Here is a 57671-nt window from a genome sequence, read left to right as displayed (position 1 = left end):
TCCCTACACGATTAAGGTAACGTTCGTAGGTTACAAGGACCTGGTGCGTGAGGGCATTAGCCTTAGCCTGGGCCAGAACCTGCGCTTCGACCAGCAGCTGAACGACAACTCTACTGAGTTGACGGAAGTAACGGTGAGCGGCCGCCGCGACCCGGTAATGAATGCCGACCACACCGGTGCCCAAACGACCATTCAACGCGAAACGATTGAGCGCCTGCCTACTCTGAACCGCTCTTTCGCCGACTTCACCCGTCTAACGCCTCAAGCCAACGGTAACAGCTTCGGCGGCCGTAATACCGGCTTCAACAACATCACCATCGACGGGGCTATTTTCAACAACTCCTTTGGCCTCTCGGGCACAGTAGGTGGTCAGGCTGGTGCGCAGCCCATTTCGATTGACGCTATCGACCAGATTCAGGTGAGCATAGCGCCGTTTGACGTACGTCAAGGTTCGTTCACTGGCGCCAGCATCAATGCCGTAACCCGTAGCGGTACGAACACATTCTCGGGTTCCATCTACGGATTTTACCGCGACCAAAAGCTGGTGGGCAGCAAAGTAGGCGATGTAACGTCGGACTACCCGAACTTTAACCTGAAGAATTTCGGCTTCCGCTTTGGCGGGCCCATTATCAAGGACAAGCTGTTTTTCTTCATGAACGCCGAGCGCGAGTTGCGCAACGCTCCTCCCGGCGGCAACTACCGCGCAACGGTTGCTGGAGAAACGCCTACCCCCACCACTTCTGCTGCTACTGCCCAGGACCTCAACGCATTGTCCAACTTCCTTCAGCAGCAGTTCAATTACAACCCCGGTGCTTACCAGGATTACGTGTTGCGTCAAAACAGCGACAAAATCACCGCGCGTCTGGACTGGAACATCAACAACGACCACCGCTTCAACATCAAGTACAACTACCTAAAATCGTTCGCTGATATTCCTCCAAGCGCTAGCGGTGCCATCGGTACCCGCTCGCAAAGCCAGTTTGGTCTTCCGTTCCAGTCGGCCTACTACACCATCAACAACAACCTTAGCTCAATCATCGCCGAACTGAACTCGACGCTGGGAGGGGGCAAATTCTCAAACAACCTCACGGCTGGCTACTCGGCTTTCCGTGACTTCCGCTCGACCTTCTCGTCGGTGTTCCCGCTGGTTGACATCGGCACCAATGTGGGCCTGACGGCTTTCCCAACCGCAGGTAACCCGAACCCGGCTTTTTCGGCTCCTTCGGCTACGCTCACCTCGTTTGGCTACGAGCCCTTCACGGCCGGCAACCTGCTCGATACCGATGTGTACCAGGTTGGTGACAACTTCACGGCTTATCTAGGTAAGCACAACGTGACCATTGGTACCTACAACGAATTTTACAAGTTCAAGAACGGCTTCGCGCCGAACTACAACGGCTTGTACCGTTTCAGCTCACTTGAAGATTTTTACAACGCCAACGGTTTTTCTTATGACCGCAGCAACGGCACGTACAAAGCTTATAATACAACAGATAACATCAGCCCCGGCCGCGAAAACCCTGCTTTGTACCGCTTGCAGTACGCAGCCGACGGCAGCGGCCAAATTCCATTCGCGTACGTGAATGCGCAGCAGTACGGCTTGTACCTGCAAGATGAGTGGTCCCCCCGCCAGAACCTGAAAGTTACCGTCGGCATCCGCGGCGACTTGCCAATTATCAGTGAAAACTTGACGAAGAACGTATACGTGAGCGGCGGCACTCTCGCTGATGGTACGACTATCCCTGGCCTGACTTTCCGTGACGGCCAGCGCATCGACCTCAGCCGCGTACCCAAAACCAAGGTGTTGTTTTCGCCCCGTATTGGTGTGAACTGGGATGTGAACGACGACCGCAAGACGCAGGTGCGCGGCGGCACGGGCATCTTCACTGGCCGTATTCCTTTTGTGCTGATTTCGAACCAGGCCAGCAACAACGGCGTCCTGTTTGGTAGCCTCGATGCCACGCCCAGCGGCAACCCCAACTTGGCCAGCAGCGTCACTTCAGCCTTCCCTTTCAGCTCCAATGTTGACCAGTACCGCCCCACAACGGGCGCTACCGCTGCGACGGGTTACAACCTAGCTGTAACGGACCGCAACTTCCAGTTTCCGCAGGTTTGGCGGACCAACATCGCCATCGACCAGGAACTGTTCGGCGGTGTAATTGGTACCCTCGAAGCACTGTACACCAAGGACTTGAATGCCCTTGCTTTTGAAAACGTGAACCTGCCCAACGCCGTAGGCCGGGCTGCCGGACCGGATAATCGCCCTATCTTCTACACCTTTAGCGGTGCTCCCAATGCCACTACGGGCCTCGTAACCCGCACGGCCAACAACCGCATCTATGGCTTGGTAGGAACTGCTGCCCGCCCCCTGAACTCGGCGGCGGCTCCGAACATCACGGATGCCATCCTGATGAAAAACACGGACAAAGGCTATCAGTACTCTATCACCGCCCAATTGCAGAAAAGCTTTGCCAACGGTTTGTTTGGTAGCTTGGCCTACACCTACACCGATTCGCGCTCGGTAAACGACGGTGGTTCGACTCCGACGAACATCTGGCGTGACCGTTCGGTAAGCGGCGACCCGAACGCTACTGCTCTGAGCTACTCCAGCTACCTATCGCAACACCGCGTGATTGGGGTGCTCTCGTACCGCCACGAATACTTCGACCACTTTGGTACCACCATCTCGGCTTTCTATGTAGGCTCCCCTCAGGGTCGCTTCAGCTACCTCTACAGCGGCGACATGAATGGCGACGGCCAATCGAACGACCTGATTTACATTCCCCGCAACCGCGGTGAAATTCAGCTGCTCGACATTGCCATCAACGACACCCGCGCCAACGGTGCCGGCACGCCTGCTCGCATCGGCACCTATACCGCCGACGAACAGTACGCGGCCCTCGACGCTTATATCAATCAAGATGATTACTTGAGCAAGCACCGCGGCGAATACATGGAGCGTAACGGTGCCCAAAACCCCTGGCAGCACCAAGTTGACATGAAAGTGATTCAAGACATTTTCACCAACATTGGTAAAAACCGCAATACGTTGCAATTGTCGCTCGACATCTTCAACGTTGGCAACCTGCTGAACAGCAACTGGGGTCGCGGTCAATTCGCCAACCGCAACTCGGCGTTGCTCGCGTTTCAGGGCTACGATGCCCAAACCCGCCCTGTCTTTACGTTCCCTTACCTGACGGCCCCGGTGGTAACTCCCGGCAACGGCGCAACACCTGGTACCATCGCTACTCCAGGCGTGCCGCTGAATAACTCGTTCCGCGACAACGTAACCGGTCTGGATTCGCGCTGGCAGATGCAACTCGGCATACGCTACATCTTCAACTAAGCATTTCTGCTTAGGGTAGCCCCAGGAAGCGGGCAGGAAGCAATTCCTGCCCGCTTTTTTGTGGCTGATTGTTTGATGTTTGCGCACAATCAGCAAAAAAAGTGCGCGTATTGTTTGCCAGCGCAATAAATGGCCGTACTTTTGTCGAACCAAAGCGCAACTGGCACGGCGGTAAACAACAACTCAGGGGGATTAGCTCAGCTGGCTAGAGCGCTTGCATGGCATGCAAGAGGTCATCGGTTCGACTCCGATATTCTCCACTGAAGGTGTGAATGAAGATAAAAGCCCGTTCGGTTCTCCGAACGGGCTTTTTGTTTATCCAAAAAGCCGCAAAGGCCGGGTGTTCCGAAATGAGATTTCGGAACACCCGGCCTTTGCGGCTTTTACACTATACGAACAGGCCTTCGACCGACAAATACCGCTCGCCGGTGTCGTAGCAGAACGTGAGCACGCGGCTACCCTGGGGCATGTCGGGCAGCTTTTTGGCGATGGCCGCCAGGGAAGCTCCCGATGATACCCCAACAAATATGCCTTCCTCGCGGGCAGCGCGGCGGGTCATCTCATAGGCCTCGGCCTGGCCTACCTGAATGGTGCCGTCGAGGACATCAACGTGCAGGTTGTCGGGAATGAAACCGGCACCAATGCCCTGGATGGGGTGCGGTCCCGGCGCACCACCACTGATGACGGGCGAAGCCTCGGGCTCGACGGCAAAAGTCAGCAAGGCGGGGAAATGCGGCTTGAGAATTTGCGTCACGGCGGTAATGTGGCCGCCGGTGCCTACGCCGGTGATGTGGAAGTCGAAGCCTTCGGGCGCGTCACGCATGATTTCCTGGGCCGTGGTTTCGGCATGGATGCGCGGGTTGGCGGGGTTCGAGAACTGCATGGGCATCCAGGCACCGGGCGTGTTGGCCACAATTTCCTGCGCTTTTTCGATGGCACCCTTCATGCCTTTTTCGCGGGGCGTGAGCTCGAGGTTGGCCCCGTAGGCCGCCATAAGGCGGCGGCGCTCGATGCTCATGCTTTCGGGCATTACCAGGGTTAGCTTGTACCCTTTCACGGCGGCTACCAGAGCCAGGCCCACGCCGGTATTGCCGGAGGTGGGTTCTACAATCATACTTCCCTGGTTAAGAATGCCGTCGCGCTCGGCCTGTTCCACCATGCTCAGGGCAATGCGGTCCTTGATGGAGCCGCCGGGGTTGGCGCGCTCCAGCTTCACCCACACTTCCACATCGGGGCGGGTAGTAGCAAATAAACGATTGAGGCGAACCAACGGCGTGTTGCCAATGGTATCGAGAATGGAATTGGCTTTCATAAGTGTTGGGGACTTGAAAACGTGGAGACTTAAGGTCTTGAAAACGTAGCACTTGGCTTTTGATGAAAACAGGAGAGCCTGGAAAATCAGGAAAATGGGGGAAAGGAGGGCTGACTCCTGGAACAGAAGCTGAACTCCTGAAAAAGCTACCTTCCCAATACCCAAGTACCCAGATTTCTAAATCGAAAACACCAGTTCGGCCGAGGGGTCGAGGCTACGGGAAATATTGATGTGGGCGCGGTGATACACGCGCGAGTGCGAGGGTACGCTTTCGGTAAGCCACACGTTGCCGCCAATGATGCTGTGCGCGCCAATAACGGTGCTGCCGCCCAGGATGGTAGCCCCGGCGTATACCACCACGTGGTCTTCGATGGTGGGGTGGCGCTTGGTACCCTGCAAGCCCTTGGTTACGCTCATTGCGCCAAGCGTGACGCCCTGATATATCTGCACGTTGGCGCCAATCACGGCGCTTTCGCCGATAACAATGCCAGTGCCGTGGTCGATGCAGAAAGCAGCTCCGATGTGGGCGCCCGGGTGAATATCGATGCCGGTGCGCTGATGCGCGTACTCGCTAAGCAGGCGCGGCAGGCGCGGCAGGCCGCGCACGTACAGCGCATGCGCTACCCGGTAAAGGGCTGTGGCGTAGAAGCCCGGGTACGTGCTCACGATTTCGCCCAAGCCCTGAGCGGCGGGGTCGCTGGCCAGAATAGCACTGGCATCGCGCTGCAGTGCAGCCCGCAAGGCCGGCAGCTGGGCAGCAAACTCGTTGGCCAGCACCGAAGGAGGCGCGGGCAGGTTGGGCACTTGGTTGAGGAGCACAGCCAGCTCGGCCCGGAAGTGGTGGAGTTCGGCGGCTACGGCATCAGCGCTGGGCAAGGGCCGCTCGGCCCGCTGCGGAAACAGCAGGGCCAGGATGCCGTCGGCAAGGGCGCAGAAGGCCGCACCGGGCAGGGCATCGGGCACTGTGGCGTGGGCGTGGGCCAGCTGCTCGGCAAAAGTGAGGGTTTCGGAAGACACGATAGCAGAAAAAAGCGGAGGAATAACAGGGGGCAGTAAACCGGCCGGGAAGCCGAAGGTTTTGGGCTGGCCAAGGCAACGCCAACCACGACGACGCCGTTAACCCAGCCACCCTCCTGCCATAGCCGGCGGGCTGCTGCCAGAGCAAAAGGTACGCATTTCCCCTTCTCATTTTATTTTCTTCTGTGTTATGTCGGATACCACCCTCATCAAAATAGATTCGCGCTACTCGCCCAAAGGAGCCGAAGGCGAAAAATACCTGGCTTCGGGCAAGCACGTGGCCATGCGCTTGTGGGAAAACGAGCAGCCCGGCGAGGCCAAAGCGCCCGTTGCCCGGCCTTACGAAACCGTAGGCTATGTGCTGGCTGGCCGCGCCGAGCTGCACCTGGCCGGCCAGGTGGTTGTTCTGGAAGCCGGAAACTCCTGGGTGGTGCCGCAGGGAGCCGAGCACACCTATAAGGTTCTGGAAGCTTTTTCGGCGGTGGAAGCTACTTCTCCGCCGGCTCAGGTCCATGGCCGCGACGGCCACTAGCAGAGCAACCTGCTTGCCTGATACAGTTATCTGGCACGCTTAAGGCGGCACCAACGGCTGCAGAACAGTACGGCTGGGGTGCTTGGCGGGGCAGGGTGCTCAGAATCTGCTTCGTTGGGTGCCCGCTTGCCTCTTTCCCCCTTTTTCCTCAACCGATGATGACCCGAGAACTTGGCCGTACCGGCCAGCAGGTTTCAGCCCTTGGCCTGGGCTGCATGTCGATGGCCTCGGACTATGCCTATGGCCCTAGCGACGCCCGCGAAGCTGCCACCACGCTACACCGGGCCCTGGAGCTGGGCGTGACGTTCTGGGACACGGCCGACGTGTATGGGTTTGGGGCCAACGAGGAGTTTTTGCGGCCAGTGCTGCAAGCGCACCGCCCCGAAGTATTCCTGGCCACCAAGTTCGGCTTTGTAGCCGATGGGCAGGGCGGTACCGCACTCGACGTGCGCCCCGAGCGCATTGCTGCTGCTTGCGACGCCAGCCTTCGTCGGTTGGGCGTGGAGGTAATCGATTTGTATTACGCTCACCGCATCGACCCGACCGTGCCCGTGGAGGAAATGGTGGGCGCAATGGCGGCGCTGGTGCAGGCCGGAAAAGTGCGCTTTTTGGGTATTTCGGAAGCGTCGGCTGCTTCGCTGCGTCGGGCGGCGGCCACGCACCCCATTTCAGCGCTCCAATCGGAATATTCGCTGTTTACCCGCGATGTAGAGGCCGAAATTTTGCCAGCGTGCCGCGAATTGGGCGTGAGTTTGGTAGCGTTTTCGCCATTAGGCCGCGGCCTGCTTACAACGGCCGGGCCGCAGCTGGCAGCACAGGACTTGCGTCGCAGCATGCCCCGCTTCGACGATGACAACCGCGCGGCCAACGCCCCGCTGCTGGCGGGCCTGCACGAAATGGCAGCAGCTAAAAACTGCACACCCGCGCAACTGGCCCTGGCCTGGCTGCTGGCGCAGGATGCCCGCCTGCTCCCTATTCCGGGCACCAAACGCTCCAAATACCTCGAAGAAAACGCGGCTGCAGCTGCGGTGATGCTGCACCCAACCGACCTGCAGCAACTGCAGCAGCTGCTGGTGGCACACCCGGTAGCGGGCGCCCGCTACAGCGAAGGCGCCCTGCGGCTGGTGAACCGCTAGTTGATGGGTGCCGCTGCTTGGTCCGGTTGGGCCCCGACCACCCACTGGTGCACCATCTTCAGCAACGTTATTTCCTCGAAGGGTTTGGTCAGGTAGTCGTTCATGCCAGCCGCCAGGCATTTGCCGCGCTCCCCCACAATGGCATTGGCCGTGAGGGCCACAATGGGCGTGGCCAGGCCCAGGCTTTGCCGCATTTGGGCAGTAGCCTGATACCCGTTTTGCACGGGCATCTGCACGTCCATCAGAATCAAATCGTAGCGATGAGTACGGGCCATTTCTACGGCTACCTGGCCGTTGGCAGCTTCGTGCACTTCAATGCCGGCATTATTCAGAAAAACAGTGGCCAGCAGGCGGTTGAAAACGTTGTCTTCAACCAACAGCAGACGCTTGCCGTGCAGAGCCTGGTGCAGGTAGTCAAGGTTGTCGCACTGCTTTTGGGCGAGCGACTGCGGGTGGCCCACGGCAAGCCGCAGGGTGAACCGGCTGCGGGTACCCTTGTGCTTGCGGCTTTCGAGTTGGAGATGGCCGCCGAGCAGCGCCACCAGCTTCTGGCTAATGCTCAGGCCCAGACCGGTGCCCCCAAACTGCCTGCTCACGGACGAATCTTCTTGGCTAAACTCTTCAAAAATCTGTTCCAGATAATCGGCTTCAATGCCCACACCGGAATCCTCCACCACAAATTCAACCAGCGCTTCGTGCGGCGCGGGCTGGCCCAGCAGCGTGCAAATCAGGCGGACATGGCCCTCCTCGGTGAATTTAATGGCGTTGCCAGTCAGGTTGAGCAGTACCTGGGCGATGCGGTGCGGGTCGCTGAACAACACGGCGGGGAGCGTTGGGTCGAGGAGGGTTTCGAAGAGCAGGCCTTTTTCTTCGGCCCGGTAGCGCAGGGTTTTTTCCACCTGCTGGCACAGGCCCACGGGGTCGAAACCGATGTGCTCGACAGAGAGGCGGCCTGCTTCAATCTTCGCCGAGTCCAGAATGTCGTTGATGACAACCAGCAGCGTATCGGCCGAGGCCGCGATGGCGTGCAGGTAGCTGGCCTGAGTAGCGTCGAGCGTGGTTTTTTCCAGCAAGTGGCTCATACCCAAAATGGCATTCATGGGCGTCCGGATTTCGTGGCTCATGTTGGTCAGGAAGCGTTGCTTGGCCTGGGTACTGGTTTCGGCCACGGCCTTGGCCTCGCGCAGGCTGCCCTCCAGCTGCTTCTGGGGAGTCACGTCGAGGTAAATACCAATAGAGCCTACGTGCCGATGCTGACCATCGTAGAGCGGAGCACCGCTTACCAGCAGCCACTTGGGCTGACCAGTTTTAGTAGTGACCTTGATTTCGTAGGAATCGGCCACTCCCTCCTGGCGCGATTGCATCTTGCTTTCTACCAGGGCCAGGTCGTCGCCGCTCAGCAGCAGCGGCGACAGTCGCTGCCCCTGGAGCTCTTCGTTGCAAAAGCCGGTCATCTCGCAGAAGCTCTGGTTGGCATACAGCAAATGGTCTTCCAAATCGGCCTCTACCAGTCCGAGCGACATGTTTTCGATAATGCCGCGGTATTTTTCCTCGCGGCGCTTTAAGGCATCCTCGGCACGGGTACGAGCCGTAATATCGGCGAATTTCCACAATTGCCCGATGTAGCGCGCGCCGTCGAAAATGGGCGTGTAGTCGCGTTGCAGCGTGCGCCCGTCGCACAGGGCGATTACGTCGCCGGTAACCGGTTGCCGCCGGTGCAGCAGCGCCGTAATGCGGGCCTGGTACCGGTTGGGATTCTGAACGTATGGGCGGGTATGCTGCGTCAGCCAGGCCCCGTCCTGGCCGGTGGGCGGTGCCAGCGGGGCAGGCATGGGCAGCAACTGGGCAAATGCTTCGTTGGTGAAGACGATGTGCCGGTTTTCATCTTCCAGCACCAGCCCTTCCCGAAAGTTGCCGATAACCGTAGCCAGCTGCTGGGTAGACGCATCCAAGTCTTCCCGGGCCTGCTTCAGGGCCGATATATCGCTCTGTAGGCCGCTCAGCAACAGCGGCTGACCGGCCGTGTCGTGGCCCGAGATAATGGCCCGGCTCAGCACCCACTTGTAGCTACCGTTACGGCACCGGATGCGGTATTCGGCGACGGCCGTAGCGGTTTTGCCCTGCACGTAGGCCCGCACCGCCTCTCGCACCCGGGCGAGGTCGTCGGGGTGCACGTGGGCCACCCAGCGCTCATATTCATTTGGGAAGCTTTCGTTGTCATAGCCCAGCATGGCCTTGTATTCCAACGAAAACAAGACTTCGTGCGTGTGCAGATTGAGCTCCCAGGCACCATCGCCGAAGCCTTCCATGGCCAGGCCCAAACGCAGGTTGCTTTCGCGCAGGGCACTTTCGGCCAGCTTCACAGGCGTAATATCAAGTAGAATTCCGCTGTACTTCACCCAGTCCGGGCCGGTGCCGGTCACGCTGGCCTTGCCCTGCATCCACCGCACCGGCTGGCCGGGCACCACTACGCGCCCCTCGTACGTCCACGAGGCGTAGTGACGGGTGGCATAGTCCATGTTTTGCAGAAATCCTTCCAACTCATCGGGGTGGATGAAGTCGGTCATCCGGCTCAATTCTTCGGGGCGGATGCCAAATAACTCCAGCACTTTGGGGCTGACGTAGTCGAACTGATACGCGCCGCTGTGAAATCTGCGCCATTCATAGAGCACACCGGGCACGTTCTCGGCGAGGTTGCGGAAGCGCCGCTCGCTTTCGGCGTAGGCCAGTTGCTCCTGCTTCCACTCGGTCACGTCTTCGAGCAGGCCCAGAAAGCTCACGTTACCAGTATTGGCCTCCAGCACTGGTCGCACGGTCACCCGCAGCCAGCTGTTGGCCCCCCGGTGCGGATTTGTCACCTCGTACTGAAATGGCTGCCCCCGCCGGATGCTCTCCTGAATGTATTCCAGCATCGGCTCGTCGCACAGGTGGGCCCGCAAAAAGGACTCAGGCTTTTGCCCGAGCACTTCGGCCAGCTCCAGCCCGCACATCCTGGTAAAGCCTTTATTGACCCACTGAACCCGCTGGTCGGCATCGGCCAGCACCACCGCCGTGTACTCGTCCTCCAATAGGTAGCCCAGCAACCCTTCCACAGCGAAAGGCAAAGCGCCAGAGACGGCACTCAGCGCGGCTGCTTGCGCCCGCAAGGCCTGGTTCTCGGCCTGCTGCCGGGCTAGCTCAGCTCTCAGTTCAGCATTCGTCATACGGCGGCGATAAGAGCAGATGGCGCAATTTTCCTCGGCCAGCCCCACAGCCGGCAGCATCTGGCCGCTAACGCCCGAGCTAACTAAACGTTAGCTACGTAACCCGCCCGCAATCGGACTTCGCTACTCCGGGAGCTGGCGCACGTAGCTGTGCGACACCGGCACTGGCCCGCGCACGCCGTTCCGGGCCAAGGCCAGCTGCAACGCTTCGGTGAGACGGGCCTGCGCCGGGCCATTGCGCCCGGCCAGGGTATAGGCCCGGAACGATACCGCTAAGCTGCCCGGCCGCAGCGCCGTTACAACAACCTGCGGGGCAGGCGCGGGCATCACATCGGCATCGGCGGCCAGTAGTGGCAGGGCCCATTCGCGCAGTGCCGTTAGGTCCGAGGTGCTTTCAAGCTCGGCGGCAATGTCAACCAGCGCTTTGTTCTGGGCTGTTTTGTTCACGATGACGTTGTTCGAGGTAGCTCCGTTGGGCAGAATTACGGTGTCGCCCTGCAGCGTGATGAGGATGGTATTGAAAATCTGGATTTCGCTGACCTCGCCGCTTTTGCCCTGCGCCTCAATGGTATCGCCCACCACGTACGGCTTGAACACGAGGATGAGCACGCCGCCGGCGAAATTGGCCAGGGTGCCCTGCAAAGCTAGGCCTACCGCCAGCCCGGCTGCCCCCAGAATGGCAACGAACGAAGTGGTTTCGAAGCCTATCATGCCGGCTACCGAAACGAGCAGCAGCACCTTGAGCACGATGTTGACCAAGCTGCGCAGAAATGAGCTCAGCGATACGTCGAGGCGGGCCGTAGCCTTACCCAGCAGCTGGCTGGCGCGGCTAATCAGCCACCAGCCTACTATTAGGGCCAGGCCAGCCATCAGTACGCGGGGCAGGTAAAGTACGGCCAGGGTCTGGAGCTGCTGGGCGTAGGAAGAGAGCTGGTTCATGTATGAGGAAAACAAGTAGAAAAACTGCAGCAGGAAAAGCAGTATTTACTGATGACCTGGCTGGGCGTCAATTTCCCGAATAATCTGGCGATTTTCAGTTGGCGAAATGCTCACGCAAGCAGGCAACGGTCAGCCGTAAAAGTAACCGCCCGACGCAATTCCCGACCAGCACTTAGCGAGTCACCAATTCTATGCTCAGAATCTGGTCCCCGATGTCGAGCTTGTGTACCACATCCATCCCGCCTACCACCTGGGCAAAGATGGGGTAGCGGCCGTCGAGGTGCGGCGTAGGCGTGTGGGTGATGAAGAACTGGCAGCTCTCAGTGTCCTTGCCAGCCGAGGCCAGGCCTACGCTGCCTTCCTCGTAGTGCAGGTCACCGAACTCGGAGCGCAGGTTGTAGGCCACGCTGCCGTTGCCATCGCCGCGCGGGTCGCCGCCCTGCGCCACGAAGTTGGGCACCACGCGGTGGAAATACAGCTTGTCGTAAAACTTCTGGTTGATGAGCGTGACAAAGCTGGCCACCGCACCGGGCGCTTCGTTGGGCTTCAGCTCGAGCAGAATAATGCCTTTGTTGGTGCGCAGCCGCACCTGCTGGCCCAGCGGCACGGCCTGCACCACGGCCCAGTCGATGGGGTGCTGGGCGGCCGTAGCCAGGGGCGAAGGCGTGGGCTTGGGGGCTTTGGTCAGCTTGTCGAGGGCCCCTTGGAGTTGCTGCCAGGCCTCGATTTCGGTGGGCAGCTGCAGTTTGGCCTGGGCTGCGCGCAGGGCAGCCAGGTCGGCCGCCTGAGCTTCGGGGTAAAGCTTGGCATCGGCCAGCGCCTCGGCAGCGGTACCCAGCTGGGCCACGTCGCCCCCGGCCAGGCCCTGACGCATAGCAGCAGCAAAGTCGGCTTGGCGGGCCGCCGGAAAATCGGCCAGCCGGCGCATGGTCAGCAGCGAAGTAAGCGCGTAGCCCGCTACTACCGGCGACTGCCCCGTGGCAAACGCTTCGCCGCGCACAAAGTCGAACGCGGCCGGGTCTTCGCTCAGCGCTTCCAACAAAAAGCCCTTCTCGTACACCGAGCCCGCCACCGGGTAGCGCTTCTCGATGGTTTCTATCAAGCTGGGCCGGGCCGCGGCGCTTGCGTGTCGGACGGCCGCGCGCAACAACGCAGCTCGCACCCGTATCGAGGCCTGCTTGTTGCCATCGGCCAGGGCGGCCAGCGAAGGGCCAGCCTCGCCCCGGGCATGCGCCAGCAACCACTCGGCTGCCGTGAGAGCTACCGAAGCCCGGTCGCGGCGCAACGCTTCGAATACGGCCGCGCGGCTGGCAGGGTACGCTTCGGCTCCAAACGGCAGCGCCCGAATGGCACTTAGTCGCACGCGATAATCCGCGTCTTTAGTAGCCAGCCGGGCCAGCAATGCGGCCGGGTTAACGGCTGGCGGCGAAGCAGCTGGGGGCAAAGCAGCAGTTGCCGCCGGCGTCGGAGCAACGGGAGGTTCTTCAGCGGTCGTAACTGGCACGGGCACCGGGGCTTTATCGGCGAGGGCTGCGATTCGGCCCAGGGTGCTGGCCGCCGCCGCGCGCACGGCATAGCTGCGGTCTTTCTGGGCAATGCGCAGCAAGGTGCCTTCGGCCAGGCGTTGCAAGTCAGCGTCGAAGCCCCGGGTGCGCGAGAGGCCCACCACCGCGGCCAGCCGGCCGCGGGCGGGCATTTTGGGCTCATTCAGCAGCAGCACGGTGCGCCGTATGCTTTCGGGCGAGGTGAGGCCGCGCAGGGCGGCGCGACTCATGCCCCAGGCCAGCGCCGCAGCGCGGGCGGTGTCGTTCAGGGTTTCGACGCGCCAGAGCTCGGGCAGGGAATGCCGCGTAACGGTGCGGCCCAGGGCCTCGTGCACGTAGCGGCGCACCACGTCGTCGTTTTCCTTCAGCACGCGCACGCGCAGGCTGTCCACGGCGGTGCTGTCGCCGGTCTGGCCCAGGGCATAGGCTGCGGCGCGGCGTACACTGGGCTCCGCATCGCGCAGAAGGGGCAGCAAGGCAGGCACAGCCGTTGGGGCCTGGACCGAGGCCAGGGCCAGGGCGGCTTCGCGGCGGTAAATGGGGTTGCCATTGCTAAGCCAGGGCAGCAGGGCAGCCGCGTTGCGCTCGTCCTGAGCCGTGCCGATTTGCCGCATGGTGGCATCCTGGTATTTGTTGGCCGGGCCGCTGGCACTGGGCTGCGGGGTGCGGGCGCAGGCCGCCAACAGCAGCAGCAGCGCCCAGCTAAAACGGGTACGAATGGGCATAGAGACTGGAATGATGACCCGCGCGACTTGCGGGGATTTCGGCACTACGAAAAAATGGCACCAGCAACCGGGCTCCTCCCCTATTCGCCTCCCCACGCGTCGGATTGCGGCACGCTTTCCACCGGCAACTCCTCCCGAATTTCGCGCAGCTGCTCATCGAGGTAGGCAAACAGCACCTCGTTGCCCTCTTGCTGGTAACCGGCCAGCGCAGCCTCGTGGTTTGGCAGGCCATAGAGAAAGGCCCGCAGGTTATCGGCCGTAATGGCATCGAAATGGCGGCCGAACCCCATTTGCTGCACCTCGGCGGCATTCAGCCACTGCTCGAACTGGGCCGGAATGGGAATGGCGCAAATGGGTTTGTGCAGAAACACGGCCTCCGAAATCAGCGAGAAGCCGCCGTTGGTGACCACGGCCCGGGCGCTGGCCAAGTCGGCGATAAAGCCAGCCTCCGAAAACGCGCACAGCTGCACGTTGCCGTGGCTTTCCTGCTTGTTGAAGCCGTACACACGGAACTCCTGGTCGGGCAGTTGCTGGAGCAGCGGCACCAAGTTTTGCTGAGTAGTGGCCGATTGGTACACCAGCACGTGCGAGCCCTTGGTGGGGGCGGCGGCCACAATCTCGGGCCGGATAATGGGCGGCACCAGCGTGGTGTCGTCCTTGGCCAGGGGCAGGCTGAAGAACGTGGTAATGAAGTAGTGGCGGCTACGCGGCAGCTTGGCCCGCACAATGTTTTTGGCCAGCTGGTAGTTGCCGCGCTCATCGCGGGGCACCGCCACGTTCAGCTTCGCCCGGCTGATAATCTGCATGTTATCAATGCTGACAACTGACAGCCGGTGCAGCTTGGCAAACAGGTAGCTGAACGACTCGAAATCGGAAATCACCACGTCGGGCGCGAAGTCGCCGAGCAAATCGCGGTAGCGCGCAAAATTCACGCGTAAATCCTCCGGGGCAGTGCGCAGCGTGAGCACCGCCGTGCGCAGCTTGCTCACGGCTAGGCCGTCGTAAGCCAAGTGAAAGCCCCGTATTTCGAGTACGCGCTGCTTACCGAATGCCGCGGCCAGCATGGTGTAGGCGCGGCTACTGCTCACTACGCGTACGTCGTGGCCCTGGGCCAGCAGGTGGCCAATAACGACTTTGCTGCGCGTAGCGTGGCCCAGGCCCTCGCCGGGCACTCCATATAGAATTTTCATGGGAGCAAAGATGCGCAACGGCAGATTGGGAGCAACAGCTTACAAGGAACGTCCTGCCGGGCACAGCCGAGGCAGGACGTTCCTTGTAAGCTGCTCCAGCTGTCCTGCTAGTGCCCGTCTGTCACCACCAGCTTTTCGGTGCGGGTGCCTTCTTCCGAGTCCAGGCGCACGAGGTACACGCCGGCGCTGAGGCCCGCCAGCGGCAGGGGGAGGTGCTGCGGCCCGGCCGGGTACAGCTTCTCGCGCACCAGCGTGCGCACCAGCCGGCCCGTGCCATCGAGAATAGACACCGTAATGGGCCCGGGCCGCTCCTGCTGAAAATTGAGCGCGGTGGCTCCGCTGGCAGGGTTTGGGTACAGCGACACTTGCACGGTGCCGGGCATGGTAGCCTGGCCCGGGGCCGTGCTCAGCACAATGTTTTCGTCGCCGGGGCGGTAGGGCAGCAACTCGAAATAGGTGAGCAGCATCTCATCGAGGGTGCTTTCGCCCCAGGTAGTGACGCGCGGTGGGCTGCTGGGGTTGCGCGGGTTTTGGGCGGTGTTATCGTAGGTGGCATCGGCGATGAGCCGCGAGCCGGCCGGCACTTTTATCAAGTTAGAAAAGCGGAACGTACCCTGCCAGCGGAAGTCCCAGTCACCAATTTTTATCAGTCGAATGGTATCGCCATTGGGCTTTACCACGGCTACTTTCCAGGCCTTGCTCAGCAGGTGCGCGTGGGGCGCTACGCTCAGCATCGTCACATCGAAGGGCACGGTGAGCTGGGCGTGGAAGGTTTTGGTCTGGTTGGCCGGAATCACGAACGGGCCGTTGGTGAGTACCTGCGGCGAAATGACCGGCAGCGTCTGCACGTAGCGGGTGACCGGCTGGCGGGCGAAGAAAATGTTCACCACCGACGAGTCTTTCTGCGTGACGAAGTTGGGGCCGTAGTGCACCTGCACCAGCAGTGAGGCCCGGCGGTAAAGCTTCTTGCCCATGCCCGACGCGAAGAAGCGCGGCTGCATGCCCGGTACCCAGGCTCCGTACACGCCCTCCAAGGGTTCGAAGCCGAAGCCGCCAAACTGGGTATAGCCGTAGCCGGGGTCGGCCGCGTCGAGGGCCTGGGCCCGCTGGGTGGTATCGAGGGCAATGATGCTGTGGTGCACAATGCGCTTGTTGCCGGGCCGGAATTCGATGGCTGCGATGTCGCGGTCGGCGGGCAGGGTCACGGGCAGCACGAAAATGCGGTACATGTCCTGGCCATTGCCCTGGTGCGTGAAGGCCTTGGCCATCGGAATCACCAAATCGGGGGTGCCCAGCTGCGAGCCGCTGGGGTAGGTGGGCACCGGCGGCGTGAGGGCGGGGTTGCCCTGCGGCGCGCCGGCATCGACCCAAGCCGCGATTTTGGCAATTTCTGCGTCGGTCAGGGTATTTTCGTCGAGGTAGTGGCGGTAGCGCGGGTCGGGCTTCCACGGCGGCATGTAGCGCGTGCCCGTCACGTACTTAATGGTTTGGGCGTGGCTGGCTACTTCGGCGTAGCTGGTGAGCGGAAACGGGGCCACTTCGCCGGTGCGGTGGCAGCTGGTGCAGTGGTTGTACACCAGCGGCGCAATGTCCTGGCTGAAGGTGTACTGCGGCGTGGTCTGAGCGTCGGCGGGTTGTGCCGTACTCAAAGCAAGCAACGCCAGCAGCGAAGAGAAGAGGTGTTTCATGGGTTATGTTTACGGGTGGCCTCCAGCTGCACTGGCGAAGCGAATCAGTCAAAGTTCATCTGCTTTCTCGCCAGACGGTTATCGTTTTCAAAGTTACTCAATAAAGCAGCCCACCGGCTCGGTGCGGGGCACGGCCACGGGCTGGCCCGCCGCAACGGCCGCCAGCGCCTCAGCCAACTCGTGGTGGCGCGTCACGGCCCGGTGCTGGCCCAGCCCGGCGTAGGCATCGTCGAGGCGGCCCTGATACAGAATGGTACGGCCATCGGCGGCCACCACCACGGCTTCGGGCGTAACGCGGGCGTGGAGCTGCCGGGTAAGCTGGTGGCTGGCATCGGCTTGCAGCGGAAAGGCCAGCTGGTAGGTTTTGGCAAAGGTGGCCAGGCCGGCGGCGGTAGTTTCCTTGGCTGGAAACACGCCCACGAAACGTACCCGCTGCGCCCCGTACCGGGCGTGCAATTCCCGCAGCGGCAGCGTAGCCGCCTGGCTAATGGGGCAGGTTTCGGCCAGAAAAACGTACACCGTAGCGCGTGGAGCCGGCCCGGGCTCGTAACCCAGGAATGGCAGCAGCGAAAGCAACCAGAGTAGCAAGTGCGGCATAAAGGAAAGGGAGGCGTGAGGGCAGCAGCCGGGGACTTTGAAGGCGAAAAGCTGGAAAAGTTACATAGCCTTTCCGCTTTATTTTTCGAAGGTCCGTATTCAAGCCTTGCAGACACCTATTTTGCTGCCCGGGTTCCGTCATTTCGGCTCGGTTTTCGATTAGCGGCCCGCAACGCATTCTTTCATTTTTCTATGCCAATCCGTTTCGCTACTTCCTTCCGCCGCTCTGGGGCGGCCCTGCTCCTGGCTTCGGCCCTGCTATCCGGCGCCTGCACTGCTCCGCGCTCCATCATCACTTCCGGCAAGGTCACGCCCAAGGGCGAGTTCCGGGCAGGCTACAACCTGGGGTTTAACATTGCCAGCGCCCCCATTGCCCAGGCCAGCAGCGCCGTGAAGCAAGCCGCCAGCCAGGCCGCCAACGAGCAGAAGGTGAACTACACCGAAGCGACCACCCAGCTGCAGGCCGCTGCCCTGGCCTACGTGCTCGACCCGGTGCAGACCACCTCCGACCTGTTCATCCGCTACGGTATTGCTCCGCGCCTCGACGCCGGTTACAAGTACACCTTCGGCTCGCACGTGTTCGATGCCCAGTACCAGTTGCTGGGCCCCACGGGTTCCATCGAGAACCCCGGGGCTGGGGCCGCATCGGGCACGCTTTACGCCAGCGTGGGGCTGCAGTTTGCGTCCCAGCGTGCCAAGCTGCCCAGCCTCCCCTTTCTGTCCGACATCAACTCGGTGCTGAACCTACACGCCACCCGCTACGACATCCTGGTTCCGCTCACCTTCAGCAACTCGCTGGGCACGGAGGAAGAAATTGGAGCCATCAGCTACGGCGTGGCCTACGGCCACACCTGGATGACCTATGGCTTCGCGCCCACCAAGGTGTACAACGGCTCGGTGCAGGTGCCCTCGCTGCCCGACCAAAGCCGCAGCTTCTCGTCGTTTGGGGGCTTCGTCAACCTCAAAATCGGCTACCGCTACGTGTATTTTGTGCCGGCTGTATCGCTGTTCTACCAGAACTACGGCGACTTTGCCCTGCTCAACAACAATTCGGTGTCGCTGAAGGGCGTGACGGTCATCCCCTCGCTTGGTTTGCAGCTGCGGCTTCCTAACCTTATGAAATAGCCGGGTAGTGGCGTTGTTCTCCGCTTAGACTTCGCTTTGGGGCCGCTTCTTCGGAAGCGGCCCTTTTTTGTGTGCACCAGGGCGCGGACTGAGAAAGCGTTTGCGCAGAATGTGGCGGCCAGTGGCTTTCTTTGTTGCCCGTTTTTTAAAGTTTTACGCAGCTGCTGCCGCTCACCTTTTCCGCCCCACCCATGGAAGCTCCCAACCACGAATTTATGCGCGAAGCCATTCGCCTGTCCATCGACCAAATGAAGGCCGGCTTTGGTGGTCCCTTCGGGGCAGTAGTGGTGAAGGACGGCCAAATCATTGCCCGCGGCTTTAATCAGGTTACCACCACCCACGACCCCACCTGCCACGCTGAAGTGGATGCCATCCGCAAGGCCTGCAAGGAGCTGGGCACTTTTCAGCTCGACGGCTGCGACCTTTATACCAGCTGTGAGCCCTGCCCCATGTGCCTGGGTGCCATTTACTGGGCCCGCCCGCGCCGGGTGTTCTACGGCAACACCAAGGCCGACGCCGCGGCCATCGGCTTCGACGACCAGTTCATCTACGAAGAACTGGACCGCCCCATGGAAAGCCGTAAATTACCTATGACACAGCTGCTGCGCGACGAAGCCCTGGCCGGTTTTAAAGCCTGGACGGAACTGGAAGGCAAGACAGAGTATTAGAACGTCATGCAGAGCGCAGCGAAGCATCTCGCGTGCTACCACTAGTCAATCCTTTTTCTACGATTGAATTACTATCCCACGCGAGATGCTTCGCTACGCTCTGCATGACGTTCTTTTTGAATCGCAGCATACCCCACCAGATGATTGAATTTTACCTCAACGACCAGCCTATTCGCACCAGCGAGGCCCCGGCCAGTACGCTGCTCGATTTTGTGCGCTACCACGAGCAGCTGAAAGGCACCAAAATTGGCTGCCGCGAGGGCGACTGCGGCGCGTGTACCGTGCTGGTAGGCGAGCTGAATGCCGACGGCCAAACGGTGAATTACCAGAGCATGACCAGCTGCCTCACGCCGCTGGGCAATGCCCACGGCAAGCACATCGTGACGGTGGAGGGAATCAACGCGGCCGGCAACCAGCTTACGCCCGTGCAAAAGGCCATTGTGGACGAGGGCGGCTCGCAGTGCGGCTTCTGCACGGTAGGCTTCGTAATGTCGCTGACCGGCCACAGCCTGAGCACGCAGCCGGCTACCGAGAAAAGCACCATCGCGGCCATTGACGGCAACATTTGCCGTTGCACCGGCTACAAATCGTTGGAGCGCGCTGCCGCTAAGCTCACGGCTGAGTTGGAACAGCGCCCGGCTGAAAAGGCCCTGGCCTGGCTCAGCGAGAAGCAGTTTGTGCCTGGCTACTTCGCCGAAATTCCGGCGAAGCTCGCGCAACTGCGTTTGGGTGGGAGTCGGGAGGCTGCGCGTACGGCTGACGCAGCAAAGGCTGCGTCCCACGTTTCAACCTCGCCTAACGGGCATGCCCAAAGCCAGAACGACCACGACCACCAGGACGGTAGTAAGCCATTTACGCATGCCATACTGGGTGGTGGTACCGACCTGCTGGTGCAGCGCCTCGAAGAGCTGCGCGAGCAGCCCGGCGTGCGCCTAGTGTTCGACCAGCCCGGCCGGCGTGGCATCCGCCAAGCAACCACCGGCCGGGTAGTGCTGGGCGCGGCCACCACGGCCAGCCAGCTGCTCGAATCGGAGCTTATGCGCGGCCTGCTGCCCAACCTGCCGCAATATCTGAAACTGGTATCGAGCACGCCAATTCGCAACATGGGCACGGTGGCCGGCAACTTTATCAACGGCTCGCCCATTGGCGATTTAACCATCATGTTCCTGGCCCTGGGCGCATTCGTCACGTTGCAGGATGGCAACGGCCAGACCCGCGAGCTGGCTCTGCCCGACCTGTACCTCGGCTACAAAAAGCTGGCGAAAGCAGCCGACGAGCAGGTCATCGAAATAAGCTTTCCTGCCCCGCTGGCTGGCGACTTCTTCCACTTTGAGAAAGTTTCGAAACGCACCCACCTCGACATCGCCAGCGTGAACTCCGCTGCCTGGCTGCGGGTTAAAAATGACGTAATCCAGGCCGCCGCTATTTCGGCTGGCGGCGTCGGGCCGGTGCCGCTCTATCTGGCGCGCACTAGCGAGTTCCTAATTGGTCGCGAACTGACAGCCGAAACCGTAAGCGCGGCCAATGCCGTGATGCAGGCAGAAATCAGCCCGATTTCTGATGTGCGCGGCACAGCCGATTACAAGCGGCTGTTGCTGCGCCAGCTGCTGTGGGCCCACTTCCTGCAGTTTGCACCGGAGCTGGCAGTGGATGAATTGACATAAGATAAGAGAACCGAACGTCATGCCGAGCGGAGCCGAGGCATCTCGCGTGTGGCAGTAATCAATGCCCGTACAACGAAGCACGCGAGATGCCTCGGCTCCGCTCGGCATGACGTTCTCTCAAAAAGAATTAGAACCCATGAATCACCTTGACCCTCAGCGCCACGTGCGCGGCGAATCGCAGTACCTCGACGATGTGCCCGTGCAGCAGGGCACCCTGTACGCGGCCGTGTTTGAAAGCCCGCTGGCCCACGGCGTACTGAAGAGCCTCGACTTCAGCGCGGCGCTGGCGGCACCCGGTGTGGCGCGCGTGCTCACGGCGGCCGATATCCCGGGCATCAACCAGATTGGCGGCATTGTGGCCGATGAGCCGCTGCTGGCGGACGGGCATGTGCATTTTCGAGGGCAGCCGGTGGCGCTGGTGCTAGCCCGAACCGAGGCGCAGGCCCACGCGGCCCTCAAGCTGATTACCGTCGAAATTGACCCGCTGCCCATCATCACCGACCCACGGGTTGCTGCCGCGCAGGGCGAGCTGATTGTGCCGCCGCGCACCTTCAAAATTGGTGACTCGGAAGCGGCCTGGGCAGCTTGCGCGCAGGTGTTTGAGGGCGTAGCCGAGAGCGGCGGGCAGGAGCATTTGTACATTGAAACGCAGGGCGCTTATGCCTTCCCCACAGAGATGGGCGGCGTGCGCATGATTTCCTCCACGCAGGGTCCCACCGCCGTGCAGCGCCATACGGCGCACGTGCTGGGCTTGGGCATGCACCAAGTAGAAGTGGACGTGACGCGCCTCGGCGGCGGCTTTGGGGGCAAGGAAGACCAGGCCACGCCCTGGGGTGCCCTGGCGGCGCTGGGCGCGTTCATCACCAAAAAGCCGGTGAAGCTGGTGCTCGACCGCATGGCCGACATGCGCATGACCGGCAAGCGCCACCCCTATTCGTCCGATTTCAGAATCGGCTTCGATGCCGACCTGAAAATCGTGGCCTACGAAGTCACGTTCTTCCAAAATGCCGGCGCGGCAGCCGACCTCTCGCCGGCCGTGATGGAGCGGACACTCTTCCACGCCACCAACGCCTATTTCGTACCCAACGTAACGGCTACGGCCTTTTCGTGCCGCACCAATTTGCCACCCAATACGGCTTTCCGGGGCTTTGGGGGCCCGCAGGGCATGTTTGTGATTGAGTCGGCCATTGCCAAAGCGGCCGAAGCACTGGGCGTGCCGGCATACGAGATTCAGCGAAAGAACCTGCTGCGCGAGGGCGACCTGTTCTCGTACCGGCAGGCGGCCGACATGTGCCACGCCGAGCAGGCCTGGGATACGGCCGCATCGGAGTTCGATTTGGCCGGGATTCGGGCCGAAGTTGAGCAGTTCAATCAGACCAATAAACTGAAGAAAAAGGGCTTCGCGGTGATGCCCATTTGCTTCGGCATCAGCTTCACCAAAACGCCCATGAACCAGACGCGGGCGCTGGTGCACATCTACTCCGACGGTTCGGTGGGCATCAGCACGGGCGCGGTGGAAATGGGACAGGGCGTGAACACTAAAATCGCGCAGGTAGCTGCCCGCACGTTGGGCATTTCGATTAACCGCATCAAAATCGAAACTACCAACACGACGCGCGTCGCCAACACCTCCCCCAGCGCCGCCAGCGCCACGGCCGACCTCAACGGCAAGGCCACCGAAATGGCCTGCGCTGCCCTGCGCGAGCGCCTGCTGCGCCATGCCGAAGTGGAATACACGCTCAACTACGAGGGACTGGAAATCCGCGACGAAGAAGTACTGGCTGCTGGTGTTCCGGCCGAAACCAATTGGGAAAAGCTGGTTTCCTCCGCCTTCTGGAAGCGCGTGGCCCTCACCGAAAATGCCCACTACGCCACCCCAGACCTGCATTTCGATGCTACCGTCAACCAAGGCCACCCCTTCGCTTACCACGTCTACGGCACGGCTCTGACTACCGTAACGGTCGACTGCCTGCGCGGCACCTATACCGTGGATGCCCTGCAAATTGCCCACGATTTCGGCCAGAGTTTCAACGAAGTCATCGACCGCGGCCAGATTGAAGGCGGTGCGGTACAGGGCATCGGCTGGATGACCATGGAGGAAGTGGCTTACAACGACGAAGGCCGCCTGCTCAGCAACTCGCTCAACAGCTACAAAATCCCGGACATCTACGCTGCACCCAAAGTGTTAGACGTGCATTTCCTCGATACGCCGGGCCACCCCAAGGCGATTCTGCGCTCCAAAGCCGTGGGCGAACCGCCGCTTATGTACGGCATCGGCACCTACTTCGCCCTACGCGACGCGGTTCGGGCATTTCAGGGCCACACGGCCCTCCCCTTCTCGGCCCCGATGACGCCTGAGAAGGTGCTGGTGAGCTTGTACCCGGCGTTTGCAGACAGCAATCTGTCGCTAACGCACACCCTTCCAGCGCAGATTTAGCTGTCACTCTTTTGTCTTCGCTAAAACAGCGCTTTTTATAATGCCTAAGCAATTGATTAAGCAAGTACGGCTATTCCTAATCTTACTGCTACTAAGTTATCACACTGGTTATACTCAAACATTGAGCGCATGGACGCGGCAAAAACACAGCTATTCTAATGGAGAGCTTTATACTTTACCCGATGGTAAAGGAGTAGTGCACCAAATATCCCCACTCCCCAATCAGGAGTCTTCAATGCTTCGTCATGTTGTTTTCGATTCGCTCCTGCACCAGAAAAGACAAGCCTCGCTGATACTTGCCGGCTACGACTTACACCTAACTGACCATGCGCTGAATAACAAGGCGGCTTTCTATCGTTTCCGACGCAAACTTAACGACACTGCCTTCACCGCTGTAATTGATACGACCGGAAAAATTCTGAGCTTCCGTCGGGAAGCTTACAAGCAGAAATTAATCACTCATCCGCCACTACCCATGGCATCCGACTCGTTGTTTGTGCTATACAGCCAAGCGAACAACGAGAAGAGCTTTACCCTTGAATGCCTTGATGTTCAACAGCGTGTTCGCTGGAAGACTCCGTTCGCTTCGTCCGACCGTCCTATTTACCTCGTGGATTTCCAATCTGATGCTGAAAGCATCTGGATTATAAGTGCTGATCACGAGCAGGAGCAGACGATATGGTGCCTAGAATCGCGCACGGGGCGAGTGCTTTCCCAAGCGCGCGCAAGTGATGTTGACAATAAACGCTTTGTAGAAAGCACTTTATTACTACCCGACCATTCGCTGGTTTACGCTGGTCGCTCCTTGCCTGCGGAGGCCAGGCAACGGGCAATTTCTGTTAAAACCGGCGATTTATTTCTAACTCGCCGGTTGCCTAACGGCAGGCAGTTGTGGAGTAATACGAATGCAAATCAGTCAGCGCCCAGCGCCATCGTTTCGCCCCAAGACGTGGAAATACGGTGGGAGCATTTAGGCATCGACCCCTCCGGCAATTATTTTCTACTAGGAGAAACGTTTGCTAGTACGTCAGCTGCCAACAACACGGCCCAGATAATTGCCATGCACGCATTGGTAGGCTATGGCTACAATACGTCGTCGCTAACGCCGGTTGGTTTTGTGCAGGTGAAATTTGATGCGAAAGGCACCGTTTTGCACACTTCTGTTGTACCGCTACCACGCACTGCCACCTTTACAGAATTATCCTACATTCCTGCACAGCAGTTGGCCTATCTGGCCGAGAACAGAGGTTTTTTCCGCTTTCGCGCCACTTCTAGCGATGGAAATGCGGTTATTATGCGTAATAAAAAAGAGTTCAGCGTGTTGCATCTAGACACGCAGCAGATGACTCCTTTATATTCCGGACCATATACCGAAACGATGGACGTATGGTCCGGGCAAGGCAGTGGTGCCGTACTTTATCGAGCACAGCCAGCTAAAACTGCTCCCCCTGCGCCAAAATGGGTATCACTACCGTAAGCGGATTGAGGATATAGTTGTCTATGTTTAAAAACAGAAAGAGCCCATTGTGCTTAGCAATGGGCTCCTTTAATTAACAACGGTTCAACTATTTCCCCTCGCTATAAAGAATACATAGTGGTGACGCATAGTTAGGCCTTATGGCCTTTTCGCCTCGTACACCACCTTGCCGCCTACCATCGTTAGCTCGCTCACTGTGCCCGGTAAAGCCGGCAGCGGCACCGTGAAAATATCCTTTGAGAGCACTGCCAAATCGGCCAGCTTGCCGGGCGCTAAGGTGCCTTTTTGCTGCTCCTGAAACTCGGCAAAGGCGGCCCCGGCTGTGTAAGCGCGCACAGCTTGCTCTCTGGTCAGGGCTTCTTTGGGGTCGGCCAGGGTAGTTGCGAAGAGTATGTTGAGGAAGGGATTCATCGGGCCGTCGGAGCCCAGGGCGAAGGGCACACCACTTTCCAGCAACGAGCGGAAGGAGGCATGCATGTTGGCAGGAGCACCATGCTGCGGGTCGACTGCGGCGTTGATGAAGTGTGAGGAATTTTGCACCACCACAATGCCCAGCGCTTTGGCCCGGGCTTGCAGGTCGGCGCCTACCCCATCGCCGTGCTCGAAACGGACACGCTTGGTGCGCCAAGTGGCATCGTCGGACAACTCGTGCATGAGGCGCAGCACCAGACTAGCCGTACTATCGCCGGAAATGTGCAGCATCAGCGGCTGGGAGCTTTGCAGAGCCGTGCGCAACATGTGCCGCACGGTATCTACCGGAAAGTTGAGCTTACCGTACCAGCCGGAGCGGCCCGGATAGGCGCGGCGCATCAGCGCGCCGCCCTCCAATGGCGTGGCATCGAGGATGTATTTCACGCCCTCCACGCGGGCCAGCGGACTGGGGTTTTTATCGACTGCCGCCCATTCGCGGCGGTTGATGCCATAGGAGGTCGTCATTGGAAACGGGATGATGCGCTGACGGATGGGCAGCGCTGCGGCTTGCACCACGCGAAGGGTTTGGGCGGGTGGCAGCGCATCGGTCATGCTCTGCACGCTGGTGATGCCGAAGCGCACGGCAGCCGCGCCGTAGCCGCGCAGCAGCTGCGTCCAGACAGAATCGGGCAACTGGCCGTGGAGGACGCGGCGCGGCGCCCAATCGGCATACTCATTGAGCTGGCCAGTGAGCGCGCCGCCATCGGGCAACCGGCCGGTGGTGCCTCCCAATGGGTTCGCCGTCGCCTCTGTTATGCTTAAGCGCTGCAGGGCCAGGCTATTCACCACGCTGCCGTGCCCCCAGGGCGTGTGCAGCAGCACGGGGTGTTTTGGTGCCACGCGGTCGAGGTCGGAGCGGCGCAGTTGCGGGTCCTGCAACGCCAGCAGGCCCACTTCGCCTTCCAACCAAGTGCCAGGCGGCACGCGGCCAGCCAGCGCGGCCAGCGTATCGAGCACCTGCGCCGTACTGGGGCCGGGCACCATGGGGGCCTGCGGAAAATCGAAGAAGTGCCCCAACGGGTGCCCAGCCGGTAGGTGTGTGTGGGCATCATTGAAGCCCGGCACCACCGTACGGCCGCGCAGCTCGATGCGGCGCGTGCGAGGCCCTGCCAGCTTGCTGATGGCCGCCGTACTGCCCACGGCCACGATTTTATCGCCGCGCACGGCCAGCGCCTGGGCATAGGGCTTAGCAAGGTCGGCGGTGAAGATTTTGCCGCCGAGCAAGACAACATCAGGTGCGGCAGAACTGGCGGCGGCCTTGGCTGCAGGAGCTTTGGGAGCAGCCTGCTGTGCGGAAGCAGGTTGAAACAGCGGCAGCAAAGCAGCGATAAGCAATAGGTATTTCATAGCAGGAAGGACAGTGGCAAAAGTCGTTTCGGACGGAACCAACAAGCCGCGTCCGCATCGAATTTATTCTTTTTTATCCGAATATTCCTGTTAGTTTTTATCAACCACCGTTGCTGCCAGGCAAAGCGTTCTGGGCCTGCTTTTCATCCTAAGCATTCTGGACCCGCTTACTCCAGCTTGCTTACAAACGTACTTTTCACCCGAATATCAGTTGAAGAGCTGCCTACCAATACTTCGAACTCGCCGGGCTCCACCACCCATTTCATGTTGCGGTCGAGCAGGGCCAAATCGTCGGACCGGAGCGTGAAGTGGATGGTTTTATGCTCGCCGGGAGCCAGGCTCACGCGTTCGAAGCCGCGCAGCTGGCTGTCGTAAGTGATAACTGTGCTGAGCTTGTCGCGCAGGTAGAGCTGCACCACTTCGTCGCCCTTTACCGGGCCGGTGTTGGCCACGTCCACCGCTATGTCGATGGAGGCTTTGGGAGCAGCTTCGCGGGGCGTTATCTGCAGATTGGAGTAGGTGAAGGTGGTGTAGCTCAGGCCAAATCCGAAGGGATAAAGTGGGCCGTTGGTGGCGGTTTTGCCGCCGCCGTTGGGGTCGCCGCCAATGGGCTGGTCAGCCTGGGAAGCGGGTTTGAAGGGGAAGTTAAACTCAATCTGGCCCACGCTTTTGGGGAAGGTCATGGGGAGCTTGCCGCCGGGGTTGTAGTCGCCAAACAGCGCCTCGGCGATGGCCGTACCGCCCGACGAACTCGGGAACCACGCCTCCAGAATGGCCGGCACGTTGCGCGCCGCCCAGTTGATGGTGAGCGGCTGGCCGTTGATGAGCACCAGCACTACGGGCTTGCCAATGGCGTGCAGGGCCTCCAGCAGCAGTTGCTGACGGCCGGGCAGGTCCAGCGAAGTGCGCGACAGGCTTTCGCCCACCGTTTTATCGTCCTCGCCCAGCACGGCCACGATGACGTCGGCGGTTTGAGCTTTGGCCAAGGCTTCGGCAATGCCCTGCTGCTCGGCAGCGCTCAGGGGCGTGGGCACCAGCTCGGTATCGGGCCAGCCGGGGTTGGTTACGTCGCAGCCCTTGGCATACTGCACCGTGAGGCCGGGGCCGGCTGCCACCTGCAGGCCTTTGAGCACGGTGGTAACGGGGTTGTTGGCCGGGCCGTAGCGGCTGATGGCGGGGTCGGGATTATCGGCCATCGGTCCTACCACAAGCAGGTTTTTCAACTGGCCTTTTTGCAGCGGCAGCCGGGCGTTTTCGTTTTTCAGCAGCACCAGTGATTCCCGGTTGGCTTGAAGGGCGAAGGACTCGTCGGTGGGCGTGTGCACGGTTTTGTCGGCCTGTTGGGGGTTGGGCACGTAAGGTTGGTCGAAGAGGCCGAGGCGGAATTTCACGCGCAGCACCTCGCGCACTCGCTCATCGACGGTGGCCTGGGCCAGGCGGCCGGTTTTCACCAGCTCGCGCACATTGTTGATGTAGGTGGCGGGCGTGTAGAAGTTGGTCCACACGTTCAAGCCAGCCTCCACGGCCTGGCGGGTGCCGTCCAGAAAATCGGGCGCGACGTGGTGCTTTTCGGAGATAAATTCCACCGCCCGGCTATCGGACACCACGTAGCCATCGAAGCCGTATTGCTGGCGCAGCAACTCCGTGAGGAAGTAGTGGCTACCGGTAATGGGCACGCCGTCCCAGTCGTTGTAGCTGCTCATCACGCCCATGGGGTGGGCCTCCTGAATCACACGGCGAAATGGGTATAGGAATATCTGGTGCAGCTCGCGGGGCGCGACGTGCGGGTCGGTGCGGGCGTTGCCGTCGCGCCCACCCTTGGGCACGCTGTACACGGCAAAGTGCTTGAGCGTGGCAGCTACGCCCTGGCCCTGCACGCCAAGGGTCATCTGCTTGCCCAGCTCCGCGATAAGGAAGGGGTCTTCGCCGTAGCATTCCACCACGCGGCCCCAGCGCGGGTCGCGGGCGGGGTCCAGAATGGGCACGTACACGTTGGTGTATCCCAGGGCCTTGGCCTCGCGCCCCACGGTTTCGCCGGCGCGGCGCACCAGGGCCTTGTTCCAGCTGCTGCCGATGCCGATGGGAGCCGGCAACGGCGTGGCGCGGTCGTGGCACAGCCCGTGGATGCCTTCGTTGGTGAAATCAACCGGGATGCCCAGCCGCGTTTCCTCCACAAACCAGCGCTGCACGTTGTTGATGCCCACCGCGTGCTGGCTGAAAGGGAAAGTGTATTTACTGGCGGCTTTCGGGGTGTTGCGCACACCGTTCAGTTCCTCGTCGATATTTGCAATGCCGTCCTTCCAGACTTCGTTTTTCCAGCCGGGCGTAGGCATCTCGTCCTTCAGCACCCGCCCAAAACCGTAGAGCGTGGCCATCTGGCAGGTTTTCTCATTCAGGTTCATCTGGGCCAGCAGGTCGTCCACACGCTTTTCGAGCGGCTGGGTCACGTCTTCGTACACATCGCGCCGGCCATTTTTGTTGAAGTCGACCCAGCCTTTGTGATAGAGGCTTTTCTGGGCGTGGGCCATTGGGGCGAGCAGGCAGCCCAGGGCCAGCAGCAGAATTCTTCGGTTCATAAGGCGTGGTTGGGATGGTTTCGGCAAGCGGAAAACATCCGTAAACTTCCCGCCATAACGCCCCGAAACCAACGCTTATCTACGCAAACGTTTACAGGTATGTAAGGCAAAGCCCGCAGCCCAATAGCCCTGCCTGAAGCCACTCCGCTGGTTTTTTAGCCTCTTGCTGTCGAGATGCGGCAATTGACCTCACGCCGCGTCTTCGCTGAATACTGCAGAACAACTGGGCCTGTTGCTCCCTAAACCGGAGGCAGGCAACCACTATTCCACCGAAAAACACGGTTCCTGCCCTACCGAAATCAGCTACGAACCAATTACTTCTCTATTCTATCCTGCTGCTGCCATTGCCGCCAGATAATGGGCAGGAAGCTGAAACTATCAATAAAATAGCGGCGAAATAGTCGCCGGGGTTCGGTGGTAAAACGCCAGAACCATTCCATTCGAATCTGACGAACCGACTGCGGCGCGCGCATGGTAGTGCCCGCCTCAAACTCAAACGAAGCGCCTATGCCTAGGGCCACGTTCGCCTGCAGGCGGCGCAGATTCTGGTCAATCCATTTCTCCTGTTTTGGAGCCCCCAAGCCCACAAACAGGATATGGGGCTGCACATCGTTTATCAAACCGATGATTTTGCTGTTTTCGGCTTCGTCCTTTTCGAAGCCAAAGGGTGGGCAGTAAGTACCCACCACCTCTAGGCCCGGGTGTTTGGCAGCCAACCGCACAGCTGCTTTTTCGGCTACTCCTTCGCGCCCTCCCAAAAAGAACAGGCGGTAGCGCTTGGCCACGGCGTGCTTGCACAGCGCCGGAAACAAATCGGAACCCGTAACCAGCGACCGAAGCGGGGTGCCCAGCAACCGCGCGGCCCATAGCAGCGGATTTCCGTCTACGAGCACCAGAGCAGCGTTCGAGTAGCATTCCGCAAATTCAGCGTCCGCTTCCAGCTTCACAATGTGGTCCAGATTAGGCGTCACAACGGAACCTTGCTCACCACGTGCAATCAGGCGGTCAATCTGCTGAATGGCCTCTGCTTGCGTGATGTTGTTGATGCGGGCCTTCCCAATTGTTACGATTTCCAATCTGATAAAGCCTGTTGTTCGGCTGGTCGCAGCGCCAGAAGCAACTGCGCGAGCCTGCCGAACGATTATTGTCAGTTGAGTGCAGTAAAACCAACTGCCTCATTCCTTTCGGTGAGTGTGCCAGCGACAAAATCAGGCACGGTAAGCGAAACAACAAAATCACATAGTGACAAGAACATGTCGTGGTATCAGCGCACGTTCCGCAACGAAAACGGGGTGTTCCTCAAGACGGGCAGCCGCCGAACGTAGCGCAAAACAGCTGCGCTCAGCAGGCTTGCACACTAGAAAAAGCCCGGCCGCGGATTCAGCCAACCACTTACGGAATTGCTACCCCATTCAGTTTGTGTACTTCGTAACAAAGATAGGAATAGGGCTTATTTGTTAGTGGAAATAAAGCTGCCCAACGATTCCAGCAGGGTGTGGGAAGCATGGCGGCCAATCTTGTGCAACGGCTTGGCACCAGCTGTAATAAGCTCTACCAGCTTGGTTTTTAACTCAACTTCGTCGGCTGCTACGTTCACGTATTGTAGGGTTTTAAATACTTCACCGGCGGCCACTTGGTGGTCGTTGCGGTGCTCGCCATATTTTGCCAGCCGGGGAATAATAAGGATGGGTTTGCTCCGCTCCAGCGCACTCAGAATACAACCCATCCCGGCATGGCTGATAATTAAGTCAGCCTCCTCAAAGTATTTATTGAACTCAACCGGCGGAATGAAATCGTGGGTTTGAAGATGCACGGCTTCGAAAGTCGACTTCGAAACCTGGGCCACGAATGGAATGTGGTTGAACATGCCGGCCACTTCATCGACCACCTTAATCATCCGGTCAAAAGGCTCCTGCGTTCCGGTTATTACAAAAATCATGATAGAAGGGTAAAGGAGGGCCGATAGGTAGCTATTAGAAGTGCAACTTAAACTATGACAACACGTTGCCGGCAAACTGAACTTTGTCGGTGGCCAGTTTGGGCCATTGCGTGTAGGTACGGTCGGCGAAGCGCAACGCTATCTGCCCGCTCATCGAAATCTTCTCGATGTTGGCAATGCTGTCGAGCCAGATGGTGCGCGCTCCCGTCAGCTTGCCAGCCAGCAGGGCCATTAGTCCGGGCGCGGCGCCGGTCGAGATGATGACGTCCGGTTTAATGGTTGAGATTAGCCGGAACAGCTCATACCCTACTTTCAAGAGCTTCACTTTATTCCACCGGCTGGCATCGGGCACCGCATAAAAGGCGTGCCCGGGCACGGTAGCCGCGAAGCTGGGGTGCGTGGAGATGTAGCTGACGTCATGGCCGGCAAAAGCCGGCACAATGCGCTGTAGCTGTATCCAGTGGCCCCCGCCCGACGCAATTGCGACAACTTTCATGGTCTTGGTTTTCAATGAGTGTGAGCGCCGCGGGCATCGCGTTAAACGCTTCTTCCGAGCAGTGCTTTAATGCCGCTAATCAAACAGTTGCACCCACCTGGCAAATCACCCGGCTAGAAGCGGCATTACCGAGCTAAGCCAGACCGCTGCAGAATAAGTATTTACCGACTGATGTATCGGCAAAACAATGTTTTTTATCAACTAATTAACGCCGCAAGTTAAGCCTTATCCCAGTTAAAAGCAAAAGCGGAGGTAATTGGAATAGGCTGTAACCACGCCTGCCCAGGCCGTTATTGCTGAGGCGTTGAGCAGTATTACTAGCTTAATAAAGGCGAGCTACCAATAAAAAAATCCTTAAAATATCAACCAGTATCTCACAGCTTAATATCTTGTCAAGGTTACTAAATTATTAATTCGCATTTCCACTCTCCAGTGGGCAGGAGGCGTGGCTAGCGCCTTTAGTCCAATCAGAGGCGCGGAGTTTGGGGAGGGACTGGTACCAGACGGGTGCTCCAAGTGCTAAATAGCCTATTCTGAGCAGTTATTGACTTTCACCGAGCCATTTCAGTCCACTTACTCCCCCTTTATACACTATTTAACCCCAAGAAAATATTATTTTTTAGCCAGAATTCTTGCCGAGGCAAATGCCCTGCCTTACCTTTGCAACTGCTCTAGTCACGCCTTTTTCTGTAGAATAAGCAAAACTACATTTGCTGATTCCCTTTTTAATTACCCAATGCCCAGTATAAAGCACTTTTTATTTCTTGTTCTTTTTGTTTTATCCTGCTCCTGCAAATCCAGTCGCAACCTAGTCTATTTCAGCGACCTGCAAAGCACCGCTATTAGCCAAACGCCAATTGAGAACAGCACGGAGCCCAAGATACAGACGAATGACCTGCTAAGCATTTCGTTGAGCAGCCTGAATCCGGAGTCGAATATTTTATTTAACAGCGGCATGCTTCTGCCAGCTAACAATAACAATTCCAGCTCTTTATATAAAGTCAACGAGGGCTATCTGGTAGACAAAAACGGGGAAATTAACTTCCCGGTAATGGGTAAGGTGCAACTGGCGAACCTGACCATTGAGGAGGCCACGGAAAAGATGACGACGTTGATTAAAAAGTACGTCAAAAACCCCATTGTCAATGTCCGGTTCATCAATTTCAAGGTCACGGTTATTGGCGAGGTAAATCGGCCTTCTTCCTTCACTATCTCGTCGGAGCGCATCAACATCCTGGAGGCGCTGGGACTCGCCGGCGACATGACGGCCTACGGACGCCGCGAAAACGTGCTGGTTATCCGCGAGAAGAACGGAGTTCGGACCGCAGCCCGTATCAACCTCAACAACAAGGAGGTACTCAACTCGCCGTTCTTTTATCTGCAGCAAAACGACATCCTCTACGTGGAGCCCGACAACAAGGAAAAGCTTTCGCAAACCAACCTTGTCAACCGGTACATCCCCATTTTTGTCGCAACCATCACAGCCCTGGCTATTTTCTTCGGGAACGCTCGCAAATAGCGCTTCGCCTTTATGCAGTATTCTGAAGCGCCCTCCGCTCAGCCGTCCCAAAGCGGCACTATCAACATCGCCGAAATTTTTTCGCGCTACACTCGTTACTGGTATCTGTTTGTGCTCGGTGTGCTGGCGTGCCTGTTGCTGGCCTTCCTGTTCCTACGCTATACCACGCCTAAGTACGAGATAACCAGCAAGCTGCTCATCCGCGACATTGACAAAAGCTCCAATTTTCTGTCGGGCAATCCGGCATTCAAAGAGCTAGACATTTTCAATTCGACGGCCAGCATCGAAGATGAAATTGAATCGCTGAAGTCGAACCGACTAATGCAGCGGACGCTGAACGAGCTTTCGCTCACGGCCACCTACTTCGTGCCTCGCCGCGTGAAGAACAAGGAGCTCTACGGCAAGGATTTGCATCTGCGGGTGCTTCTGCGCGAGCTAAGCCCCGCTGCCAACGCAACCGGCGACAAAAATCTGCTTAAAATCTTCGTAAAAGATTCCAGCACTTACGAATTGGAAGACAAGGCTACGGGCCGCTCGGTGCACCAGTTCGGGCAGGAGGTAACCAAGCCGTACGGGGTGTTCACCATCCTCAACACCGGGGGAGCGTCGCCGAAAGACAGCCTGATTATCATCAAGCTACACCGGTTGCGTGACCTGGCCGATGAATACGGCAGGAACATGACCGTTGAGCCCGTAAACAAGAAAACCAACGTATTGCTGATAACCCTGCTCGACGCCGTGCCGGAAAAAGGCAAGGACATCGTTACCAAGCTTATTGCGGTGTACAACCTGGAAAACCAGGAAGACCACAATTCCCTGGCCATCAACACGGTTCAGTTTATTGATAACCGCCTGCGCGACCTATCGGGCGAGTTATCCAGTGTGGAGCACCGGGTAGAGAACTACAAGAGCCGCAAAGGCGTGACCAACGTGAGCTCGGAGGCAGCGGGGTACGAAGAACAAGCCAAAGGCTACAACAAGCAGCTCTCCGACATTGCCATTCAGCTCGACGTGCTGGCCTCACTTGGTCGCTACCTCACGCCGCAGGCCGGGCAGTATAACCTGGTGCCAAGCAACCTAGGCCTGCAGGACCCGACGCTGGTGGCCTTGATAAGCAAGTTTAACGAGCTGGCGCTGGAGCGTGAACGCATGCTGCGCACCACGCGGGTCGACAACCCTTTGGTCATTAACCTAAACGACCAGCTCACCAACCTGCGCGGCAACATTCTGGAGAACCTGCGCAACATCAAACGCGGGCTGGAGCTCACGCGCAACACGCTGGCGTCGCGCTCCGGCCAGTTCGAGTCCAGCGTGCGGCAGGTGCCTACCATCGAGCGCGAGTTGCTGGAAATCAGCCGGCAGCAGAGCGTGAAGCAGAGCCTGTACCAGTACCTGCTGCAGAAGCGGGAAGAATCGGCGCTTTCGGTGGCGGCTACGGCTTCCAATACCCGGCTTATCGACCCCTCTTTGGCAAGCCGGGAGCCCGTGAAGCCGCCGAAACCCATTGTGTACGCGCTGGCCTTGTTGGCCGGCCTGCTACTGCCTTTCGCGTTCATCAGCGTGCGGGGGCTAACGAGCAGCGTGGTTGAGAACCGCACGGCGGTGGAGCGCACCACCAGCACGCCTATTGTGGGCCAGATTGGGCACTTGCGCAAGGGCCAGAGCATTGTGGTGAGCGACACCAGCGCAAGCCCGGAAGCCGAGAATTTTCATTTTCTGCGCAGCAACCTGCTGCTGCATTTGCGCGAGCAACCCAGCCAGGTGATTGGCATTGGCTCGGGCGTGGCCGACGAGGGTAAAACCCTGGTTGCCCTGAACCTGGCCGCCAGCCTGGGGCAAGCTGGCCGGAAGGTCGTCGTGCTCGACTTCAACTTACGCCAGCCGCATGTGGCGAGCTACCTGGATAAGCCAGCCGACGCTGCCGGCCTGACCAACTACCTCTCAAACAACAGCCAGCCCCTCGAAGGCTTGGTGCATTCCGCTGGCCTGGGAGCCAATGTGGACTTGCTAGGAGCCGGCCCGGCCGTAGCGGTGCCCACCAGCCTGCTCGGTAGCCCCCGGGTGGCGCAGCTGCTGACGGCTCTGCGGCAGCAATACGACCACATTATCGTCGTAACCGCGCCGCTGGGCACGGTAGCCGACACCTATTCGCTGGGCTCGCACCTCGATGCGTTCCTGTACGTGGTGCGCCTGCGACGCAGCCGCTTCGAGCACCTGCGCCTCATCGAGGAGGTGCGGCAGCAGGGCAAGCTGCCCACGCCCCTGCTGGTGCTCAACGACGGCCGCGCCTAATACTACCGTGGCGCGCCGGGCTACTTCGGTAGCCTTCCGACGCGCCGTTGCAGGCTGCACCTTTTAGATTCTTATATAATACGCTTTCATTATCGGGTCATTATGAACGTGTTGAAGATTATTAAGTCGTCGCCGGCCTTTGTGCTGCCGGCGGTTATCAACCTGATAAGCCTGGTTGCTTTCACCCGTCTGCTGTCGTTGGAAAACTACGGGCGGCTCTCGCTGGCTTTGGTGAGCATCGAGTTTTTGCAGGGTATTCTGTACATGTGGGTGAACATGTGCGTCATGCGGTTTAACCGGCCGGAGGACAAGTTTTCGTCGATTGGCGTGGGCCTGCATTTCAACGCCAGCATTACGGCGCTGCTCCTGGCCGCTGGCGTGGTGATGGTAGGCTACAGCCTGGTATTTGGCGGCGTCGACCTCCTCTACCTCGAAGCCATTCTGCTGGGTGTGGTAAGCCGGGGCGTGGGCAATTTCATGCAGGACTGCCACCGCATCTACTTCACCGACCTGAAGCCCTACACCAAGGTAACGGTGCTGGCCAACGCCTGCTACTACCTGCCGGCCGTGCTGGTGCTGCTGCTGCGCCGGCACACCTCCATCAACGAACTGCTGCTGATTCAGGTCAGCGGCCTGCTGCTGTTCGAGGCGCTGCTGCTGTTACGCCACTTCCGCGTAGTGCTGGTGCAGCTGCGCCGCACGCACCCCTGGTCTATCTATCAGGAGTTTCTGAAGTATGGCCTACCGCTCGTTGTTTCGTATGTAGCACTCAGCATGTTTGTGCGCATCGACCGGTTCATCGTGCAACACAACGTGGGCGCGGTGGCCCTGGGCACTTATTCCGCGGCCTTCTCGCTGTCCAACCTCGCCATCAGCTCCTTTTTCCTGATTCTGACGCTGCCGACGTACCCGGAAATTATGAAGAAGTTTAACGCCGGCGACAGCGAGGGTGCCTTGGCCATTTACCGCAAGAACGGGCGCATCATCCTGCTGGTGAGCGGGCCCTTGCTGCTCTTCTCTTACCTGTTCAGCGAGCAGCTATGTGAGCTGTTTTTCGGCAGCATCAAAGGCGCTAAAGTAGCCGTCCTGTTTCCCTGGGTGATTCTGAGCACGTTCATGTTCAACTACAAGGTGCATTACTACGACCAAGTGTACCAGTTTTACAAGAAGACCAATGTGGCCATGCTCATCGGCGTAAGCATTGGCGCAGCCCACCTCGGTGTTGGCTACCTGCTGTCGCGCGCGTGGGGTGCCCGTGGGGTTTCCATATCGGGCATCTGCCTCAGCAGCCTAGCTATTGCTTTCACCCTTTACTACCGGCACTACCGCCTGCGCGAGCAGCCACAGGCGCTGGTGCTGCAAACCACCTGATGGGACCTTACGCACTGCCAAATCCGGGAGCCGGAGCCGGCATCATCAGCATGCGGGGCCTGCAAAAGACGCTATTGTTCTTGCTCATCATCGTCTGCTTTATGGGCATGGAGATGCTCGAGAAGTTTGGCTACGTAATGGGCGTCAATGCCACCAATACCTTCACCAAGCTGCATCCGCTGGCCTATCTGGTCACGTTGCTGGTGGTGGCGAATGTGCTGCAGTTTGATTACAGCATTTTCCGGAATCTTTTCCTGAGCAAGCCGGCACGCTACTACTTTCTGGTGCTGCTGACCCTGCTCATTTACCTGGTGCTCACCAATACGGCCAGCAACGTGGCCTACATCTACGATTCGCTGCTGCTGCCCATTCTGGTGGTTTCGTACATCCGGTCGCTGCCGTCCGACATTGCGGCCAAGGCGCCGCACTACGCGCTGGTGCTTATTCTGGTGAACTCGCTGATGGCCATTGTGGAGCGGTTGTTTTCGCAGAACTTCTTTCCTTTTGAAGAAGGACTATTTCACGACATTTTCCGCTCCTCGGCGCTACTGGGCCACCCGCTGAACAATGCCCTGATTACGTTCGTCTTCGTCATCTTCGTCCTGCTGATTGACCTGCCCACGCTCCGGAAGTGGGTGTACCTGCTCATTCTGCTCACGGCCCTTATTTGCTTTGGCGCCAGGGGCAGTCTCTACGTGGCGGTGGTGGCCGTGGTCGTGCTCTACATCTACCCGCTGTTCACCTCGAGCAAGCCCTATTTCGTCCAGTCCAGCAAGCTGGCGGTGGTCGTCATCCTGATTGTGTCGGTGCTGATGATGGCCTACCTGATTCTGTTCACCTCGTTTGGCGAGCGCCTGATTGACGCTTCCTTCTACGACGACGACAGCGCTGGTGCGCGCCTCGAAGCCTTCAAACTACTGGAATTCAGCAAGCCCTTCAGCTACATGTGGGCCCGCCCGCAGCCCCGCATCGATTACCTGCAGGACATTTACGATGTTAAAATCATCGAGAACTTCATCATCGTCTGGCTCCTGAAATACGGGCTGGTTTTCACGAGTCTGCTCACGATTGGGCTGTTCTTTTTTCTGTCGCTTTCCAGTGGAGTGCGCAACTGGTTTTACGCCTTTGCAATGGTGGGCCTTTTTCTGTTAGCAGCGGCCACTAACAACTCCCTGGCAGTGAGCACAACCGCGCTTTCCCTGTTCGCCATCATCTTTTCTGTGCCATCCGACCGGTATCGGTTTGTGCTGTAGCCCGTCACCAATATGCTTCTGCTTACCAGAGCATTGGAAGGGAAATTTCATTTATGAACGTTGTACATCTTATTTTTTCGCTGGGCGTCGGGGGTGCCGAAAACCTGTTGGTTGATATTGTCAACCAGCAGGTGCAGCACGCCCGCGTCGACGTAATTGTTGTGAACCGGGTGTACAGCCCGGCCCTTATCCGGCGCATCGACCCGCGGGTACGCGTGACTTGCCTGGACCGGGAAGTGGGCAACAAATGGAACGTGCTGCCCATTCTGCGGTGCTGGCAACTGCTGGTATCGCTACGACCCACGGTGCTGCACTGCCACAACGATGACATGATGAAGCTGGTGCGCCCCTGGAAAAACCGGACGGTGCTGACCGTGCACAACGTAGCCGAGCCCACTACCTACCTGAGGTTGTACCGACAGATTTTCGCCATTTCCAAGGCCGTAGAAGAAGACCTGACGCAACGGGGTAATCCCGGCTCCGTGGTGGTGCTCAACGGCATCGACTTCACCGCCTTCGCACCTAAAACTACTTACGACGGCTACCAGGACGAATTCCGGCTACTGCAAATCAGCCGGCTGCTGCATACCGAGAAGGGCCAGGACGTAGCTATTCGGGCCCTGGCCGCGCTGGTGCGCGACCCACGCTATGCCCACGTAACGCTTAGCCTGGTGGGCGAGGGGCCGTCGCTGGTGTTCCTGCAGGAGTTGGCCCAGGAGTTGGGCGTAGCCAGCCAGGTGCATTTTTTGGGCGTACAGGACCGGGGCTGGATAATGCAGCACCTGCACACGTTCGATGTGTTGCTACAGCCCTCCTACTCAGAAGGGTTTGGCTTGACCGTGCTGGAGGGCATTGCGGCCGGCTTACCCACGGTAGCCTCCAATCTGGAAGGGCCCGCCGAAATTATGCAGGGCCTGCCAACGGGCTTTCTCTTTACGCCCGGCAATCCCGAACATTTGGCCGACCGACTGCGCGAAGTATTTGCGCTGTACCGCGAAGGGCAGCTGGCAACTCCAATCGCCCGCTCGTATGAGCTGGCGGAGCAACGGTTCTCTATAAAATCCACGGCGGAGAGCTACCTGCGGCTTTACCCCCGCTCCCGCTAAGCATTGGCCGTGCCTGACCAGGCACCCCTGCCGCACGCCACCCGCTACAATCAATTACTCCTTTACAGTCAGCTGACACTTGGCAATTTCCGCATCCCCTGCTGCTTCCCGCACCGCTCCCCTCCGGGTCGTAGTTATTGGCCCCAGCGTTGAGCGCACCAAAGGCGGAATGGCCACGGTTATCAACGACCAGCTCCACGCCGACCTGCCCACCGTGCAGTTCCAGCACATTGTTTCGCACGTCGAGGGCAGCAAGTTCGAGAAGTTGCTCTTCGTTGTGCGGGCACTCTGGGCCTTTTTTACCACGTCCCAGGTCGATGCCGTGCACATTCACGTGGCATCGGCAGCCAGCTTTTACCGCAAAAGCCTGTTTGTATGGGCCGCCCGGCTCCGGGGCAAGCCCGCTTTCCTGCACGTTCACGGCTCCAACTTCAACTCGTTCTACACCGGCTCGGCGGCCCCGTTGCGCGCCTACATCCGGTGGGTGTTTGCCCAGTGCGCGCGCACGCTGGTGCTTTCCGAAACCTGGCGGCAGTTTTTCACCCAGCACATTGTGCAGAACCGGGTCGAAGTGCTGCACAACGGCGTGCACGTCGACCGTTTCGAGGAGTGCCGCACGCCCATGGTCGATACTTCCCACTTTTTGTTTCTGGGCCGCCTGGGGGTGCGCAAAGGCGTATACGACCTGCTCGAGGCCATTGACCAACTCGTGAACCAGCACCAGCAGCGCCACCTGCGCTTCTTGCTGGCCGGCGACGGCGAGTTGGCCGAGGTGCAGGCCCTCATTGACGCCAAGCAGTTACAGGAGCAGGTGCAGGTACTGGGCTGGATTGACAGCCAGGGCAAGATGGAGCTGCTCAAGCAGGTGAGCACCATGGTGCTGCCTTCCCATAACGAAAACCTACCCATGGCCATTCTCGAAGCCATGGCGGCCGGCAAGGTCATCATCAGTACCACCGTGGGCGGCATTCCCGACCTGGTAAAGTCCGGCACCAACGGCTTCCTGATTACGCCGGGCGACGTGCCCGCCCTCAGCAGCTCCATTCTGCAGGTGAGTAGCAACCCCACCCTGGCGGCGCGCATTGGCGCGTGCAACATTGCCTGCGTTAGCAACTCTTTCAACCTGCGAACCATCAACGAGCAGCTGGCGCAGCTATACCAGGCCGCTATTGCCGAGGCCGCCGGCACCGTCCGGTAGGCCAGCTCCGCGCACTGGCAAGGTCCTAGTATCTTTTCGTATGCCTTTCACCCTGTTTCATCCGGCCTGCGTGCTGCCCTTGCGGCGGCTGTCCCACCGCTGGGTTTCGCTCACTGGCCTGGTGGCGGGCAGCGTGGCCCCCGACTTTGAAAAGTTTGCCAAAATGCGGGCCTGCAATGCCTATAGCCACACCTGGCTCAGCATTCTGTATTTCACTTTACCGGTAGGAATAGGCCTCACGTTCGTTTTTCACCTGCTGGTCCGCGATGAGCTGACGCGCCATCTGCCAACGGCCCTCCGAACCCGGTTCACCCGCTTTGGTCGTTTCGATTGGCCGCAGCACTTCCGGCGCTACTACCCGGCAGTTGTGTTTTCGGTGGTGTTGGGCGGCGTTTCGCACCTGCTCTGGGACAACTTTACCCACTGGAAAAGTCCGTTTGCCTCGTGGTTCCCATTTTTGAAAATGCCCTTTTCGTTGAATGGGGTGCACTTCCAGGGCTTTGTAGTGCTGAACGCAATCAGCTCGCTGGCCGGGATGGGCTACCTGCTGTGGTTGGTGCGCGGGCTACCGCAACAGCCCGTAAGCGACCCGTTGCCGGCCCGTGCCCAAGGCAACTACTGGTTGCTGCTGGCTGCCGTAGCCGTCCTGATTGTGGGTATCAAGTTTCTGCTGTTTGCCAGCCTGGGCGACATCTGGGACCAGATAATTACCTGCTTTGCCGCCCCGGTATTCAGCCTTGTCCTCACTTCGGCTTGGTTTAAAGTGCAGCCTCAGCCAGGTCCGTTGCAATAAGCGCACTGCTCACTTCCAGCTCCGCATCCTCGGCCGGCGAATGCAGGCTGATAAGAGGCTTCGCGGCGTTGGGGGCAGCAAATGTTGCTAGCCAGTACTGGGCCACCTGCTCGCGCAGCTCCCGCTTGTACTTGCGCTTGCGCAGGGTGCGGTTGCGGTGGTTGCGCCGAATTTCCTCAATGGGGCGGTCGGGCGGTGGTACCGGCAGCAGGTAGATGCAGTCGTTGCTACCAACTTCCCCTTTGAACTCCTGCCAGAACGCGTCGTAGTCGAACCAGCGGTACACCCACTTTCCAGCTTTGCCTTCCGTGCTCACGCCCCCAGCGCACTCAATGCCCCAGGCAAGGGCCAGGCCATACGCAGCCTGAACCAACAAGGTAGCCGGCGTGCTCTCATACAGGAGCTTGGTGGCGCGCCTGATTTGCTCGGCATTTGCCAGGCCCTGTACCTGCGTGAACAGCATGACCTGCGGCGCAGTAGCACCTACCGCCGCTCCGGGCGCAATCACGAAGGAAACCACCTGTATGATGGTGCCATTCATCGAGAAATGCAGCGACAGCTCGGCTTCGTAATCGACGTGAATGGGGAAAGACAGCGAAATGGAGAATTCCTCCGAATCGACACAATCGCGCCACAGCACGATTTCCTGGGCGAGCGCCGGAAAAAAAGCCGCGTTGGCCTGCTCCTTCAGGAACTGATAGTGGTTGGCAATGACGGCTAGCCGCGTTTTGCGCCCGAAGCTAACGGAGGCATAAGGCGAGAGGTACTTGTGGTAAAAGCGGGGCTGACGCTGCAGCAAGGGGCCCAACGGCAACTGGGCAGTAGCCTGCTTTAATGCGCGAAATTCTTTATAATTCAGCACGGTAAGCACCGGGCTTACGGCGTACAAAAGGGGCATGAGGCCCAGTTTGTCGAGCGTGTTGCGGAGTGCGGTATTCATGGGAACTGGAAGCGCTGCCGCTCCCACCTGTAAGGCAATTGGGTGTGTTGCAACCGGCACCAGCAAAAGCCTGCGGCCCGGCTACTGGAAGCTGTAGGTGCCGGCTTAGCGCACCGTTGGGCGGCGCGCCAGCTGGTAGCTCCAAGCTGCGGAGGAGAAACTTCGCTTAATAAGCGTTTTCGTGCCCGAAGCAGGCCTGACGCACGGTTTTGAGCACAATCTTCACATCGAGCTGCAACGACTGCTTCTTGATGTACTCTATGTCGGCTTCTACCCGCTTCACCATTGCATCCATTTCTTTAATCTCGCCACGGTGGCCCGAAACCTGAGCCAACCCGGTGATGCCGGGCATTACCGCGTGCCGGTCCATGAAATTGCCAATCGTTTGCGAGTAAACCTCCGTGTGATGCAGCATGTGCGGACGCGGGCCCACCACCGACATCTCGCCCTTGAGTACGTTCAGGAACTGGGGCAGCTCATCGAGGCTTGACTTCCGCAGGAAGTTGCCAACTTTCGTCACCCGGGCATCGCCTTTTTTCGCCTGCAGCTTGTCCGAATCGGCATTAACCCGCATGCTACGAAACTTCAGGCACCAGAATGGCTTGCCATCCTTACCAGTCCGCAACTGCTTGAAAAACACCGGCCCATCTGAGCTCAGCTTAATTAGCAAGGCTATAATTGGGAAGAGCCAGCTGAATACAAATGATATTACCAATAAGGCAAATACAAAGTCAAATACCCGCTTTGCAGGAAGCGCAGGCTTAGTTCTTTGCGACTGAACGGCGGTGAATGTGCGTGAGTGAATAATGGGGTCCGAAACTGCAGATGAAGGTGAAAGCAGAAAGTAGAGTTGCTGCATTACAAGTAGACTTTATAAATTTTTCGCTAATAAATGACACCACAAAACTAATATACTAGAGGCTCAGGACCAAGAACAATTTAACTAATCCGCGTTTAAATAGAAGGTTTATTTGCCAACAGCGCTGATGAAACCATGATTTTGGCGAACTGAAATAGTTTTTATTTCAACAATTGCCCGGCAATCCCTCGCGTAAACACCTGTTAATTAACATAAATGAAGAGTTGGATTTTGTATAGTTATAATCGCATAATGTTTTTATCGCAACGCGTCTTTTGCAACCAAATTGTGGCAGTATCGTAACGCGTGCGCTTCCCGCCCCCTCAAAAAGTGACGGTTTGGAAAGGAGTTTGACGCATTCCGCTAGCCCAGCATACCCACCGTTGTCCTCAACTGGCTGCCCGTCGAGGAGCGCTACCGACGGGTTGCCCCAACTGCCCGCCGGGGCCATTCGGCCAAGGTTGGGAGTGGGCCGGTAGGAGGAGCACCCGCACTCCCGGGCAGCAGCAGCACGGTGAGTCCGCTGCGGGTGGCGGGCGGCAGTACTACCTCGAAGCCTACCAGCGTGGTGCCAGGGTTTGGGGCATCATAAGCTGCCGGTGGAGCAGTCGACCAGGTTTTCAAGGTGATGGTTGCCGGCGCCTGCACAATCAAGCGCAGGGTTTTGCCATCCTGGCGGAGTTCGGCTTCCTGCGCACTGCGCAGCTTCACGGTGGCCGCTGTGAGCATGGCCCAGCGCACGGTAGCAGCGGCGGCCGTCGTGGCCAGCTCATCGCGCACTATTGCGTAGCGCTGGTCGACGATGGCGACCCCGCGCTGCGCCACCCGTAGCGGGGGATACAGCTGGCGTAAGTCGGCGATGGCGCTCAGGAACCCTGGTTGGTCCGAATAGCTGATAAGCGGTGCATAACCCTGCACCGCCTGGGGCTGGTTGTTGAGGACGAGCGTACTATGGGCCGGGGTGGAGTAGCGAAACACGCTCCAACGCTGCGCTCCCCAGATTTGGACGCCCTTCGATTCGAGGCTTTCGTACGACTGCACGCCCAAATCGAGGCCCCAGCGTACCCCATCGGCTTCAAAAACGAAAGAGCCCACGTCCATGTGGCCGTGGTTCACGCTGGGCGAGCCGGCTTTCAGCCCCAGGAAGATGGCGCCGGGAGCCGTCCAGGAAGTGCGCAGCAGGGCTACGGGATTAGGGCCCCGGCCGACCCAAGTGGTGGCACCGGGTGGCTTTACTGCAGCCCCACTAAGGGAGCTGCTCCACAGCAGCAGCGTGGGCAGCAGCGGGTTGTGCGCAAACTGGCTGGGGCTGGCGGCCCGTAGCCACGCTTGTTCGTGCCACAGCAACTCGGGGCGGTGCAGCCGGGCTGCAAACCAGTACATGGCGGGTTGCAGGGTACTCGTGGGCTCGCAGTCGGAATAATTGAACGGCTGGCCCGAAGGGCCGGCCATGTGCAGGAAATAGTCGGCCGTTTTTAAAAACCCTGGCTGGGTAGCCAGGCCAAAATCGCGCCCGAAGCATTTTTCCAAGGCATTTATCAGTAGCACGTTGTAGCTGGTGCCATAGGCCCAGTAGCCATAGCCTTCGGGGTAGGCGCCATCTGGGGCATAGGCCTGCATAGCCAGTGGCACGGTATGAATAGCGCGGTTGAGTACGGCACTGGCCAGCGTGGGCTGGTCTTCGTAAATCGCCAGCGCGCCGAAAACCATCCCGGCGTTGCACACCTGGTTCCAGTTGTTGCTTTTTTGCAGCCAGTCGTTGTGCTTCGCATCGAACGAGGGCTGCAGGCCCTTTTGCACCAGAGCATTGCGGATAATCCGCCGGGAGGCCTCCGGCAGCTCCGCGTAGAGCCAGTCGTAGCCCAGCGCGACCCCCATAGTCAGTTCAGCCACGTCCAGAAAGTGCGAGGGGTTCCAGTCGGAAAAGGCCGCAACGGCCAACAGCTCCTGTTCGGCCCGTACCCGGTACTTCGCCTGGCCCGTGATGCGCCACGCGTAGCTCAGGTAAAACTCGCGGCGCAGGCACTCGCGCGCCACGCTTAGCAGGCGGCGGCCGGTGAGGACACGCTGCAGGCAGGGCTCAGTAATCAGCTTGTCGCATTCAGCAAGAATGGCCTGATGGGTTGAGCGCAGCGGCAATTGCTGCTCCAGATGCTGCCGAATCAGCTCTTCTTCGCCCTTCAGCAGCAAAAGCCGGGGATGAGCCGGAATGGGCATGTTGGCCAACACCGGGCCGGGCTGCGGCGCTTGCGCCACCACCCGAGCGCCTGGCAGAAGCAGACACAGGGTGAGGCTCAGAAAAAAAATCCTCATAAGGCAACGTCTTAGCGAGCGCAAGTTACGGCCAGCTGCTGACAGCGGCCTTTTTGCCAACTCTTCGGGAAAGGCGGCAGGTAAGCAGCGGCCCGGCACATGACTTCGACACAACAGCACCTGGCAGGAACAAAAGAGCCCATTGCTGAACGCAATGGGCTCCTTATTAAAATCGCAGCTGGTACGTTGCCTCTTCAGCAGCCCACCAGCAATACTGACTATTTCGCAGCCTTCGCGCGGCGGCCTTCCAGAATGCGGAAGAACGAGCGGGTCTGCACCTCTTCCAGCGTGAGGCCGGTGGCGAGGATTTCCTCCTCTGAAATCGCGCCGCAGTTCAGGGCTTTGAGGAAGAAATTGAGCAGGCCCTGGCCGGTAGCGGCATCGTCGAAAATGTCGCCGGTGAGGGTGGAAATGGCGGCGCGCTCCACGAAAGTTTTTAGGCGGAAAACCGCGTCGTCGTAGCTGCTGAGGAAGAAGTTGTAGGTGGCAGCGTAGCGCATCGGCAGCTGCGCGGGGTTCAGGTCCCAGCCCTGGTAGAAGCCGTTGATGAGCGAGTGCGTGCTGTGGTGATAGGCCTGGCGCCAGGCGTTGTGCACCGACTCGCGATTTTCGCGCAGTTGAGCAAACGTCAGTTTGTCGCCGCGGTGCGGGCCAATGGGCATCACGTTGGTCGCGCCATCCGAAAGGAAAATACCGGTGCCGCCGAGAGCCACTTTGGTCATGTGGTGGGCGAAGTCGTTCACGGGGTGGCCCATGGTCTGATACTTGGCCGTGATACCGCAGCTCGCCGTGTAGTCGTAGGTGCCGAAATGGGCCGCCACGCAGCGCCCCTCGCTGGCCCGGATGATGCGCATGAGCGGGTTGCGCCCCTCCTCGTCCATGATAATCTGGGTGGCCTCCACCATCGTCTCCATTTTGAGGGTGCCCGCTTGCAGGCTATTCGCCTGCTCCAGCAGCTCAAACAGGCGCACCATGGTGGTCATTTGCTCCGGGATGGTCACTTTGGGCAGCATCACCACGAAATTGTTGGGCAGCTTGCCGCCGGTTTCGGCCAGCAGGGCAGTCAGGAAGATGTCGAGTGTACGCACGCCGCGCTGCTTCAAATCCTCGGTGAAGGGCTTGATGCGAATGCCAATAAACGGCGACAGCGTGCCCTGGCTCATGCCTTTGGCTACTTCCTTGGCGGCGCGCACGGCGGTTTCGTCCTCCTCGGCATCGGGCCGGTTGCCAAAGCCGTCTTCGAAATCGACGCGGAAGTCTTCCACGGCCTCGCGCTTCAGCTTCGCCACAATCTTGTTATACACCGAGTAGGCCAGCCAGGCGGGCTCCTGCTTGCGGTCCTCGGGGCTCATGGCGTCGAGCTTGGCGGTGAGGGCGGCCACGTCGGCTTCGAGGTGCGGCAGATGCTCGTGGTTTTTGAACTGGAGTGCGCGGGCCAGCTCGACGAAATTGGGCGCGTAGGTGAGCAGGTTATTAAGGGCAATTTCGCCCATCTTCACGCAGGTATCGGCTTTAAAGAGGTTGGCGCCGCCGTACACGGTGTGCACGGGCTGGCGGTCGGGCCGGTCGCCGGGGTACGTGTGCTGGAACTTGATGTTGGCCGCGCCCAGTTGGTCGAGCAGGGCGGCTTTGTCGGATTCGGGTAGGCTGAGTTTCATGGTGGGAATTAAGATGTAGCGCGAAGCTCCAGCTTCGCGTATCGTTGAACGGTAAACGTTGTAATGGCGTGGCCGAAACGCGAAGCAGGAGCTTCGCGCTACCTCGTTCAGGAGCCGCGGTAGGTGGAATAGCCGAACGGATTGAGCAGCAGCGGTACGTGGTAATGCTCGCTGCCGGTCACGTTGAACACTATTTCCACAAAGGGGTAAAAATTGGCGGTAGCGTCCTGCGCGAAATATTCCTGGGTGTAGAATTTCATCTTGTACACGCCGGGGGCTACCGTCTTTTCCTTGGGTAACAAGTCCGGAATGCGGCCGTCGGCGTTGGTTTTGCCGCGCGCGATTTCCTGCCAGTTATCGCCGGCCTGCTCCAGCAGCGCGATGCTGACATTGGCCGCCGGCTTGCCCTTGGTAGTGTCGAGAATATGGGTGGTGATGTGGCTCATGCGGCAAGGAGTTTTTCGAGGCGAATGCGGGTGATTTTATCCTGCTCGCCGGCGGCAATCAGGATTTCATCGGCGGGGTTGTTGGGCATACGGGCTTGCAGCAGGGCCAGCATTTCGTCGGCCGTTTTGCCGGTGGCGCACACAATGAAGATGTAGCCGAACTTGCGCTCGTAGTCCTCGTTGCCAGCCGATAATGCCTCCAATGTTGCTTGCGAAGCTTGTTTTACCGAGGCTTGCTCGCCTTCGGCCCAGGTGCTGGTGCTGGCGAATTTGGCGCGCAGCGCTTCCACATCTCCGCCGATTTTGGGGTGGTGGGTGAAGGCTTCGCGCCAGTCAGCTTCGCGCAAGCTGTTCCACTGGGTTTGCGCCTGGTCCATCAATGCTTTGGCATCAGCAATGGGGAACTGCGCGACCATGTGCTCCACCCAGGCGGTCGAGCCGCAGCACTTTTGCAGGGCTTCGATGAGAGCAGTTTTGGGGAGGTTATTTAATTCGGTCAGGGTCATTTGGAAACGTTAGGGGCCGTCATGCCGAGCGCAGCCGAGGCATCTCGCTCGCATTGTTGTTACGATTGAATCACTGTGGCACGCGAGATGCCTCGGCTGCGCTCGGCATGACGTTCTTTCATACGCGGACTCGCAGAGTCCACGCTACAGCACCGTCGGGAAGCGGTTCACGTTTTTGTAGTAGATGTATACCGACGGCTCCTGGCCCATAGCCGTGGCCCACTGCTGGCAGTAGGGCGCCATCCAGATGGAGTCGCCTTTTTTGACGGGGTACCAGCACTGGTCGAGCATGTAGATGGCCTGGCCTTCGAGGTACATCAGGCCGTGCTCCATGATGTGGGTTTCTACCATCGGCAGGTTGCCGCCGATGCCGTAGGTGAAGATGTTCACGGCCATGTCGAAGCCCGGCACGTTCGGCAGCAGTTCCTGGATGCGCAGGGCCTCGTCGTTCATGTACACCGGCGCTTTGCTGTAATCGCGCGCGCCCCAATAGGTGCCCGGCGTGGCGTGCCCCACCAGCGGCTCGTACACTTTATGGAAAGTTAAAAGCTGCGTTCCGGCCTCCGGCTTGCTGAAATCATAGCTCTGGCCCACCGGCACGTACACGTACTCTCCCACTTTCAGCGCGCGGGTTTCGCCGCCCACGGTGGCCGAGCAGCCGCCTTGCACCACGTAAAAGAATATTTGCGAAGCTTCCGTCTGGCCCTGCACCTGGCCAGCTTCGGTGAGGGTGATGAGCGTCTGGCAGAGGCGCGCCCCCATCTGCTCGTTGATGATGACGTTGGTGGTGCAGCCGGTCCAGCCGGGCACGTTGCTGTTGATGTAACCGTCGGGGGCGATGATGGCGTGGTTGCGCTTCACAACCGAGCGCGTCAGGGCGGGCATTTCCATGTTCTGGGTGGGAATCAGTTGGGATTGTCGTTGCGAATGGAGCGCAGCGGGATGCAGCAAACCTTCCTCAATCACCCCAAAGATTCGGAGTGCGACAAATAAAAATCAGAAAAACAAACCGTCATGCTGAGCGAAGCATCTTTACCGCGAGAGTAAATCATTTACTGCTGCGGTAGAGATGCTTCGACAAGCTCAGCATGACGTTCTCTTATTGCGAGTCGGCGTAATAAACCGGCAAAGCGGGCGGCAATTTATCACTTCTGAGCGGTACTTGCTCCGCGGCAAAGGAATTAGCTGCGCTTTCCGTCGGTTGCTTCGGCCTGCTGCCGGGCCACATCCACGGCCAGCCGCCCCAGAAACCGGTCGGCTACTTCAATGGCGGCGGTCAAATCGGTCAGTTCTACGTCCTCCAGCGGGTTGTGGCTGATGCCTTTGTAGCAGCGAATGAACATCATCGTGGCCGGGGCTACGGCCGAAATCGGCACGGCGTCGTGGCCGGCACCGCTCACCAGCGAAACCACTTCGTGGCCGGCATCGGCAATGGCTTCGGCCAGGGTTGCGTTCAGGCTCTCGGCACAGGCCACGGGCGCGGTTTTCTGCACCAGGTTCCAGCCCAGGCCCACATTGCGCTGGGCGGCCAGGGCTTCGGTGTAATTCTTCAGCGCCCCGTAAGCATCAGCCAGTTGCACGGCATCGGGGCTACGCAGGTCGAGGCTGCACACCACTTCGCCAGGGATGACGTTGCTGGCGGCGTGGCTCAGGGCCAGCTTGCCCACGGTGGCCACCAGCCCGCGCCCGTGCTGCAGGGCAAACTGCTCGGCGATGAGGATAAATTCGGCGGCGGCGCAGAGAGCATCCTGGCGCATGTCCATCGGCACGGTGCCGGCGTGGCCGGCCATGCCGGTAAACGTCAGCTCAACGCGCATCTGGCCCGCAATGGCCGTAACCAGGGCCACCGGAATCTGGCGTTCCCAGAGCACCGGCCCTTGCTCAATATGCATCTCGAAATACCCCAACCAGTCGTCGGCCGGAATGGAGTCGGCGGCGATGCGGGCTGCGTCAGCCTCCATTACCTCCAGGGCGCGAGCCAGGGTGATGCCACCGGCATCGGCGCGCGTCAGCAAGCCGTGGTCGAAGGTGCCGGCCACTACGGTGCTGCCCAGGTAAGTTGAGTGAAAACGTACGCCTTCCTCGTCGCTGAAGGCAATCAGCTCGACGTGGAAAGGCAGGGCTACTTGCCGCTCGTGCAGGTTTTCGAGTATGTCGAGGCCCATGAGCACGCCCAGCGGACCGTCGAACTTGCCGGCATTAACTACCGTGTCGATGTGCGAGGCCAGCACGAAGGTTTTGGCCTGCGGACTGGCGCTGGCCAGGCGGGCGCGCAGGTTGCCAATGCCGTCGAGGCGGGTGGCCAGGCCGGCGGCTTCGCACCAGCTTTGCACCAGCGCCCGGCCCTGCAAAAACGCGGGCGTTCCGAAGGTGCGCGTCACGCCATCGGCATCCTCGCTGATGGCGGCCAGCTCGTGAATGCGCGCCATAATGTGTTCGGCGCGGGAAGGATAGTCGTGCTCCATAAGCGGCTAGCGGGTTAAGAAAGTACCGTGGTCGAGGTGCAGGAAATCGGGACGCTGGAAAACCAGCTCGCCGGCCATAATAGTTAATTCCACCACGCCCGTCAATTCCTGCCAAAGGTAAGGCGACACCTTGTGTTTGTGCTGAATCATTTCCTCGCGCACCACGAAGGTTTGCTCGGCGTCGAATACGATTAAATCGGCATCAAAGCCGACTGCAATCTGACCCTTTTTGCCGGCCTGGCCAGCAAGTTTTGCGGGGTTAGAGCTCAGCCAGCAGGCCATATCGCTGAGGTCGGCCCCGCGCTGGCGGGCGGCCGTCCAGAGCACTGGCAGGGCCAGTTGCAGCGAGGCAATGCCGCCCCAGGCGGTGGTGAAATCGCCGCTTTCAAGCTGCTTGAGGTCGGGCGGCGCGGGGGAGTGGTCGGTAGCCACAAAGTCGATGATGCCGGATTGCAGCGCGGCCCACAGTTGGTCGTTGTTGGCCTTTTCACGGATGGGCGGGGCGCATTTGAACTGGGTCTGGCCGTCGGCAATGTCCTCGGCGTTGAAGTAGAGGTAATGCTGGCCGGTTTCCACGGTCAGCGGCAGGCCCTTTGCTTTCGCCGCCGCAATGGGCGCGATGGAATCAGCCGACGACAAGTGCACGATGTGCACCCAGCAGTTGAACTCCTCGCACAGGCGAATCATCATGGCGATAGCATCATCTTCCCACTTTTTGGGACGCGAGGCCAGGTAGTTCGGGTACGAGCGGTGGTCGTTCTGCTTCCAGTCGTCGTTGTCTTCCGATAGTTCGCAGTGCACCAGCAGCGGCAGCCGGTGCTTGGCCAGCATGGGCATCACCCGCCGCAAGTCGTCCTCCGTCGCATTCGGGAAATCATCAATCCCGGAGTGCGTGAGAAAGGCCTTGAAGCCAAGCACGCCGGCCGCAATCAGCGGCTCAATCTCGTCGGCATTGCCCGGCACCACGCCACCCCAGAACCCCACGTTGCAGTGCAGCTGACCTTTCGTGGCCGCCTTTTTTAATTCCAGATTGGCTACCGAAGTGGTGACCGGCGCGGAGTTCAGCGGCATATCGACCAGCGAGGTGAGGCCGCCAGCCAGTGCGGCACGGGTGGCAGTATTGAAGCCCTCCCAGTCGGTGCGGCCGGGCTCGTTGATGTGGACGTGCGGGTCGATAACGCCGGGTAGGATGGCGCGATGGCCGGCATCGATAACTTCCGTGGTTGGCGCAACTTCCGCCTCATAAGGCAGCAGGGCGCTGATACGACCGTTTTCGATGAGAATGGTGGCGGCGCGCTCGCCTTCGGGCGTGACCACGCGCTGGCTGCGCAAAGCTAGAGTTGACATGAGTAAGGGAATTTGGCGCTAAATTGGGGGCTTTTTCCCGGTTTAATTAATTGATGCGGCCTGCGCGGCAACGTCCCGGGAAAAGAACGTCATGCAGAGCGCAACGAAGCATCTTGCGTGCTTCAACTAATCCTGTCGATTGGATTGCGTTGCGCACGCGAGATGCTTCGCTGCGCTCTGCATGACGTTCTGAAATACCTCCACCCTTTCCCCATTCTACCTAGAATCCCCCATTACCCGCTTACCCCCATGATTCAAACGATTACCTTATTTGCCCTGCTGCTCACGTTTCTGCTGCTGCTGGGCGTCATTTTCGCCTTGCAGCGCGTGGCCAAAACCCGGCCCAACGGCGGCGCGGTGGGCCAGAACGGCTTCACCCTGGAAGGCTACTCCTATGCCCTGATACTGCTGGCGGTGCTGGCGGCCGTGGGCATCGGCTACGTGCTGGCGCGCGACTCGCCCTGGGCTGGCCACATCCTGGAGTGGCTCAACATCGTGGTACGCCTCATGCACATCACCTTCGGCATCGCCTGGATTGGCGCCTCGTTCTACTTCGTGTTTCTCGAAAACGCCCTCAACCGCACCGACAACGTGCGCGATGAGCTGGCCGGCAACCTGTGGGCGGTGCACGGCGGCGGCTTTTATTACTTGGAGAAATATAAGTCAGCCCCGCCGGCAATTCCCAAAAGCCTGCACTGGTTTAAGTACGAGGCCTATTTCACCTGGCTGTCGGGGTTCAGCCTGCTGTTCGTGGTGTATTACTTCAACGCCAGCTCGATGCTGATTGACCCGCGCGTGCTCGACATCTCGCCCATGGCGGGCGTGGGCATTGGTGTGGGCTCGTTCATTGCCGCCTGGCTGATTTACGATGGGCTGTGCCGCACCGAATTTGTGCGCAGCCCCTGGTTCAAAGTTGTGGGCTTTATCATCGCCACGGGATTTGCTTATTTCTACGCGGAGGTATTCAGCGCGCGGGCGGCTTACATCCACTTCGGGGCCATGCTGGGCACGCTCATGGTGGGCAACGTTTTCTTCACCATCATCCCGGCCCAAAAGGCCATGGTGAAAGCCGCTACCGAAGGCACCCCGCTCGACCCGCAGCTGGGCAAAAACGCCCTGGCACGCTCGCTGCACAACAACTACTTCACGCTACCGGTGCTGTTTGTGATGGTCAGCAACCACTTCCCCAGCACCTTCGGGCACTCGTACCCGTGGGCTATTCTGGCGGCCATCACCCTGGGCACCGCCGGCGTAAAGCACTGGCTGAACCTGCGCGAAAAGCACCAGACCGACACGGCGGTGTGGGTGCTGCCCGCCGCCGTGGCCCTGCTGCTGGGCGTGGTGTTCGTCACGGCCCCGCCGGCCCAGTCGGGCGGTGTGGGCGGGGCCAGCTCCTGCACCCAGGAAGTCGGCATCAGCCAAGTGAACCTGATTGTGCAGAAGCGCTGCATTCAGTGCCACTCGTCGCACCCGACGGATGACGTGTTCAAATCCCCGCCGAACGGCGTGGTCTACGACACGCCAGAGGACATTATTCGCCTGAAGGATAAAATCATGCAGCGTGTAGTCATCACGAAAACGATGCCCCAGAACAACAAAACCCAGATTACCCAGGAGGAGCGCGACCTGATTCGGTGCTGGATTGAGCAGGGCGCGCAGAATAAGTAAGGCGCGGCCAGGTGCGCTTATGGCAACGGGCAAATGGCCGCCGGCCCATTTCCGCTCACCATTTAGCCGGCCGGATTTCATCGGTTATTATTCTATGGCAGCTATTTCTATCATGAGGACCAGTCTCTTCGCCGGCTGTTTTCTGGCGGTATTGAGCGCCGTGGCCCAGCCGACCATCTCCCCCGCGCCCAATGCCCGGGCGGCGGCCCGCACCGGTGCCGTGACCGTCACGTTCGGCCAGCCGCTTGCGGCGGGGGCCGCCAATGCGCTCAAAGTATTTTCGGCCCAGCGGGGCGGGCTGCGCAGCCGGGGTAATACGCCGGCCACCGTAGCGGGCAATGTGCTCGGCTTCGCGCCAAGCGCGTTTCCCTTCCTGTCAGGCGAACAGCTGCGGGCGACTGTAACGACGGCCGCCCCGCTGACGCAACCGCTGGTATTTCAGTTCACGGCGGCCGTGGGCGGCCAGGGCCGGGGCAGCTTCACGGCACCGGCCAGCAACCCGGAGCCCACTACCGGGCAGTACCCCACCGGGCTGGCGTTTGGCGACGTGGATGGCGACGGCGACCTGGACCTGCTGGTGGCCAACTCAAACGACAATACCGTCAGCATTCGCTCCAACGACGGCACCGGCAACTTCACGGCGGTGCTGCCCAACGTGGTAGTTACCAATGCGCCGGTTGGGCTCGTGCTGGCCGATGTGGACAGCGACGGCGACCTGGACATTCTTACTTCGGGCATCGGCAATGGCGGGCTGGGCAGTCTGGTGTGCATTCGAAAAAACGACGGCACCGGCCGGTTCATCACGCCCCCCGACGACACGGTGGCCGTGGGCAGCTACGCCTCAAGCCTAGCCGTGGGCGACGTGGACGGCGACGGCGACCTGGACTTCTTCACCTCAAATGCGGGAAACAGCACCATCAGCGTGCGATTCAACCACGGCACCGGTATATTCAGCCCCAGCTATACCGACCTGCCGGTGGGCTACCTCTGTTTTCGTATCGCCGCCGGCGACCTGGATAACGACGGCGACTTAGACCTTGTCACAACAAGCAACGGCACAAACAGCGTCTACTTGTCTTTCAACAACGGGCGCGGGGGATTTACCAGTACGCTGGGGTTGGCCGTGGGCCTTTCCCCGTCGGGCATCGCCCTAACCGATGTGGATGGCGATGCCGACCTGGATATCGTGACAACCAACAGCACCAGCGGCACCATCACTACCCGCCTTAACAACGGGCAGGGAGTATTCACGGCATCATCGCCGTTGCCCGACGTTCCGGTTGGCAGCACCCCTCTGAACCTGGTGGCCGGCGACCTAGACGCGGACGGTGACCCCGACCTGGTCATCATCAACCGCGGTGTGGCTGGGGCCGATTTCACCACCATTCTACTGAATTCCGGCGCGGGCCGCTTTGTGGTGGCGAGCACCGTGCCGGTGGGCAAAGCCCCCGAAGGCATTGCCCTGGCCGATGTGGATGGCGACGGCGACCTGGACTATGCCACCAGCAACATCACGGCCCAAACGGCCAGCGTGCGCCTGAACGGCGGCACCTCGCCCCGGCCCGACCTGCGCATCAGCGGGCCGGCCACCATTTGCCCGGGGCCAGCGGCGGGTATTACGCTTAGCGCGGCCGGCACGCCCACGCCGGTGAGCTACCTGTGGAACACCGGCGCCACCACCAGCAGCATTTCGACCGGACTGCCGGGCACCTACTCGGCCACTGCTCTTTTCGCGGATGGGCAGACGGCCAGCGCCCAGCAGGCCGTGGTGGCAGGGGTGGCCGCCCCAGTAGTTTCGCTGGGCCGCGACACCACCCTGTGCGATGGCACCGTGCTGGTGTTGCAGGCGCCGCGCGGCCTTGGGCTCACCTATGCCTGGTCGGATGGTTCGACGGGCGCTACCCTGCCGGTGGGCACGGCCGGCACTTACTCGTTGCGGGTGAGCACGGCCTGCGGCTCGCAGCAGGCCAGCCGCACCATCGCCGTACGCGCCTGCCTGCAGATTCCGACCATCGTTACGGCCAACGGCGACAAGCGCAACGACCGTTTCGAACCAGTGGGTTTGCCGGCGGGCAACTGGACCCTGGAAGTGTATTCGCGCTGGGGCCAGCGCGTGTTTCAGCAAAGCGCATACACCAACGAATGGGGAGCGGCGGCAGCCCCTGGGGTATACTATTACCAGTTGAGCCCCGCCAACGGGAAAACCGCCGCCTACCGCGGCTGGGTTGAAGTGGTGCGTTAAAAAGCTTTTCTCTTCGCCATGCCCGCCTCTCCCCGCGACCTGCCCGTCTGGACCCTCGCTGCTGCCTGCCTGCGGGCCGGCACGCCGGTGGCCCTGCTGGCCGTGCTGCGCAGCGAAGGCAGCAGCCCCGGCCGCCAGGGCTTCAAAATGGCAGTGACGGTTGATACAGTTGCTGGCTCCATCGGCGGGGGCATCATGGAGCATAAATGGGTGGAACTGGCCCGCCAGCGCCTGCGCGAGGCCGACAGCTCCCTCCTGCTGCGCCCGCAGGTGCACCGCCGCGAAGCCCCCACCGACCGCTCGGGCATGATGTGCTCGGGCGAGCAAGACGTCCTGCTCTGGCCCCTGCAGTCCGCCGACTTGCCGGCCGTGGCCGCCATCGAAACCAGCCTGCAGATCCTCAGCGGCGGCTGGCTGGAGTTGAGCGCAGCGGGCAGCCTGCAGTTTTTACCGCCCGTCGAAACCAGTGTAACCGAAGAAACTGCTGGCGCTACGGCGACTGGATTTGTGGCTGTCCCGAAGCAACCCGCTTTCTACGACTACCAGTCGGGCGTGGCGTGGCACTACCGCGAGCGGCTGGGCTTTCGCGACCAGCTCACCATTGTGGGTGGCGGACACGTGAGCCTGGCGCTGTCGAACGTAGCGGCGGCGCTCGACTTTGAACTAACCGTACTCGACGACCGCACCGACCTGCCCACCTTCGAAAGCAACCACGCCGCCCACCAGCGGCACATCATCGACTACGAGAACGTGGCGGCCGCCGTGCCCGCCAACCCGCACCGCTACGTGGTGGTGATGACCGTGGGCTACCGCACCGATGCCGTAGTGCTGCGCCAGCTGCTCGGCCGGCCCTACCGCTACCTGGGTGTAATGGGCAGCGTAGCCAAAGTGGCTGAGCTGCGCCGCGGCCTGCGCGAAGACGGTTTCTCCGAAGAAGCCATTGCCCGACTACACGGGCCCATTGGCCTGCCCATCCAAAGCCAGACACCCGAAGAAATTGCCATCAGCATCGCCGCCGAGCTGATTCAGGTGCGGCGGGGCGCTGCGCTTAGTGAGGAATGAGGAATGAGGAATGAGGAATTTCTGACCAGTTCGGTCATCTTCCAATTCTTCATTCCTCATTCTTAATTCTTCATTAAGCGCAGCATCCCTATCGGTCTGAGTCGCTGCCGCCGTCGGGGTTATTGCTCTTGGCGAATTCCTCGGTGAAGATTCGGTAGCGGTCAAGGATGGAGCGGACCGAGCGTTTGAGCACGATTTCGCCCATGGGGCCGTCGGGCACCGTCACGCCCGAGGCGTAGCCGTTCCAGACGGCGCGGTTCGATTTCACGTCGATGAGGGTGACGAGCAGCGTACCCTCGGCCAGCAGCAGGCGCACGGGCTGGTAGCCCCGGCGCTGGTCTTCGGGGGTGTCGTCGTTTTCCTCCACGTTACGCTTAATCCACTGGCTGAGGTCTTCCTGGTCGAAGCCGTGAAAGCGCATGTCGCCCTCGTACACCCGGAAGTTCACCAGCATGTCGGGCCGGCGGGCCGCCCGGCGGTAGCCCTGGGCCCGGAAGCGCTGCTCGATGGCCTCGCGCAGTGACTGCCCCAAGTGGCTGGTATCGGCAATGAGACCCGTGCCAGTTACAAAGTCGTAGGTGCGGTAGTGGCGGAAATTGCCGCGGTAGCTGTAGTCGGAATCAACGCGGGCTTCGCGCATTGCAGCGCATCCGCTCAGTGCCAGAACGGCGCATACCAATAATGTAATAATCGACTTCATATTGCTGGAGAATTCGAGTGAGACAATGGACTTTCAAGTTACGAAACCTGAGGCGGTTAGTATTGATAATTTGATAAAAAAAGGAGCGAAACCCGGCGAGATTGTCAGGAACGCCTTTTGTTATTTGCTTGGCTGGGTCAGGCAACGATTTTGGCCTGTTCCCTCCTGCGCGACCGGGGTACGGGGGTAGTTCTAACTTGCCGCCTTTCGCCAGCTAATCCAGGGTGGCCACTTCCCCGAATCGAGTTAATGGGTCCTTCTTTTCGTTTGCCACTAATCGTTCTGATGCTGGCAACCGTTGCCTGCCAGCGCGCAACCTACCCGATGCCGGCGGCCGGCGGGTTCGCGGCCTACCAGGCCTCCGCTAGTTCGGCTACTTCAACCCAAACCACCACTGAGACAGCTGTAACGAGCGGCCCAGCAGCCCCCGCTGGCCCGGCAGCCAGCCCCAGGCATCCGGCCTTCAAGCTCAGGCAGCGCATCCTTTCCCTTCAGCCGCATGCG

At 59.7% G+C, this 57671-nt stretch carries 42 protein-coding genes and 1 tRNA gene (2 of these 43 cut by a window edge); 20 read left to right on the top strand and 23 right to left on the bottom strand.

The window, feature by feature from the left end:
- Both ABD837_RS05950 and ABD837_RS05945 read left to right on the top strand, forming a co-directional pair.
- Positions 1-3346 carry the 3' portion of a TonB-dependent receptor gene (locus tag ABD837_RS05950; protein ID WP_345051523.1) on the top strand. Its footprint begins 236 nt before the window's first position, so 3346 of the gene's 3582 nt are visible here — the last part of the coding sequence; its start codon lies off the left edge, out of view; its stop codon occupies positions 3344-3346.
- Positions 3347-3532: 186 nt separating this feature from the next.
- Positions 3533-3606: transfer RNA gene (locus tag ABD837_RS05945), tRNA-Ala, on the top strand.
- A gap of 128 nt (positions 3607-3734) precedes the next feature.
- Here ABD837_RS05945 and cysK read toward each other — a convergent pair.
- Entirely contained in the window at positions 3735-4658 is a 924-nt protein-coding gene (gene cysK / locus ABD837_RS05940; protein WP_345051521.1) for a cysteine synthase A, read from the bottom strand.
- A gap of 177 nt (positions 4659-4835) precedes the next feature.
- Positions 4836-5675, bottom strand: a complete 840-nt coding sequence (locus ABD837_RS05935; RefSeq protein ID WP_345051519.1) for a serine O-acetyltransferase — start codon at positions 5673-5675, stop codon at positions 4836-4838.
- A 190-nt stretch (positions 5676-5865) separates the two neighbouring features.
- Between ABD837_RS05935 and ABD837_RS05930 the strand changes: the two genes are divergently transcribed.
- On the top strand, positions 5866-6207 hold the full coding sequence (locus tag ABD837_RS05930; RefSeq protein WP_345051516.1) for a cupin domain-containing protein: 342 nt from the start codon (positions 5866-5868) through the stop codon (positions 6205-6207).
- Positions 6208-6362: 155 nt separating this feature from the next.
- A complete protein-coding gene (locus tag ABD837_RS05925; protein ID WP_345051514.1) occupies positions 6363-7343 on the top strand; it encodes an aldo/keto reductase in 981 nt (326 codons plus the stop codon).
- Here ABD837_RS05925 and ABD837_RS05920 read toward each other — a convergent pair.
- The 6 genes from ABD837_RS05920 to ABD837_RS05895 form a co-directional block, all read right to left on the bottom strand.
- Positions 7340-10546 carry a PAS domain S-box protein gene (locus ABD837_RS05920; RefSeq protein WP_345051511.1) on the bottom strand — a complete coding sequence of 1069 codons (3207 nt, stop codon included), beginning with the start codon at positions 10544-10546 and terminating at the stop codon, positions 7340-7342. The two genes, ABD837_RS05925 and ABD837_RS05920, sit on opposite strands and share 4 nt — an antisense overlap.
- Before the next feature lie 123 nt (positions 10547-10669).
- Positions 10670-11485, bottom strand: coding sequence for a mechanosensitive ion channel family protein (locus ABD837_RS05915; protein WP_345051508.1), 816 nt, complete (start codon positions 11483-11485; stop codon positions 10670-10672).
- Positions 11486-11657: 172 nt separating this feature from the next.
- Positions 11658-13754, bottom strand: a complete 2097-nt coding sequence (locus tag ABD837_RS05910) for a peptidylprolyl isomerase (protein ID WP_345051506.1) — start codon at positions 13752-13754, stop codon at positions 11658-11660.
- An 80-nt stretch (positions 13755-13834) separates the two neighbouring features.
- Positions 13835-14944, bottom strand: a complete 1110-nt coding sequence (locus tag ABD837_RS05905) for a glycosyltransferase family protein (protein WP_345051504.1) — start codon at positions 14942-14944, stop codon at positions 13835-13837.
- Positions 14945-15051: 107 nt separating this feature from the next.
- Positions 15052-16632: a T9SS type A sorting domain-containing protein gene (locus ABD837_RS05900; RefSeq protein ID WP_345051502.1), complete on the bottom strand. Its 1581-nt coding sequence runs from the start codon at positions 16630-16632 to the stop codon at positions 15052-15054.
- Positions 16633-16725: 93 nt separating this feature from the next.
- Positions 16726-17229, bottom strand: a complete 504-nt coding sequence (locus ABD837_RS05895) for a redoxin domain-containing protein (RefSeq protein ID WP_345051500.1) — start codon at positions 17227-17229, stop codon at positions 16726-16728.
- A 192-nt stretch (positions 17230-17421) separates the two neighbouring features.
- On the opposite strand from ABD837_RS05895, the gene ABD837_RS05890 reads away from it, so the two are divergent.
- From ABD837_RS05890 to ABD837_RS05870, 5 genes are all read left to right on the top strand, one after another.
- Entirely contained in the window at positions 17422-18354 is a 933-nt protein-coding gene (locus ABD837_RS05890; protein WP_345051497.1) for a hypothetical protein, read from the top strand.
- Positions 18355-18545: 191 nt separating this feature from the next.
- On the top strand, positions 18546-19022 hold the full coding sequence (locus ABD837_RS05885) for a nucleoside deaminase (RefSeq protein ID WP_345051495.1): 477 nt from the start codon (positions 18546-18548) through the stop codon (positions 19020-19022).
- 140 nt (positions 19023-19162) lie between these two features.
- Positions 19163-20686, top strand: coding sequence for an FAD binding domain-containing protein (locus ABD837_RS05880; RefSeq protein ID WP_345051493.1), 1524 nt, complete (start codon positions 19163-19165; stop codon positions 20684-20686).
- Positions 20687-20822: 136 nt separating this feature from the next.
- Positions 20823-23123 (top strand): xanthine dehydrogenase molybdopterin binding subunit, encoded by a 2301-nt coding sequence (locus ABD837_RS05875; RefSeq protein ID WP_345051491.1) that lies wholly within the window; start codon positions 20823-20825, stop codon positions 23121-23123.
- A gap of 40 nt (positions 23124-23163) precedes the next feature.
- Positions 23164-24600, top strand: a complete 1437-nt coding sequence (locus ABD837_RS05870; protein ID WP_345051488.1) for a hypothetical protein — start codon at positions 23164-23166, stop codon at positions 24598-24600.
- Between the two features lie 138 nt (positions 24601-24738).
- On the opposite strand, the gene ABD837_RS05865 is transcribed toward ABD837_RS05870, so the two are convergent.
- From ABD837_RS05865 to ABD837_RS05845, 5 genes are all read right to left on the bottom strand, one after another.
- Positions 24739-26418: an amidohydrolase gene (locus ABD837_RS05865; protein ID WP_345051486.1), complete on the bottom strand. Its 1680-nt coding sequence runs from the start codon at positions 26416-26418 to the stop codon at positions 24739-24741.
- Positions 26419-26585: 167 nt separating this feature from the next.
- Positions 26586-28994 (bottom strand): glycoside hydrolase family 3 N-terminal domain-containing protein, encoded by a 2409-nt coding sequence (locus ABD837_RS05860; RefSeq protein ID WP_345051484.1) that lies wholly within the window; start codon positions 28992-28994, stop codon positions 26586-26588.
- Between the two features lie 314 nt (positions 28995-29308).
- The gene (locus tag ABD837_RS05855; RefSeq protein WP_345051482.1) at positions 29309-30070 is read right to left on the bottom strand and encodes a WecB/TagA/CpsF family glycosyltransferase; all 762 of its coding nucleotides are present in this window, start codon (positions 30068-30070) and stop codon (positions 29309-29311) included.
- A 374-nt stretch (positions 30071-30444) separates the two neighbouring features.
- Positions 30445-30933 (bottom strand): glycosyltransferase, encoded by a 489-nt coding sequence (locus ABD837_RS05850; protein ID WP_345051479.1) that lies wholly within the window; start codon positions 30931-30933, stop codon positions 30445-30447.
- Between the two features lie 52 nt (positions 30934-30985).
- Positions 30986-31429, bottom strand: coding sequence for a glycosyltransferase (locus tag ABD837_RS05845; RefSeq protein WP_345051477.1), 444 nt, complete (start codon positions 31427-31429; stop codon positions 30986-30988).
- An 826-nt stretch (positions 31430-32255) separates the two neighbouring features.
- Here ABD837_RS05845 and ABD837_RS05840 point away from each other — a divergent pair.
- The 7 genes from ABD837_RS05840 to ABD837_RS05810 all read left to right on the top strand — a co-directional run bounded on the left by ABD837_RS05840 (position 32256) and on the right by ABD837_RS05810 (position 40961).
- Positions 32256-32948: a polysaccharide biosynthesis/export family protein gene (locus ABD837_RS05840; protein WP_345051982.1), complete on the top strand. Its 693-nt coding sequence runs from the start codon at positions 32256-32258 to the stop codon at positions 32946-32948.
- Between the two features lie 12 nt (positions 32949-32960).
- Positions 32961-35240, top strand: a complete 2280-nt coding sequence (locus ABD837_RS05835; RefSeq protein WP_345051474.1) for a GumC family protein — start codon at positions 32961-32963, stop codon at positions 35238-35240.
- 102 nt (positions 35241-35342) lie between these two features.
- Positions 35343-36611: a lipopolysaccharide biosynthesis protein gene (locus tag ABD837_RS05830; RefSeq protein WP_345051472.1), complete on the top strand. Its 1269-nt coding sequence runs from the start codon at positions 35343-35345 to the stop codon at positions 36609-36611.
- On the top strand, positions 36611-37864 hold the full coding sequence (locus ABD837_RS05825) for a VpsF family polysaccharide biosynthesis protein (RefSeq protein ID WP_345051469.1): 1254 nt from the start codon (positions 36611-36613) through the stop codon (positions 37862-37864). The genes ABD837_RS05830 and ABD837_RS05825 overlap by 1 nt, the downstream gene beginning before the upstream one ends.
- Before the next feature lie 53 nt (positions 37865-37917).
- Positions 37918-38970: a glycosyltransferase family 4 protein gene (locus ABD837_RS05820; RefSeq protein ID WP_345051467.1), complete on the top strand. Its 1053-nt coding sequence runs from the start codon at positions 37918-37920 to the stop codon at positions 38968-38970.
- A 79-nt stretch (positions 38971-39049) separates the two neighbouring features.
- A complete protein-coding gene (locus ABD837_RS05815) occupies positions 39050-40168 on the top strand; it encodes a glycosyltransferase family 4 protein (RefSeq protein WP_345051464.1) in 1119 nt (372 codons plus the stop codon).
- Between the two features lie 40 nt (positions 40169-40208).
- Entirely contained in the window at positions 40209-40961 is a 753-nt protein-coding gene (locus ABD837_RS05810; RefSeq protein ID WP_345051462.1) for a DUF4184 family protein, read from the top strand.
- On the opposite strand, the gene ABD837_RS05805 is transcribed toward ABD837_RS05810, so the two are convergent.
- The 9 genes from ABD837_RS05805 to allB all read right to left on the bottom strand — a co-directional run bounded on the left by ABD837_RS05805 (position 40927) and on the right by allB (position 51495).
- Positions 40927-41901 carry a DUF535 family protein gene (locus ABD837_RS05805; RefSeq protein ID WP_345051460.1) on the bottom strand — a complete coding sequence of 325 codons (975 nt, stop codon included), beginning with the start codon at positions 41899-41901 and terminating at the stop codon, positions 40927-40929. The genes ABD837_RS05810 and ABD837_RS05805 overlap by 35 nt on opposite strands.
- Positions 41902-42067: 166 nt before the next feature.
- On the bottom strand, positions 42068-42760 hold the full coding sequence (locus tag ABD837_RS05800; RefSeq protein WP_345051458.1) for a sugar transferase: 693 nt from the start codon (positions 42758-42760) through the stop codon (positions 42068-42070).
- A 414-nt stretch (positions 42761-43174) separates the two neighbouring features.
- On the bottom strand, positions 43175-45073 hold the full coding sequence (locus ABD837_RS05795; RefSeq protein WP_345051457.1) for a heparinase II/III domain-containing protein: 1899 nt from the start codon (positions 45071-45073) through the stop codon (positions 43175-43177).
- 218 nt (positions 45074-45291) lie between these two features.
- Positions 45292-46731, bottom strand: coding sequence for a DUF6986 family protein (locus ABD837_RS05790; RefSeq protein ID WP_345051454.1), 1440 nt, complete (start codon positions 46729-46731; stop codon positions 45292-45294).
- A 107-nt stretch (positions 46732-46838) separates the two neighbouring features.
- The gene (gene uraH / locus ABD837_RS05785) at positions 46839-47177 is read right to left on the bottom strand and encodes a hydroxyisourate hydrolase (protein ID WP_345051452.1); all 339 of its coding nucleotides are present in this window, start codon (positions 47175-47177) and stop codon (positions 46839-46841) included.
- Positions 47174-47683: a 2-oxo-4-hydroxy-4-carboxy-5-ureidoimidazoline decarboxylase gene (gene uraD / locus ABD837_RS05780; protein ID WP_345051449.1), complete on the bottom strand. Its 510-nt coding sequence runs from the start codon at positions 47681-47683 to the stop codon at positions 47174-47176. Before uraD ends, uraH begins: the two co-directional genes overlap by 4 nt.
- Before the next feature lie 144 nt (positions 47684-47827).
- Positions 47828-48574: a (S)-ureidoglycine aminohydrolase gene (gene allE, locus ABD837_RS05775; protein ID WP_345051445.1), complete on the bottom strand. Its 747-nt coding sequence runs from the start codon at positions 48572-48574 to the stop codon at positions 47828-47830.
- 290 nt (positions 48575-48864) lie between these two features.
- Complete coding sequence (locus ABD837_RS05770) at positions 48865-50148, bottom strand: Zn-dependent hydrolase (RefSeq protein ID WP_345051442.1); 1284 nt, start codon at positions 50146-50148, stop codon at positions 48865-48867.
- Positions 50149-50154: 6 nt separating this feature from the next.
- Positions 50155-51495 carry an allantoinase AllB gene (allB, locus tag ABD837_RS05765; RefSeq protein WP_345051439.1) on the bottom strand — a complete coding sequence of 447 codons (1341 nt, stop codon included), beginning with the start codon at positions 51493-51495 and terminating at the stop codon, positions 50155-50157.
- 249 nt (positions 51496-51744) lie between these two features.
- Here allB and ABD837_RS05760 point away from each other — a divergent pair, with 249 nt between their 5' ends.
- The 3 genes from ABD837_RS05760 to ABD837_RS05750 all read left to right on the top strand — a co-directional run bounded on the left by ABD837_RS05760 (position 51745) and on the right by ABD837_RS05750 (position 56467).
- Positions 51745-53163 carry a urate hydroxylase PuuD gene (locus ABD837_RS05760; RefSeq protein ID WP_345051436.1) on the top strand — a complete coding sequence of 473 codons (1419 nt, stop codon included), beginning with the start codon at positions 51745-51747 and terminating at the stop codon, positions 53161-53163.
- A 112-nt stretch (positions 53164-53275) separates the two neighbouring features.
- On the top strand, positions 53276-55405 hold the full coding sequence (locus ABD837_RS05755; RefSeq protein ID WP_345051432.1) for an FG-GAP-like repeat-containing protein: 2130 nt from the start codon (positions 53276-53278) through the stop codon (positions 55403-55405).
- A gap of 18 nt (positions 55406-55423) precedes the next feature.
- Complete coding sequence (locus ABD837_RS05750) at positions 55424-56467, top strand: XdhC family protein (protein ID WP_345051427.1); 1044 nt, start codon at positions 55424-55426, stop codon at positions 56465-56467.
- Positions 56468-56555: 88 nt separating this feature from the next.
- On the opposite strand, the gene ABD837_RS05745 is transcribed toward ABD837_RS05750, so the two are convergent.
- The gene (locus ABD837_RS05745) at positions 56556-57107 is read right to left on the bottom strand and encodes a DUF4136 domain-containing protein (RefSeq protein ID WP_345051424.1); all 552 of its coding nucleotides are present in this window, start codon (positions 57105-57107) and stop codon (positions 56556-56558) included.
- Between the two features lie 345 nt (positions 57108-57452).
- Here ABD837_RS05745 and ABD837_RS05740 point away from each other — a divergent pair, with 345 nt between their 5' ends.
- A protein-coding gene (locus tag ABD837_RS05740) for a hypothetical protein (protein WP_345051421.1) crosses the window boundary here: on the top strand, positions 57453-57671 show its 5' end (the start). Its footprint extends 282 nt past the window's final position; only the first 219 of its 501 coding nucleotides appear in the window; it begins with the start codon at positions 57453-57455; its stop codon lies off the right edge, out of view.

It is taken from the genome of Hymenobacter glaciei (assembly GCF_039539585.1).
Classification (GTDB): domain Bacteria; phylum Bacteroidota; class Bacteroidia; order Cytophagales; family Hymenobacteraceae; genus Hymenobacter; species Hymenobacter glaciei.
The sequence above is the reverse complement of the archived record's forward strand: the minus strand, read 5'-3'. Positions and strand labels throughout refer to the sequence as shown.

What these genes read in the sequence shown, in the direction of transcription:
- cysK (WP_345051521.1), bottom strand. Translation starts at nt 4,658, where the DNA reads ATGAAAGCCAATTCCATTCTCGATACCATTGGCAACACGCCGTTGGTT.
- ABD837_RS05930 (WP_345051516.1), top strand. Translation starts at nt 5,866, where the DNA reads ATGTCGGATACCACCCTCATCAAAATAGATTCGCGCTACTCGCCCAAA.
- ABD837_RS05925 (WP_345051514.1), top strand. Translation starts at nt 6,363, where the DNA reads ATGATGACCCGAGAACTTGGCCGTACCGGCCAGCAGGTTTCAGCCCTT.
- ABD837_RS05920 (WP_345051511.1), bottom strand. Translation starts at nt 10,546, where the DNA reads ATGACGAATGCTGAACTGAGAGCTGAGCTAGCCCGGCAGCAGGCCGAG.
- ABD837_RS05915 (WP_345051508.1), bottom strand. Translation starts at nt 11,485, where the DNA reads ATGAACCAGCTCTCTTCCTACGCCCAGCAGCTCCAGACCCTGGCCGTA.
- ABD837_RS05910 (WP_345051506.1), bottom strand. Translation starts at nt 13,754, where the DNA reads ATGCCCATTCGTACCCGTTTTAGCTGGGCGCTGCTGCTGCTGTTGGCG.
- ABD837_RS05905 (WP_345051504.1), bottom strand. Translation starts at nt 14,944, where the DNA reads ATGAAAATTCTATATGGAGTGCCCGGCGAGGGCCTGGGCCACGCTACG.
- ABD837_RS05900 (WP_345051502.1), bottom strand. Translation starts at nt 16,632, where the DNA reads ATGAAACACCTCTTCTCTTCGCTGCTGGCGTTGCTTGCTTTGAGTACG.
- ABD837_RS05895 (WP_345051500.1), bottom strand. Translation starts at nt 17,229, where the DNA reads ATGCCGCACTTGCTACTCTGGTTGCTTTCGCTGCTGCCATTCCTGGGT.
- ABD837_RS05890 (WP_345051497.1), top strand. Translation starts at nt 17,422, where the DNA reads ATGCCAATCCGTTTCGCTACTTCCTTCCGCCGCTCTGGGGCGGCCCTG.
- ABD837_RS05885 (WP_345051495.1), top strand. Translation starts at nt 18,546, where the DNA reads ATGGAAGCTCCCAACCACGAATTTATGCGCGAAGCCATTCGCCTGTCC.
- ABD837_RS05880 (WP_345051493.1), top strand. Translation starts at nt 19,163, where the DNA reads ATGATTGAATTTTACCTCAACGACCAGCCTATTCGCACCAGCGAGGCC.
- ABD837_RS05875 (WP_345051491.1), top strand. Translation starts at nt 20,823, where the DNA reads ATGAATCACCTTGACCCTCAGCGCCACGTGCGCGGCGAATCGCAGTAC.
- ABD837_RS05870 (WP_345051488.1), top strand. Translation starts at nt 23,164, where the DNA reads ATGCCTAAGCAATTGATTAAGCAAGTACGGCTATTCCTAATCTTACTG.
- ABD837_RS05865 (WP_345051486.1), bottom strand. Translation starts at nt 26,418, where the DNA reads ATGAAATACCTATTGCTTATCGCTGCTTTGCTGCCGCTGTTTCAACCT.
- ABD837_RS05860 (WP_345051484.1), bottom strand. Translation starts at nt 28,994, where the DNA reads ATGAACCGAAGAATTCTGCTGCTGGCCCTGGGCTGCCTGCTCGCCCCA.
- ABD837_RS05850 (WP_345051479.1), bottom strand. Translation starts at nt 30,933, where the DNA reads ATGATTTTTGTAATAACCGGAACGCAGGAGCCTTTTGACCGGATGATT.
- ABD837_RS05845 (WP_345051477.1), bottom strand. Translation starts at nt 31,429, where the DNA reads ATGAAAGTTGTCGCAATTGCGTCGGGCGGGGGCCACTGGATACAGCTA.
- ABD837_RS05835 (WP_345051474.1), top strand. Translation starts at nt 32,961, where the DNA reads ATGCAGTATTCTGAAGCGCCCTCCGCTCAGCCGTCCCAAAGCGGCACT.
- ABD837_RS05830 (WP_345051472.1), top strand. Translation starts at nt 35,343, where the DNA reads ATGAACGTGTTGAAGATTATTAAGTCGTCGCCGGCCTTTGTGCTGCCG.
- ABD837_RS05825 (WP_345051469.1), top strand. Translation starts at nt 36,611, where the DNA reads ATGGGACCTTACGCACTGCCAAATCCGGGAGCCGGAGCCGGCATCATC.
- ABD837_RS05820 (WP_345051467.1), top strand. Translation starts at nt 37,918, where the DNA reads ATGAACGTTGTACATCTTATTTTTTCGCTGGGCGTCGGGGGTGCCGAA.
- ABD837_RS05810 (WP_345051462.1), top strand. Translation starts at nt 40,209, where the DNA reads ATGCCTTTCACCCTGTTTCATCCGGCCTGCGTGCTGCCCTTGCGGCGG.
- ABD837_RS05805 (WP_345051460.1), bottom strand. Translation starts at nt 41,901, where the DNA reads ATGAATACCGCACTCCGCAACACGCTCGACAAACTGGGCCTCATGCCC.
- ABD837_RS05800 (WP_345051458.1), bottom strand. Translation starts at nt 42,760, where the DNA reads ATGCAGCAACTCTACTTTCTGCTTTCACCTTCATCTGCAGTTTCGGAC.
- ABD837_RS05795 (WP_345051457.1), bottom strand. Translation starts at nt 45,073, where the DNA reads ATGAGGATTTTTTTTCTGAGCCTCACCCTGTGTCTGCTTCTGCCAGGC.
- ABD837_RS05790 (WP_345051454.1), bottom strand. Translation starts at nt 46,731, where the DNA reads ATGAAACTCAGCCTACCCGAATCCGACAAAGCCGCCCTGCTCGACCAA.
- uraH (WP_345051452.1), bottom strand. Translation starts at nt 47,177, where the DNA reads ATGAGCCACATCACCACCCATATTCTCGACACTACCAAGGGCAAGCCG.
- uraD (WP_345051449.1), bottom strand. Translation starts at nt 47,683, where the DNA reads ATGACCCTGACCGAATTAAATAACCTCCCCAAAACTGCTCTCATCGAA.
- allE (WP_345051445.1), bottom strand. Translation starts at nt 48,574, where the DNA reads ATGGAAATGCCCGCCCTGACGCGCTCGGTTGTGAAGCGCAACCACGCC.
- ABD837_RS05770 (WP_345051442.1), bottom strand. Translation starts at nt 50,148, where the DNA reads ATGGAGCACGACTATCCTTCCCGCGCCGAACACATTATGGCGCGCATT.
- allB (WP_345051439.1), bottom strand. Translation starts at nt 51,495, where the DNA reads ATGTCAACTCTAGCTTTGCGCAGCCAGCGCGTGGTCACGCCCGAAGGC.
- ABD837_RS05760 (WP_345051436.1), top strand. Translation starts at nt 51,745, where the DNA reads ATGATTCAAACGATTACCTTATTTGCCCTGCTGCTCACGTTTCTGCTG.
- ABD837_RS05755 (WP_345051432.1), top strand. Translation starts at nt 53,276, where the DNA reads ATGAGGACCAGTCTCTTCGCCGGCTGTTTTCTGGCGGTATTGAGCGCC.
- ABD837_RS05750 (WP_345051427.1), top strand. Translation starts at nt 55,424, where the DNA reads ATGCCCGCCTCTCCCCGCGACCTGCCCGTCTGGACCCTCGCTGCTGCC.
- ABD837_RS05745 (WP_345051424.1), bottom strand. Translation starts at nt 57,107, where the DNA reads ATGCGCGAAGCCCGCGTTGATTCCGACTACAGCTACCGCGGCAATTTC.